38 protein-coding genes, 2 rRNA genes and 11 pseudogenes (2 of these 51 cut by a window edge) are annotated in these 57,671 nt (G+C 38.2%); 15 read left to right on the forward strand and 36 right to left on the reverse strand.

The window, feature by feature from the left end; translation table 11 throughout:
- Nucleotides 1–1,501, forward strand: the 3' portion of a protein-coding gene (locus tag D2C72_05955) for an outer membrane protein (GenBank protein QEF44195.1). It extends 575 nt beyond the left edge of the window; only the last 1,501 of its 2,076 coding nucleotides appear in the window; its start codon lies beyond the left edge, outside the window; the stop codon is at nt 1,499–1,501.
- Between the two features lie 143 nt (nt 1,502–1,644).
- Here D2C72_05955 and D2C72_05960 read toward each other — a convergent pair.
- From D2C72_05960 to D2C72_06080, 25 genes and pseudogenes are all read right to left on the reverse strand, one after another.
- Nucleotides 1,645–2,369 (reverse strand): annotated as a pseudogene (locus tag D2C72_05960) (TerC family protein).
- Between the two features lie 6 nt (nt 2,370–2,375).
- Nucleotides 2,376–3,332, reverse strand: coding sequence for a magnesium and cobalt transport protein CorA (gene corA, locus D2C72_05965; protein ID QEF43820.1), 957 nt, complete (start codon nt 3,330–3,332; stop codon nt 2,376–2,378).
- Nucleotides 3,333–3,347: 15 nt separating this feature from the next.
- Nucleotides 3,348–4,556, reverse strand: coding sequence for a phosphoglycerate kinase (pgk, locus tag D2C72_05970; GenBank protein QEF43821.1), 1,209 nt, complete (start codon nt 4,554–4,556; stop codon nt 3,348–3,350).
- A gap of 15 nt (nt 4,557–4,571) precedes the next feature.
- Nucleotides 4,572–5,564: a type I glyceraldehyde-3-phosphate dehydrogenase gene (gene gap, locus D2C72_05975; GenBank protein QEF43822.1), complete on the reverse strand. Its 993-nt coding sequence runs from the start codon at nt 5,562–5,564 to the stop codon at nt 4,572–4,574.
- Nucleotides 5,565–5,653: 89 nt separating this feature from the next.
- A complete protein-coding gene (locus D2C72_05980) occupies nt 5,654–6,355 on the reverse strand; it encodes a uracil-DNA glycosylase (GenBank protein QEF43823.1) in 702 nt (233 codons plus the stop codon).
- Nucleotides 6,352–7,053 (reverse strand): 1-acyl-sn-glycerol-3-phosphate acyltransferase, encoded by a 702-nt coding sequence (locus D2C72_05985; protein QEF43824.1) that lies wholly within the window; start codon nt 7,051–7,053, stop codon nt 6,352–6,354. The genes D2C72_05980 and D2C72_05985 overlap by 4 nt, the downstream gene beginning before the upstream one ends.
- The gene (locus D2C72_05990) at nt 7,040–8,203 is read right to left on the reverse strand and encodes an SH3 domain-containing protein (GenBank protein QEF43825.1); all 1,164 of its coding nucleotides are present in this window, start codon (nt 8,201–8,203) and stop codon (nt 7,040–7,042) included. The genes D2C72_05985 and D2C72_05990 overlap by 14 nt, the downstream gene beginning before the upstream one ends.
- Nucleotides 8,204–8,209: 6 nt before the next feature.
- Nucleotides 8,210–9,589 carry a S41 family peptidase gene (locus D2C72_05995; GenBank protein ID QEF43826.1) on the reverse strand — a complete coding sequence of 460 codons (1,380 nt, stop codon included), beginning with the start codon at nt 9,587–9,589 and terminating at the stop codon, nt 8,210–8,212.
- 95 nt (nt 9,590–9,684) lie between these two features.
- Nucleotides 9,685–10,505, reverse strand: a pseudogene (locus D2C72_06000) (DNA methyltransferase).
- A gap of 197 nt (nt 10,506–10,702) precedes the next feature.
- Nucleotides 10,703–13,187: pseudogene (locus tag D2C72_06005) on the reverse strand (DNA methyltransferase).
- 24 nt (nt 13,188–13,211) lie between these two features.
- Nucleotides 13,212–14,033, reverse strand: coding sequence for a carboxylating nicotinate-nucleotide diphosphorylase (locus D2C72_06010; protein QEF43827.1), 822 nt, complete (start codon nt 14,031–14,033; stop codon nt 13,212–13,214).
- The gene (gene nadA, locus D2C72_06015; protein ID QEF43828.1) at nt 14,033–15,043 is read right to left on the reverse strand and encodes a quinolinate synthase NadA; all 1,011 of its coding nucleotides are present in this window, start codon (nt 15,041–15,043) and stop codon (nt 14,033–14,035) included. Before nadA ends, D2C72_06010 begins: the two co-directional genes overlap by 1 nt.
- The gene (locus D2C72_06020; GenBank protein QEF43829.1) at nt 15,033–15,836 is read right to left on the reverse strand and encodes a phosphatidylserine decarboxylase; all 804 of its coding nucleotides are present in this window, start codon (nt 15,834–15,836) and stop codon (nt 15,033–15,035) included. Before D2C72_06020 ends, nadA begins: the two co-directional genes overlap by 11 nt.
- Nucleotides 15,830–16,336 carry a helix-turn-helix domain-containing protein gene (locus D2C72_06025; GenBank protein ID QEF43830.1) on the reverse strand — a complete coding sequence of 169 codons (507 nt, stop codon included), beginning with the start codon at nt 16,334–16,336 and terminating at the stop codon, nt 15,830–15,832. Before D2C72_06025 ends, D2C72_06020 begins: the two co-directional genes overlap by 7 nt.
- Nucleotides 16,337–16,348: 12 nt before the next feature.
- Complete coding sequence (locus D2C72_06030) at nt 16,349–16,900, reverse strand: hypothetical protein (GenBank protein ID QEF43831.1); 552 nt, start codon at nt 16,898–16,900, stop codon at nt 16,349–16,351.
- On the reverse strand, nt 16,836–17,720 hold the full coding sequence (locus D2C72_06035) for a 4-hydroxybenzoate polyprenyltransferase (protein ID QEF43832.1): 885 nt from the start codon (nt 17,718–17,720) through the stop codon (nt 16,836–16,838). Before D2C72_06035 ends, D2C72_06030 begins: the two co-directional genes overlap by 65 nt.
- Before the next feature lie 28 nt (nt 17,721–17,748).
- A complete protein-coding gene (locus D2C72_06040) occupies nt 17,749–18,978 on the reverse strand; it encodes a ComEC family DNA internalization-related competence protein (GenBank protein QEF44196.1) in 1,230 nt (409 codons plus the stop codon).
- 80 nt (nt 18,979–19,058) lie between these two features.
- On the reverse strand, nt 19,059–20,525 hold the full coding sequence (locus D2C72_06045) for a replicative DNA helicase (protein QEF43833.1): 1,467 nt from the start codon (nt 20,523–20,525) through the stop codon (nt 19,059–19,061).
- A 10-nt stretch (nt 20,526–20,535) separates the two neighbouring features.
- Nucleotides 20,536–21,930 (reverse strand): NAD(P)H-hydrate dehydratase, encoded by a 1,395-nt coding sequence (locus D2C72_06050; protein QEF43834.1) that lies wholly within the window; start codon nt 21,928–21,930, stop codon nt 20,536–20,538.
- 2 nt (nt 21,931–21,932) lie between these two features.
- Complete coding sequence (locus tag D2C72_06055; protein ID QEF43835.1) at nt 21,933–23,135, reverse strand: sensor histidine kinase; 1,203 nt, start codon at nt 23,133–23,135, stop codon at nt 21,933–21,935.
- Nucleotides 23,101–23,742 carry a DNA-binding response regulator gene (locus D2C72_06060; GenBank protein QEF43836.1) on the reverse strand — a complete coding sequence of 214 codons (642 nt, stop codon included), beginning with the start codon at nt 23,740–23,742 and terminating at the stop codon, nt 23,101–23,103. The genes D2C72_06055 and D2C72_06060 overlap by 35 nt, the downstream gene beginning before the upstream one ends.
- Nucleotides 23,743–23,824: 82 nt before the next feature.
- Nucleotides 23,825–25,053: pseudogene (locus D2C72_06065) on the reverse strand (restriction endonuclease subunit R).
- Entirely contained in the window at nt 25,029–25,736 is a 708-nt protein-coding gene (locus D2C72_06070) for a site-specific DNA-methyltransferase (protein ID QEF43837.1), read from the reverse strand. The pseudogene D2C72_06065 and the gene D2C72_06070 overlap by 25 nt, the downstream one beginning before the upstream one ends.
- Nucleotides 25,723–26,584: pseudogene (locus tag D2C72_06075) on the reverse strand (site-specific DNA-methyltransferase). The gene D2C72_06070 and the pseudogene D2C72_06075 overlap by 14 nt, the downstream one beginning before the upstream one ends.
- Before the next feature lie 115 nt (nt 26,585–26,699).
- Nucleotides 26,700–26,762, reverse strand: a pseudogene (locus D2C72_06080) (response regulator).
- A 68-nt stretch (nt 26,763–26,830) separates the two neighbouring features.
- Here D2C72_06080 and D2C72_06085 point away from each other — a divergent pair.
- Together D2C72_06085 and D2C72_06090 are read left to right on the forward strand one after the other, a co-directional pair.
- Complete coding sequence (locus tag D2C72_06085; protein ID QEF43838.1) at nt 26,831–29,083, forward strand: site-specific DNA-methyltransferase; 2,253 nt, start codon at nt 26,831–26,833, stop codon at nt 29,081–29,083.
- A 9-nt stretch (nt 29,084–29,092) separates the two neighbouring features.
- Nucleotides 29,093–31,999 (forward strand): restriction endonuclease subunit R, encoded by a 2,907-nt coding sequence (locus D2C72_06090; GenBank protein ID QEF43839.1) that lies wholly within the window; start codon nt 29,093–29,095, stop codon nt 31,997–31,999.
- 49 nt (nt 32,000–32,048) lie between these two features.
- Here the strand turns inward: D2C72_06090 and mreC are convergent, their stop codons facing one another.
- Genes mreC through fabZ form a run of 5 tightly spaced genes read right to left on the reverse strand, consistent with a single transcriptional unit; the run spans nt 32,049 to nt 36,527 of the window.
- Nucleotides 32,049–32,795 carry a rod shape-determining protein MreC gene (gene mreC, locus D2C72_06095; protein ID QEF43840.1) on the reverse strand — a complete coding sequence of 249 codons (747 nt, stop codon included), beginning with the start codon at nt 32,793–32,795 and terminating at the stop codon, nt 32,049–32,051.
- A gap of 3 nt (nt 32,796–32,798) precedes the next feature.
- Nucleotides 32,799–33,842, reverse strand: coding sequence for a rod shape-determining protein (locus D2C72_06100; GenBank protein QEF43841.1), 1,044 nt, complete (start codon nt 33,840–33,842; stop codon nt 32,799–32,801).
- 42 nt (nt 33,843–33,884) lie between these two features.
- Nucleotides 33,885–35,231, reverse strand: a complete 1,347-nt coding sequence (gene clpX / locus D2C72_06105) for an ATP-dependent protease ATP-binding subunit ClpX (protein QEF43842.1) — start codon at nt 35,229–35,231, stop codon at nt 33,885–33,887.
- 1 nt (nt 35,232) lies between these two features.
- Nucleotides 35,233–36,045, reverse strand: coding sequence for an acyl-[acyl-carrier-protein]--UDP-N-acetylglucosamine O-acyltransferase (gene lpxA, locus D2C72_06110; protein QEF43843.1), 813 nt, complete (start codon nt 36,043–36,045; stop codon nt 35,233–35,235).
- Between the two features lie 2 nt (nt 36,046–36,047).
- Entirely contained in the window at nt 36,048–36,527 is a 480-nt protein-coding gene (gene fabZ / locus D2C72_06115; protein QEF43844.1) for a 3-hydroxyacyl-[acyl-carrier-protein] dehydratase FabZ, read from the reverse strand.
- Nucleotides 36,528–36,574: 47 nt separating this feature from the next.
- Between fabZ and D2C72_06120 the strand changes: the two genes are divergently transcribed.
- Nucleotides 36,575–36,748, forward strand: coding sequence for a flavoprotein oxidoreductase (locus tag D2C72_06120; GenBank protein ID QEF43845.1), 174 nt, complete (start codon nt 36,575–36,577; stop codon nt 36,746–36,748).
- Here D2C72_06120 and fliW read toward each other — a convergent pair.
- Entirely contained in the window at nt 36,709–37,098 is a 390-nt protein-coding gene (gene fliW / locus D2C72_06125) for a flagellar assembly protein FliW (protein QEF44197.1), read from the reverse strand. The two genes, D2C72_06120 and fliW, sit on opposite strands and share 40 nt — an antisense overlap.
- Before the next feature lie 420 nt (nt 37,099–37,518).
- Between fliW and bamD the strand changes: the two genes are divergently transcribed.
- The 3 genes from bamD to D2C72_06140 are packed head-to-tail and all read left to right on the forward strand — an operon-like array spanning nt 37,519 to nt 41,536.
- The gene (gene bamD / locus D2C72_06130; protein QEF44198.1) at nt 37,519–38,181 is read left to right on the forward strand and encodes an outer membrane protein assembly factor BamD; all 663 of its coding nucleotides are present in this window, start codon (nt 37,519–37,521) and stop codon (nt 38,179–38,181) included.
- 41 nt (nt 38,182–38,222) lie between these two features.
- A complete protein-coding gene (lon, locus tag D2C72_06135) occupies nt 38,223–40,700 on the forward strand; it encodes an endopeptidase La (GenBank protein QEF43846.1) in 2,478 nt (825 codons plus the stop codon).
- An 8-nt stretch (nt 40,701–40,708) separates the two neighbouring features.
- Nucleotides 40,709–41,536 (forward strand): prephenate dehydrogenase, encoded by an 828-nt coding sequence (locus D2C72_06140; protein ID QEF43847.1) that lies wholly within the window; start codon nt 40,709–40,711, stop codon nt 41,534–41,536.
- Nucleotides 41,537–41,811: 275 nt separating this feature from the next.
- Here the strand turns inward: D2C72_06140 and D2C72_06145 are convergent, their stop codons facing one another.
- The 3 genes and pseudogenes from D2C72_06145 to D2C72_06155 form a co-directional block, all read right to left on the reverse strand.
- Nucleotides 41,812–42,675, reverse strand: a complete 864-nt coding sequence (locus tag D2C72_06145) for a DNA/RNA non-specific endonuclease (GenBank protein ID QEF43848.1) — start codon at nt 42,673–42,675, stop codon at nt 41,812–41,814.
- 122 nt (nt 42,676–42,797) lie between these two features.
- A pseudogene (locus tag D2C72_06150) lies at nt 42,798–44,501 on the reverse strand (site-specific DNA-methyltransferase).
- On the reverse strand, nt 44,495–47,122 hold the full coding sequence (locus D2C72_06155) for a restriction endonuclease (GenBank protein QEF43849.1): 2,628 nt from the start codon (nt 47,120–47,122) through the stop codon (nt 44,495–44,497). Before D2C72_06155 ends, D2C72_06150 begins: the two are co-directional and overlap by 7 nt.
- A 131-nt stretch (nt 47,123–47,253) precedes the next feature.
- Here D2C72_06155 and D2C72_06160 point away from each other — a divergent pair.
- A pseudogene (locus D2C72_06160) lies at nt 47,254–48,101 on the forward strand (biotin synthase).
- On the forward strand, nt 48,101–48,979 hold the full coding sequence (locus D2C72_06165; GenBank protein ID QEF43850.1) for a YihY family inner membrane protein: 879 nt from the start codon (nt 48,101–48,103) through the stop codon (nt 48,977–48,979). Before D2C72_06160 ends, D2C72_06165 begins: the two are co-directional and overlap by 1 nt.
- A 201-nt stretch (nt 48,980–49,180) precedes the next feature.
- Here D2C72_06165 and rrf read toward each other — a convergent pair.
- Both rrf and D2C72_06175 read right to left on the reverse strand, forming a co-directional pair.
- A 5S ribosomal RNA gene (gene rrf / locus D2C72_06170) occupies nt 49,181–49,298 on the reverse strand.
- A gap of 237 nt (nt 49,299–49,535) precedes the next feature.
- Nucleotides 49,536–52,424: ribosomal RNA gene (locus tag D2C72_06175) — 23S ribosomal RNA — on the reverse strand.
- A gap of 869 nt (nt 52,425–53,293) precedes the next feature.
- Between D2C72_06175 and D2C72_06180 the strand changes: the two are divergent.
- The 6 genes and pseudogenes from D2C72_06180 to D2C72_06205 all read left to right on the forward strand — a co-directional run.
- Nucleotides 53,294–53,636 (forward strand): annotated as a pseudogene (locus D2C72_06180) (hypothetical protein).
- On the forward strand, nt 53,578–55,323 hold the full coding sequence (locus D2C72_06185; GenBank protein ID QEF43851.1) for a DUF262 domain-containing protein: 1,746 nt from the start codon (nt 53,578–53,580) through the stop codon (nt 55,321–55,323). The pseudogene D2C72_06180 and the gene D2C72_06185 overlap by 59 nt, the downstream one beginning before the upstream one ends.
- Before the next feature lie 41 nt (nt 55,324–55,364).
- Nucleotides 55,365–56,617: pseudogene (locus D2C72_06190) on the forward strand (DHH family phosphoesterase).
- A gap of 43 nt (nt 56,618–56,660) precedes the next feature.
- A pseudogene (locus D2C72_06195) lies at nt 56,661–56,840 on the forward strand (hypothetical protein).
- Between the two features lie 59 nt (nt 56,841–56,899).
- The gene (locus D2C72_06200; protein ID QEF43852.1) at nt 56,900–57,499 is read left to right on the forward strand and encodes an IS607 family transposase; all 600 of its coding nucleotides are present in this window, start codon (nt 56,900–56,902) and stop codon (nt 57,497–57,499) included.
- Nucleotides 57,496–57,671: the 5' portion of a transposase gene (locus tag D2C72_06205; protein QEF43853.1), read on the forward strand. It continues 1,168 nt past the right edge of the window; only the first 176 of its 1,344 coding nucleotides appear in the window; the start codon lies at nt 57,496–57,498; its stop codon lies off the right edge, out of view. Before D2C72_06200 ends, D2C72_06205 begins: the two co-directional genes overlap by 4 nt.

The following is a 57,671-nucleotide window of genomic DNA, read 5'->3' on the forward strand; positions in this document are numbered from 1 at the left end:
GAACGACACCACCAAAACAGGGGTAGTCAACATACAACAAACCAATTATAAAACCACTACACAAAACAATATCATAGAGCATTATTATACAGAGAATGGGAAAGAGATCCCAACCTCTTATTCAGGCGGAGCATCATTCTCGCCTACAATACAATTGAAATACAATAATAACGCTGAATACCTTTTGCAACAAGCCGCTACTATCATGCAAGTCCTTATTACTCAAAAGCCGCATGTGCAAACGAGCAATGGCGGTAAAGCGTGGGGGTTGAGTTCTACGCCTGGGAATGTGATGGATATTTTTGGCCCTTCTTTTAACGCAATTAATGAGATGATCAAAAACGCTCAAACAGCCCTAGCAAAAACCCAACAGCTTAACGCTAATGAAAACGCCCAAATCACGCAACCAGACAATTTCAACCCCTACACTTCTCAAGACAAAGGGTTTGCTCAAGAAATGCTCAATAGAGCGAACGCTCAAGCAGAGATTTTAAATTTAGCTAAGCAAGTAGCGAACAATTTCCACAGCATTCAAGGGCCTATTCAAGGGGATTTAGAACAATGTAAAGCAGGATCGGCTGGCGTGATCACTAATAACACTTGGGGTTCAGGTTGCGCGTTTGTGAAAGAAACTCTCAATTCCTTAGAGCAACACACCGCTTATTATGGCAACCAGGTCAATCAAGATAGGGCTTTGGCTCAAACCATTTTGAATTTTAAAGAAGCCCTTAACACCCTGAATAAAGACTCAAAAGCGATTAATAGCGGTATCTCTAGCTTGCCTAACGCTAAATCTCTTCAAAACATGACGCATTCCACTCAAAACCCTAATTCCCCAGAAGGTTTGCTCACTTATTCTTTGGATTCAAACAAATACAACCAGCTCCAAGCCACCACGCAAGAATTAGGCAAAAACCCTTTCAGGCGCTTTGGCATGATTAGTTCTCAAACCAATAACGGCGCGATGAATGGGATCGGCGTGCAAGCGGGTTATAAGCAATTTTTTGGCAAAAAAAGGAATTGGGGGTTAAGGTATTACGGCTTTTTTGATTACAACCATGCGTTCATCAAATCCAGCTTTTTCAACTCCGCTTCTGATGTTTGGACTTATGGGGTGGGAATGGATGCGCTTTATAACTTCATTAACGATAAAAACACCAACTTTTTAGGCAAGAATAACAAGCTCTCCGTGGGGCTTTTTGGTGGCTTTGCGTTAGCTGGGACTTCATGGCTTAATTCTGAATTTGTGAATTTGAATGTGGTGGGTAATATTTATAGCGCTAAAATGAATGTGGCAAATTTCCAATTTTTATTCAATTTAGGCTTGAGAATGAACCTCGCTAGAGCAAAGAAAAAAGACAGCGATCATGCCGTGCAGCATGGCGTGGAATTGGGCGTGAAAATCCCCACCATTAACACGGATTATTATTCTTTCATGGGCGCTGAACTAGAATACAGAAGGATGTATAGCCTTTTCCTCAATTATGTGTTTGCTTACTAGGTGGCGCAAATCCTCTTTTTAAGGGGGTTTCATTGCGAAATGCCCCTATGCACTTATGAGTTTTGATTAAATTTTAGTTGTTCATAAAAGCATGAAAGCCTTTTACAATTAACTCCTTTAATTTTGTTTTTAAAAAACGCTTCTTATTTTTTCATTTTCTTTTCTATGAAAATGTTTAAGCATTCTATGAGCAAGGCAAAACCAATGCCCGCATACAAATAGTTTTTATTGATGTGCAAATGCAAGCCTTCTAAAAACAAGATCACGCCCACAACGAGCAAAAACACAAAGGCTAAAGTTTTGACGCGATAATGCTTTTCAATAAAATCGCCAACAATTTTGGAAAAAAACATCATCACGATTACAGATAAAACGATAGCAAGCGCCATGACTTCTAGGTGTTTAGCGATCCCAATAGCCGTGATCACGGAGTCCAAAGAAAAGACAATGTCTAAAAACATGATTTCTATTAAAGTGATGAAAAAGCCAAACGCTTTTTCTTGGCGTTTTTCTTTAGGGTAAATCTGCTCTTTTAGTTCCACTAACGCCTTAAAAGCCAAAAACGCCCCCCTGCAAGCAGCACCACATCACGCCATGAAAAGCTCATGCCCGCTATAACGAATAAAGGTTTTTGCAAATGGCTGATGAAAAACAAGATCCCTAAAAGCCCTATACGAGCGATCATGGCTAATCCCAAGCCTAAAATCATGGCTTTATTTTGCTGGTGTTTGGGGAGTTTATAAACCATCACCGTGATAAAAATGATGTTATCAATCCCTAGAACGATCTCTAAAAGCGTGAGCGTAGCCAAGGAGACTATGCCATGCGGTGTAGAAAGGGCGTCTAAGAGCGAAGATAAAAATTCCATGAAAGGCTACAACCAGTCTTTCTTTTTAAAATAAATCACCGGGAGGATCGTAGAAATCGCCATGATAATCAGCGCGAAAAGATACCCGTATTGCCATTCTAACTCCGGCATGAATTTAAAATTCATGCCATAAATCGTGCCGATCAAAGTGGGGGGCATCATCGCCATGGTCGCCACAGTGAAGAGCTTGATGATTTTATTTTGCTCCACATTCACTTGAGAAGCGAACAGGTTTTGAATGTTATCAAGCGAGTTGAGATTGACCGTTGTAGACTCCACTAACGAGCTGAAATCGGTTAAAATGATATTTAAATTATTTTTAGTATCGCTATCCACTTTATTGCTTCTTAATAATGCGGTGATAATGCGCCGTTTGTCAAAAAAAGAATCCCTTAAAGCCACATTAAATTCTTGCAAATTGGACAAGTGCACTAAAATGTCATCATGCGTAGAAGTTTCTTTGAAAATGATGTTTTTACGCAACAGGCTCGTTTGTTTGTTGATCCACTCCAAACATTCCACCCCTTTTTCAAAATACACTTCAAAGATTTTGGTTAGAATATCAAACCCGTCTTCAAATTTTTTAGGGCTAGCCAAAACCTTTTTTTGGATAGAATCAAAGATTTCTAAAGTCCCGTAATAAATCGTGAAAAGAATGTTATTAGACAAAATAAAGGTCGCCATTTCCGTATGAAAAGTCTCATTTTCATCCTGATTAGTGAAAAAAGCGTTGATCGTAACGCTGGAGCTGTCTTCCCAGTATTTGGTTACTGATGAGACTCGTTGGGAATGATCCATGTTGTAGTGGATAGCGTATTCTTGGCTTAGAGTGGCTAATTCATTGGGCGTAGGGTTGATTAATTCAAACCATAAAACTTCATTTTCTTCTATATCAAAACCATTAAAATCATTAAAGCGTTTTTTAATGACAAATTTTTGCTGTTTGAAAAACACATTCACCATAAGCGATCCTTAGAGTTAATGGCGTTTATCCAAAACCTCAAAACAAGGTAAAATCTTGCCCTCTAACAATTCTAAACTCGCTCCCCCACCTGTAGAGATAAAGCTCATGTTATCCTTTTCGCCCGCGCGGTTGATCGCATCAATGGTATCACCCCCACCAATGAGCGAGAAAGCGTAAGTGTTAGCGATTTTGTGGGCTAAAAAGGTTGTGCCTCTAGCGAATTCTTGTTTTTCATGCACGCCTAAGGGGCCATTCCATAAAATGGTGGGCGCGCTCTCTATGACTTCAGAAAATAATTTCAGGCTCGCAGGCCCTATATCAGCGATCTTGTGCTTAGGCTCAATGTCTTGGACGGGTGAAATTTTAATGTGTTTGGGGTTAAGAATGTCATCAGTGGTTACAGCGTCTATAGGTAAATAGACTTTGACTTTTTTTTCTTTCGCGCTTTGCAATAATTCTAGGGCGTCATTGATTAGAGCATCTTCTACAGAAGAATCTTGCACATCATAGCCTAAAGCTTTTAAGAAGGTGTTACTCATCGCTCCAGCAATGATGAGCTTGTCAATGAGATCTAAAATGTTTTTTAATAGGGTGAGTTTGGAGCTGACCTTAGCCCCCCCTACAATCAACAATAGAGGGCGTAAAGGGTGGTTAAACGCTTGATAAAACGAATCAATTTCTTTTTTGAGTAAAAACCCGCTCACTTTAACAGGGGCGAATTGCGCCGTGCCATAAGTGCTGGCATGTTTTCTGTGGCTCGTGCCAAAAGCGTCATTCACAAACACATCGCACAAGCTCGCTAAATCTTTAGCCAGATTTTCATCATTTTCTTCTTCGCCTTTTAAAAAGCGGATGTTTTCTAAAAGAAAAATCCTTGTGGGCGCGTTTTCGTTTAGGGCTTGTTTGAGTTGTGCGATATTTTGAGAAAAAACCACTTCATGATTTAAGAGTCTTTCAAGGCGTTTTAAAAAGGGTTTTAAACTCAATTTTTCTTCAACCCCTTTAGGGCGGCCCAAGTGGCTCACTAAAATAATATCCTTAGCCTTATTGTCAATACAATATTGGATGGTGGGCAAGCTCTCTCTAATGCGCGTGTCATCAGTGATATTCAAATTTTCATCTAAAGGCACATTAAAATCCACTCTAATAAGCACCCTTTTATGGCTTACTTCCACTTCTTGAATGTTTTTAACGTTTTGCATAAACGACATTTTAGCTAACATGAAAAATCCTTTCTTTTAATCTTGCGCTATATATTGCGCCATGTCTATCAAGCGCTCGCTATAACCCATTTCATTATCATACCATGCCAATACTTTAGCATTTTTTTCGCCTATTGTCATGATTTGATCATCAATCACGATCGCGCTAAAAGGCGAAGAAATAAAATCGCTTGAAACGAGCCTTTCTTCATCAATACCCACAACCCCTTTAAAGGCATGCTTACAAGCGTCTTTAAGCGCATGCTGAACGCTCGCTTTACTCACAACTTTTTTAAAGCTTAAGGACAAATCCACCAAGCTCACATTAGGGGTAGGCACTCTAATCGCAAGGCCTGTAACTTTAGAGCCTAAATGCGGTAAGACTAGCGAAATGGCTTTACTCACGCCGGTGCTTGTGGGGATGAGGTTTAAACCAGCCGCTCTAGCGCGGCGGATGTCTTTGTGCTTGGTGTCTAAAAGGTTTTGATCGTTAGTGTAGCTGTGGATGGTGGTTAAAAGCGCGTTTTCTACTTTAAAGGCTTCATCTAAGATTTTTAATAAAGGAGCGGTAGCGTTAGTCGTGCAAGAGGCGTTAGAAATCACGCTTTCGTTATGATAATGGGTGTGATTCACCCCATAGACAAAGGTGGGGGTGTTTTGCGCGGGAGCGGAGATGATGACTTTTTTCACGCTGTTTTTAAGATGAGCGCTTGAAGCTTCTAGGGAATTGAATTTCCCGGTGCATTCTATGATGATTTCTGCGTTAGCGACAGAAAAATCAAGCTTGTTAATGTCTCGCTCGCTCAACACTAAAATATTTTTACTATGCCCAATATTTAAGGTTCTATTAGCGTTTAATTTGGCTTCAAAATGCCCATGCACGCTATCGTGGCGTATCAAATGCAAAAGAGTTTCTAATTCAGCGGTGGAATTGATGGCTACGATTTCTACGTCTTTTCTTTGACTGGCGACTCTTATAGCGCACAAACCGATGCGCCCGGTCCCATTGATAGCGATTTTAATTGGCATGTTTTCCCTTTATTTAAAAATTGATATTTTATCACAAATGCTTTTAAATCAAGGCATTCTTAAGGGGTTCTAGTCTCATTAAGCATCAATCACAAACTGAAATCAAAATCCTTGCGATAAATCTCTCTATAAGCTTTTTGAACGCTTGTAAAAACCCCACTCCCTAAAAACCCCCTAGATAATGGGCTAGGGTGAGGGGCTGTGATGATGATGTGTTTGTTTTTAGGGATTAGCGCGATCTTTTTTTGGGCGACTTTCCCTAGTAACACCACGATTAAAGGGGAGATCGTTTCAAAAAGGCGTATCAGTATTCGATCGCTAAAAGCTTCCCAGCCAATATACTTGTGCGAAGCGGCTTGGTTTTTTTCCACGCTTAAAATGGCGTTCAATAAGAGCATGCCCCTTTTAGCCCATGCGTTCAAATCCCCACAACAAGGCACAGGCACGCCCAAATTCGCATGCAATTCTTTAAAAATATTCCTTAAACTTGGGGGAATGGGGGCGTTTTTTTCCACGCTAAAGCTCAACCCCATCGCCACCGGCAATTCTTGTTCATTTTCTAGGTAGGTGGAATGGTAGGGGTCTTGCCCTAAAAGAATGATTTTAACCGCGCTAGGGGGCGTTAAATTGAGCGCGCAAAACAGATTAGAGCTTTTAGGGAAAATGGTTTTAGGGCTTTTTAGGGCTTCTAAGTAGCGTTTTTCTATCTCTAAAAAATAAGGCTTTTTAAAATCGCTTTGCAAAAACTCCCGCCAAGCCAAACTCAAAGGAGCGTAGTCAAAAAGCTTCATGCGTTTAGTTCGTGGTAGTGTTTTAAATACTCTTTTTGCATGCGTTCTTGTAATTCTTCATACCAGGTGGGCGAGCTAAAATCAGGCGTATAGCTTTCTAGCATGACCAAACGGGTGCGCGCTTTATAGGCTTCTAAGGGCTTGGAATTAAAGATTTTAATGGAATTGATTAACACCATGGGCTGGATTTTGAGCTGGAATTTTTCGGCGATGATTTTAGCCCCTTGCTTAAAGGGGAGGAATTTTTCTCCTCCTTTGCCTCTAGTGCCTTCAGGGAAAATCACTAAAGGGCGGTTTTGATCTAGTTTTTCTTTACATGCTTTTAAAAGGCTCACAATCCCCTTTTTATCCTCTCTGTCAATTAAGATCATTCCGGTATCGGTTAAGGCATGCCCATAAAAAGGGATTTCGCCCAGCTCTTTTTTAGCGATCCAACAAATATTACTGGGGTGGTAGGCTTCTAAATAAATAATGTCTAATAGGCTTTGGTGGTTTAAGACAATGAGTTTAGCGCCCGTGTCAAAGGAACCTATTTGTTCTAAATTAACCCCGGTGAGAGAAAAAAAACACGAACAAGCCCTACGGCTGGAGCGGGCGTTATTGTTTTTGCGGTTGAAATAATTGAAAACAATGATAACGGCTAAGCCTATAGCGATCACTAAAGCCCTATAAATCGCTCTTAAACTATTTGACTTCATCTTTTTTGACCCATCCTATTTGTTCATGCGGCGTTAGGATTTTATAATAATCATCATGCGAGCCTAAAATTTTAATGGGCATTTCATCTCTAGAAAGCCCTAAAATGGTGGAATTTTGCGTGGGCAGGATGCGGATTTTTTTATGAGCGAGCAATAGGGCTGATTTTTGCGTGAATAAAAGATTATACAAAACAAACCCTAAGCACAAAACCCCAAGCCCTAAAAAAATGAGTTTGCGCCCAAAAATGAAAAACAACACCAAGAAAAACACGCACAAAGCGAGCAGCGCCACGTTAGAAAAGACTAAAAAATTGTTTTTAGGGATGAGATCGCTTTGAATACCGGTAGTGTCTTGAGTGGGAATGGCTGAAAAAGATAAGGTTTTAAACTGCCTATTAGAAAGCGAAAAGTAATCAAAAGAAAGGTTTTGAAGGGTTTTAGGCAACACGCAATAATAAAAAACGCTCCCTTCTTTAGCCTTGATTTGGTTTAAAGAGGCGTTATCAAACCCCTGTTTGATCGCTTCTTTGATGTGAAAATCTTCCCAATTAGCCTCTTTGAACGCTAATTCCATCACCAAAATATTGTTTTTATCGTCATAGTCTTTAGTTTTGTATTGCACAACTTGTAAATCTTTGGCCATGACATTCGCATAACGAGGGTTTTTGGACAAATCCGTTACCTGCAAAGCAACTTTGGGGGCTATGGAATAATCTATATATTTGTCTTTATTGGAAAACGCGCTCACTTCTAAGGACGGAATAATCGCTTTTATGCCTTTAATCTTGTAATAATAAGTCGCTCTGAAAAGCTCTTTTTCCACCTTTTTCCATTTAGGCATCTTGCTTAAAAGCTCAATTTGGGTTTTATCCAACCCGTCTTTGATTTTGGCTTCCAAAAACTCAGCGTCAAACAACAATAAATCATAAGTTACGCCTATGGTTTGACCGATATAAACTGGGGTGTTTTCTAAATCTTCTAATTGGGGGATTTTCACATAAGCCACTTTAGCCTTGATTTCTTCTGGCTCATGAGCGTTCTCAGCAACCAAAAAAGCCGCCAAAAAGCTTAAAATCAAGCCAATGACTTTAATGATTTTGATTGAGTGGGCGCAAAAACTCATTAACGATTTTTCAAATAAAAACCCCATGAGTTTTTATTTCTTCTTAGGCACTTTTTCATCCATTTTCTCATCTACGATAGACCAGGTTTTCAAGCTGTCAATAGCGGTTTTTAGCTGAATATCATCATTGATCATTTTAGGAGTAACCTCTTTTTCCTCTTCGCTTTTCTTGTCTTTATCCGCCTCTTTGGAATTAGGGTTTTTATCGTCAAGTTTTTTAAGCTCTTGCTCTAAATGGTGTTTTAAATCCGCTTCTTTCAAACTGAATTTATTTTCATTTTCTGGCGCTTTACCCGGATAAATCACAATATCAGGCGTGATCCCCTTAGCTTGAATGGTGCGCCCGCTCGGTAAATAATAGCGCGCAGTTGTGATTTTAATCGCTTCGTCTTTATTGACAGGGAGTAACACTTGCACGCTTCCCTTACCAAAGGTTTTTTCACCGATAATGATGGCTCGCTTGTGATCCTGCAGTGCCCCTGCGACGATCTCGCTCGCGCTCGCTGAACCGCCATTGACTAACACCGCAATAGGCAAATTGGTATAAGGGGCTCTGCCGTTAGCCTTGTATTCTAAATTTTCTTCTTTGTTTTTGCCTTTTTGAGAGACTAAAACCCCCTCTTTAATGAAGAGGTTAGACAAGCCCACCGCCTGGTTTAACAACCCTCCAGGATTGCCCCTTAAATCCAACACGATCCCCTTAGCCTTAGGGTTAGCTTTTAAGCCTTCTAAAACCGATTTGGTAACATTCTTGTCAAAACCACTCACTCTCACATACAGATAAGGGGTTTCTTTAATCTTTTTCACATAGACAGAGGGGAGTTTAATGATGTCTCTAATGATGTTAAACACTAAAGGTTTTGGCTCGTTTTTTCTTACAACGGTGATCTGGATAGGGGTCTTTGGCTTGCCGCGCATGAGGTTGATCGCATCATCAATGCTCATGCTCAGCGTGCTTTCGTTATTGATTTTTAAAATGTTATCGCCTGATTTAACCCCAGCCTTGTAAGCGGGAGTGCCTTCTAAGGGGGCAATAACGGTTAAAACGCCATCGCGCATGCCCACCGTGATCCCAAGCCCCCCAAATTCGCCTTCGGTTTGGGCTTGAAATTCCTTAAACTTCTTTTCATTCAAATACGCTGAATGCGCGTCCAGATTAGAGAGCAAGCCCTCAATCGCTTTAGTCATGATCTCAGAAATACTGATTTTATCCACATACTTTTTTTCAATTTCTGAAACCACATTAGAGAAACGACTGAACGCTTCCACCCTTTTAGCCGCTAATTCTTGCGGATCTTCTTTAACCGGCTTGACCGGCTTTTTTTCCTTAACTTCACCGCCATGCAAACTCACCGCAAGAGAAATCGCTAACAACCCTTTAAAAAGTCGTTTTGTCATTGTTAATAGCACCACCCATTTTTGAGATTAGAAAGAATCACCTTTAAGGTTTTATTCAATTTTTTGCGTTTATTCTATCTAAAATTTAGATAACATGCCCATTCATTCACTCATTTTGAGCCTAAACGATACAACAAAAACGCGTAACTCCCCGATCCATTCACATGCAAATCACAAAGCATGCCCGTTACAAAAACATTAGAAATGGGGCTTACTTTAGAGCCTCTATCGCAAATGAGAGCGAGATTAGGCAATACAGAATAAGGGGAAGGCTGAACCTCCGCCTCTGCGATAGATATTGTTGTCGCTCGTTTCTTTGCTGATGAATGCGGCATCAAAGTCAAAATCTCCGATGGCTTTGGCTTGGCGCGATAAGATAAGGGCGATATTGGTATTAAATGGGGGGGGGTGGATTTTGCAAGATTTCTTGCATTAACGCTTGGCTGTCATTCCCTTTTAAATGGGGTAAATCGCTCGTCAAAAATCCAAGCGTCTTTTGGATTTCAATCGTGCACGCGATGACTTTAATGATGTTGCTTACATGATCAAAGTCGCAAGGCTCGTTTTTGTGGCTTTTTAAATATTTTTCTAAAACGACATACCCCCCTATCATGTAATGATAAATTCCCTCACTCACCCCCCTAAAATAAGCGCTATGGTTGATATAAAGCCGTTGTTCTGGTTCGTTATAAGAGGGTTTTTTGATGATGCGATCATGCGCTTCTTTATAATAGGATTCGCCTATGGTGGCGTCTTTTAATTTTTCAAAGCTGTAATTCAAGCTTTCTTTATTTAAGACATGCAAACCGATCAATTCAATCCCTAAAAGGCTTAAAGCCCTAAACAAATCCTTATTGTTTGTGAAAAGGATTTTAGGGTAATCGATTTTAAGAAAATCTTCATAACGCTTGCGGTAGTTTGGGGAATACAATAGCGCATAAATATAGCCTAAAACCTCTAGTGGCTCAAAAGGGTGGCTATAATGCTTGTCTATAAAGCTTCTAAACTCTGGCGTAAAATTTTCGGTGTAGTTGGGGTGTTTGAATTGATAGAGGGGGTAATTATATCCTACCCCCATGCTTCCTGCCGAAGCTATTAGATTTATATCAACTAATTCTTTATGTGCCATCACATAACGCCATTCGCCATGCATTTTGCTTTGTCGTGAAATATTGAGCGCGACATTTTTGTGCGTTTGATTGGGTGTTTTAGGGTTTGTTGGGGGGGGGGGGGGTAACAGGTGCTTAAATGTATTTTCCCTTGCTCTTTCTAGTTTTTTGGTGTCGTAATAAACTTTGCGTATATCAAAAGGACGATAGTGAATGTCCTTGATGTATTGTTCATTAAATTCATTACAATATTTTAAGATTTGCTCTTTTAAACTTTCAGTGTTATTAGCAATAAAAATTCTATCTTTTCCTGTAACAATCCCCACACTTGAGATTTGAAACATATCCTGAACGCTAAAGCCTTGTTCGTATTCATCTAACAAGGGCGTTTCTTGGGGTATGAGTGAGTAAAAAGGCTCTCTTGGGGCAAGCTCAAGCCATTCAATGCTATTCAAATCATTTTGGGCTAAAAAGGCGTATTTTTCAGCCCTTTGACCATACACATCATAATAACAGATTTTTTGCTTGGTGGCTTGCACCTTTTTGATAAAGAGGTTAATGGACACGCCTTGCATGATATTGAAAACGTTTTCATCTTTTGCACCTTGTGGGGTTTCCTCCTTTTTCCTCGCATTTCCATGCAAATTTAGGATATAAAGCTCATCGTAGCATTCTAAAAGAGAGTGCCTTAACCCCCTAAAAGTAGGGTTATCTAAAAAAGCGTTGTTAGAGATAAAGCCAAAGAGGCCATGCCCTAATGATTCGATCTTGTTTTGAGCGAAACGCATGAATTTCACGTAATCGTCTAAGAGCCATTTAGGGTTTTTCTCCTTTTGCAGTTTGTATTTAGAGTGGAGGCTTTTAAGGGCCTTTAGGGCGTCTTTACTGCTGCCTTCTTTTTGTCTTTGAACGTTCTTTAAAAGCGTTTGGATTTTACCGGTGAGTTTAACGTTTTTTTCAATTTCTATGGTTTGAAATTCAGGCTCTATGCCGTAAGTGGCTTTCACTTCCCATTCAAACAAGCCCTTATTCTCGCTCGCCCCGCTATAAGGGGGGTTGCCGGTGATGATAAGAATCTTTTCATCTTTTTTAATTTCTTGAGCGCTTTTAAGCTCTTTTTCAAAAATCGGTTGCAACCCACGATAAGCAACGATTTCACTAGGCTGTATGAGGGTGTTGGTTAAAATAATCTTAAGCGCATCGTTTTCTTTGAGAGGCTTTTTAAATTCCTCCTTAAAGGCTTGGCTGAGATTCAAATGAGCGATCGCATAAGGAGCGATCAAGTATTCAAACCCATAGAATTGCTTTAAAAGGTTTTGGTATTTGTCCTCTTTAGTGGAAATACCCCCATCGCTTGTCTTTCTCGTTTCTAGCGCTTTCCTAAACACTTCCAATAAAAAAGTGCCGGTGCCGGTGGCAAAATCTAAGAGCTTGATGTTTTCGTTATCTAAAGTGCTTTTTAAGCCTAAGGGAGCGTCTTTGAAATGCGTTTTGAGCAAACTATCCAAAGCGTTAATGATGAATTTCACCACAGAATCTGGGGTGTAATACACGCCCTTTTTCTCTCGCAATTTAGGGTCATAAGCGCTTAAAAAGGTTTCATAAAAGTGCAAATAAGGGTCTTTATCGTCATTCAAATCTTTAATGATAGAGCCCATATCAACATGATTGATCAAGCTTAGAATTTCATTTAAAAGCCATTGGATTTCTTTGATTGCATCAAGCCTCTTTAAAAAATCCGCCATTTCTCTGATCACAGCGAAGTTTTTAGGGATAGAGCTTCTCACATTATCCAAATCAATTTTTTCAAAAGGGTGGTTGAGCTTGGCTATAAAAAGGCTGTAGGTGAGCGTTTGAGCGAACGCATCGCTAAAGTCTTTAAAACTCAATTCTTCATAAAGATATTCTTTAAAATTCTTAAAAATGCTAGAAACTTGATCGTCTTTTTGGTATGCGATTAGAGCGTCTTTTAAATACTTGGTGGGCGTGCTTAAATGCGTTGCGAAATCTTTAGCGTTAGTGATAGGGGCTGCTTCGTGATTGAAAAAGCTTTTGAACAATTCAATCAAATCGCACTCGGTTTGCGGTTTGGGTTTTAGGGGTTTAGAGAGTTCATCAAGGCTAGCGACAGAGATTTCTCTTTTAATTAAAGGGGCGTTCTTTTCATCTTTCCCTACCCACATGAAATTAAGGTAATCGGTGAGCATGAGATTAGGGTTTAATTCTAAATATTTAAGGATTTGTTTGCTTTTTTCGCTTTCTACAATCTTTCTAAGATCGGTCCCCACTCTTTTATTTTCTATATAGCCGATGTTAAACCCTTGATAAGAGATGCGAAAATCAGGCTGGCTTCCTTGATCTCTTTTAGGTTCATGTTCAATCTTAAACTCTTTATTGAAATGGTTTTTTAACTTATCAAGCAAGTTGTGTAAAAAAAGGCGGTGCGTGAGTTCATTCTTTTCAGGCGTAAGATCTTTAATGCCTTCTAAATATTCTTTTAGCATGCCAATAACCCCTTTTTAAAGTTTTTAAGCCATTTTCATGTGCATGTCAATAAAAGTGGCTTGATGGATTAAAGCCCCTACGCTAATGGCGTCCACGCCGCTTTTAGCGTAAGCGTTAATGCTCTCTAGCGAGATGTTCCCGCTCGCTTCTAGTAAAACAAAAGGATAATGCGTATCCCTATAAGCGGCAATTTCTTTAGTCTCTAAAACGCTCAAATTATCGCACATCACAATATCCGCTCCCGCATTCATGGCGTTTTTGGCCTCTTCAAAACTCTCGCATTCAATTTCAATTTTAGTCGTGAAAGGCAAGTTTTTTCTGGCATGCGTTAAAAAGCTTTTTAAATCTTTCACATGCTTTAAATGCGTGTCTTTAAGCATTAAAGCGTCATCTAGCCCTAAGCGGTGGTTGCTCGCTCCCCCATTAAGCACGGAATATTTTTCAAAGATCCTTAAAAGGGGTCTGGTTTTTCGTGTGTCCAACAAACGCACCTTGTGAGAATTTAAAGCTTCTACAAAACGGCTCGTTAAAGTGGCGATCCCGCTGCTGTGTTGCAACAGGTTTAAAAGGGTGCGCTCAACCTTTAAAAGCATGCTAAAATCCCCCCTAATTTCCATTAAGGTGTCTTTAGGCTTGAAGCGTTCTTTATCCTTAATCGTTTTGACGCATTCAATGCCGGTCATTTCTAACAACTCTAAAGCGTATTTTTCGCCTGAAAACACGCCCTCTTGTTTAGCCCTAACAAACGCTGTGGCTTTAAAATCTTTTTCTAACACCCTTTCAAACAAATCCCCATGCCCTAAATCTTCTTTTAAAGCGCGTTCTAAAAAGGTTTTAATCTCCATTAAGATAACTCCATCATTTTGGTTAAAGCGAGTTTGGCTAAGCGCGCCACCTCATCTTTTAATTCAATCGTATTGTAAGCCCTATGGTTTTTATAAGCCTTTAAGACTTCAAACAAATCCTTTAAAGTCGTTTCATTCATGGTAGGACAAAAGGCAAGCGTGCTAGAAAGAATGAAAGTGTTTTGATGATTTCGCTTGGCTTTCAAGCGGTTGACTAAATGGCTTTCAGTGCCTATGGCGACTTTTTGATTAGGGCTTAACTTTTCTACAAATTCTATGATTTGACTCGTTGATCCGCTAAAATCAGCGTTAGAAACTACGCTAGGCTCGCACTCTGGATGGACAGCGATTAAAATATCCGGGTATTTTTGGCGGTAAAATTCAATGTCTTCTAACTTGAAAAGCTGATGCACCGAGCAAAAGCCGTTATAACAAACCACATCAGCGTTTTTAATTTCTTCTTGGCTATTTACGCCCAAAATCGCGCTTTTTAAGCCGTTTTCTAGGGCTAGATTTTCCCCCAAGCATTTATCCGGTAAAAAAAAGATTTTTTTATTTTGTTTTAAAGCGTGATTAAAGATTTTAGAAGCGTTCCTGCTCGTGCAAACCACGCCGTTATCTTTAGCGACTTTGGCTTTCACTTCAGCGTTAGAATTGATATAAGTGATAGGGTAAAATTCTTTAACGCCGTATTCTTTCAATAAATGAACGCTTCTATCGTAGTAATGGCTATCAATCATCCTCGCCATAGAACAACATGAGAGTTTGGGCATGATCACTTGTTTGTCAAAGGCTAAGGCTTTCACGCTCTCACCCATAAAATGCACCCCGCAAAACACGATGAGGTTTTTATCGCTCTGGCTTGCGATTTTAGCCAACTCCAAGCTATCGCCTGTATAATGGGCTAACTCTACAATCTCATCTTTTTGATAAAAGTGAGCCACTAAAAGCGCGTCTAAATCGTGCAACAATTCTAAAATAGAAGTTTTTAAATCGTTATCAGTTGGCATGAAATTCCCCTATACTTTCCCCAAACTTCACGCTTTTTTCTTTCAAATCCTTAAAAGCGGTGTTTTGAATGAATAAAACAATCGTAGAGCCCATTTCAAAATTCCCTAAATTATCCCCTTTTTTAACCTTAATCGGCGGGTTGTAAGAGTAGGTTTGCGTGAAACGGGCTTTAGCGTTAGTTTGGATATTCTTATCAAAATTAAAACGCATTTTACCCACATTTAGCGCTCCCACCGCTACAAAATACAATCGATTGCCTTGAATGTCTTTTGCAACAAGCACTACCCTTTCATTGCCCACAAACAGATTGTTGTTTTTGTAAAGCGATGGTTTATTGACCGGTAGTAATTTCCCCGCAAAATAACGAGCCTCTAAAATTTCTAAATCGCAAGGAGAATGGTAGTGGTGGTAATCTTTGGGCGAAAGGTAAAAATTCACATAAAAAAAAGAAGGGTTTAAAGGGTTGATTTCGCCCACTAATTCATGCGCTTTATAGGGCATGCCTTTAATCTGCAAAGCGCTATCGTTGTCTAAAAAAGCGCATTCAGTGATTAAAGCATCGCAAGGTGCAATGCAAATATTAGGGGCTTTGTCAAAGGGGCGTTCTTTTTTTAAGGAGCGCGTGAAAAGGGCGTTCAAACTCTTGTAATTTTCCAAAGGCTCAAACTCGCTCAAATCAATTTTGAAGATCTTAACGTAAAGGGCGTTGATGCCTTTTTGGATAAAAGAAGGGAATTCATAACCAGCCACAGAGCCAAAAACCCTTGAAAGAGCGTTGCTTAAAGCTACCATTTTAACCCTGCCATGTTCAATATAAATTCCACCTCGCCCTTACTCACTTTAAATTCTTTAGAAATAGAATCCACGCTATAGCCTTCTTGATACATTTTCAAAACCTGTTTTTCGTTGATCTCATCGCTAGCAGCATAATGCCCCATGTCTTTGAATTTGTTTTCTAAAGTAATGATTTTTTCTTCTAAATAATCGCGCTCTTTGTCCATGGATTTTTGGATTTCTTGCAACTGGCTATAAAGGTGTGAAAGAGTCGTTCTCAATGAACTGTCCTCTTTAGCGCTTTTTTCTAAAGAAAGGCCTTCCAAACGCCCCTCTAATTCTTTCAAACGCTTAGAATAAATATAATTTTCTTGATAGGATTCGTCTAAGGTTTTTTCTAAACGCCTCATTTTATGGTAGAACTCTTTTTCTTTAAGATACAAATACCCCACCAAGCACACCAACACCAATAAAATCGCCCCCAAAACGACCATAAACAAATCATTAGAAGATAACATGATTGCTCCCGTTCATAATTTCAAGCCTTTTCTTTCGCTATCAACAATGAAAGAATCATAACGCTTGATGTCTAAGGCGTGCATGCGAGTGATTTCTAAAAAATCTTTATCCCTTGCCACGCCAAAAAAGGCTAGGATTTTCCCCTCTAACACACAACGCCCGTAATAAGTTTGAGGCGCTATCAAGCTTTGTTTTTTTAAGCAAATAAGCCCATGCCCTAAAGCGATGATGCGGTTATTTTGCTCCAATTCAAGTAAATTTTCTTTTAAAAGCAAGCTCTCTAATTTTTCTAGCTTGAAATACAGCGCTTTGAGCAATTCCAAAGTATCATTTTCAACATTCAAGCGTGAAAAATCAAAGCCAGAATTTAACCAATCAAATTCTTCTAACACCGCTAAAGAGCGTTTAGTTTTAGAGATAAACCTTTCATAAGAAAACGACAAATCGCACTGGACTAAGCGCGTTTCAAACCCTAAAGCTTGGGATCTTAAAACCAACTCATGCATGCTTGAACCCCACATCAAGGACAATAAAAATAAAAAACACCACCCCCAAATAGCCATTACTCACAAAAAAGGCTTTAGGAATGTTTTTATAATCTCTGGCCACTAAGATCTGCTCATAGAGTAAAATCAAGGCTGAAACCCCTAGGCCTAAATACGCAAAAATCCCCCCATGATAGCATTTCACAAAAAAAAACCAACATATCAGCGCTACAAGGTGTGAGAGCCTTGAAAGATTCAAGCACCATTTTTCCCCTAATTGGCTAGGAATGGAAAACAAGCCCCTTTCTTTATCAAACTCCATATCCTGTAAAGAATAAAGCAAATCAAACCCAGCCACCCATAACATCACCCCTAAAGCCAAAAAGACATTCCATAAAGGGATCGCTCCTAAAACCGCCACGCTTCCCGCAATGGGGGCCAAACCCAAAGCCAAACCCACAACAAAATGCGCCAAAGAAGAAAAGCGCTTGAAATACGAATACCCCCCTAAAATGATTAAAAAAGGTAACGAAAGCTTGAAAGCTAAAGGGTTAATGAAATAGCTCACTCCCACGAACAAAAGAGCGTTTGAAACGCTAAAAACCACCATGCCTTTAACGCTGATTCTGCCATCCACGCTCGGGCGGTTTTTCGTCCTTGGGTTATCCTTATCAATATCCCTATCCACCAAGCGGTTAAACCCCATAGCGAAGTTTCTCGCCCCTAGTAAGGCCAAAAAACAAAGGATTAGGGTTTCTAACTCAAAAAAGAGCGTTTGATTTTTTTGATAGGAGCTTATGACCATAGCCATGAGTAAAAACATGCTAGAAAATATCGTATGCTCTAATGCGACCAATTCGCTTAAAGCTTTGATTTTGTGCGTGATTTTTTTAAGCAATTATTTGATCCCTAATAAAATGACTTTTCTAACCTACAATTAAGCTAGGCATTATAATATATTGATAGCAACAATACAAGAAAAAGCCCGCGCTCAAAACATTCATGCTTAAATAAACTTTAAAAAATCGCGCGCTTAGAATCGTTAAAAATAAATGCGCCCCTAAAAGCCATAAAGGCGAAGGGATTGAAATCGTAGGGATTGTTAAAGGCATGCTTAGAATATGATCCAACAAAGACCCTAAACCCACCGCATGCAAGAACAAACTCAAAGGGAAAAACACGATAAAAATCAAGCCTAAAGGAATGCTAAAGAGCTGGTAGGGCGAAAACATAGGGAAAAAGGCATGCGCAACAATGAGCATGTTCAAAAACACCAGCACGCTTAAGCTTATGGCTTGAAACGATCGCGCCAAAAAAGAAGAGGTTTTAAAAAAAATTTGAGTGTGTTTTAAAAATAAAAAGATGTACCACACCCCACAAACAGAAAGCAAAAACCCCACGCTAAAAAGCAATTTAGGGAGTAACGCTATGGCGATACAGCACGCTAAAATCAAAAGTTTAAAACTCAAAATCCTTACCCCAAAAAAGCATGCCAAAAACCCTAATAAGCCCATTAAAAACGCCCTGAAAAAAGAGGGTAAAAAATCTAATAGCAACAAATACCCTAGCAAAAAAACCCACACCAAAACCCCTATATCATAAAAAGCGTTCCTGTAAGGGAAATAGCGTTTTTGTAAGGGGGTATAAAAAAGCGAAAAAAGAAAATACACGCTCGCGCTCAAAATCCCTAAATGGAACCCGCTAATGGCTAGTAAGTGGTTGATCCCTAGCGCGTTAGCCCTATCTCTTAAATCTTTATTCAAGCTATCCCCTATAAATAAAGCTCGATACAAATTACCCACCAAAGCGTTGGAATGAGCGCTATCAATGGAATGGCGCCAATGCGATTTGAAATTGTGTTTTCGCGTTAAAGAAAAAGAATAAGTTTGAAAAAAGCATGATTTTAGAGACTCTAAGAACGAACAAAATTTGAACTTGCCAAAAAATTGTGCGTGGCGGTATTGGAGGTTTTTTAAAGGCTCTTTAATGGTGGTGTAAAAGATCATGCCCTTTGATTGGAGCTTTAAGACAAAATAGGTTTTTTGATCTTTAGTTTTAGGGTATTGCAACAAGATTTGAGCGTTCAAGCTTGTAGGTTTTGAAAAATCAAGCTTTTGGTAATTCAAGTATTCTAAATAAAGATTGATCGCCAACAAAAGGCTTAAAACAACCCCACACCATAAGTATTCTTTAGGGGTTGCAAGAAGTTCAAACGCCCCCTGAAAAGTTTTGTCTTTCAAGTTGTAACTATATCATAATCCACTTTAGTTTCTTGCCCCTCTTCTAAATGGGAATCTATGGGCATGTCTTCATAGCGCGTGAAAGGAGCGTTAAAGCGCGTATAAACCGTTCCTGTAGCCCCATTCCTGTTTTTAGCCACAATGATTTCAGCCTCTTCAATACTGCCATTTTGCTTGTGGATACGCCTTTTTTCATTAACTTTTAGGTGCAACTCTTGCGCTTCTTCAACCTTGCCTTCTTTTTTGAGTTTGTCTATTTTGTTATCTTCAGCCCTCATTTGATAGATATAGCCTCTATACAAAAATAAAACAATATCAGCGTCCTGTTCAATCCCTCCGCTGTCTTTAATATCCGAAAGAATGGGCCGTTTATCGTCCCTATTTTCCAGGCTGCGGTTGAGCTGCACTAACGCTATGATAGGGATTTCTAACTCTCTGGCTAAGGTTTTAAGCTCCCTTGAAATTTCAGCGATTTGCTCATGGCGTTCTTTAGTGGCTTTGCTCCCTGACATGAGCTGCAAATAGTCAATAAAAGCGATACCCAATTCCTTGTGTTGGGATTTAAGCTTTCGCAGTTGCAAGCGGATTTGCTCTATCCTCACATAGCTTTTATCGTAGAAAAAGAGTTTTTTTTGCGAAAGGTGATCGTAGCATTTGGCTAAATTTTCCCATTGATCATCATCAAGCCTTGCGCTCTCTAAATCATGCATGTTAATAGAAGTGAGATCCGATAACGCCCTTAAAGCGAGTTGCTCTGCGGACATTTCCAAACTAAAAACCGCTACCCCCCTATCGTCATTGAGAGCGCTTAAGACCATGTTCATCATCAAACTGGTTTTACCCATAGACGGTCTTGCCCCTATAATGACCAAACTCCCCTTATTAAAACCGCTCGTATAATTATCCAATTGGACAAAGCCAGTCGGTATGCCAGTAACTTCCAAACTCCCCTTTCTTTGGTTTTCTGTGATAAGATTCATTGCGCTTTCAAGCACTTCTTTAATGCTCCTAAAGCCCTCAATCGTGCTGCCATTCAATAACGCATAGACTTCTCGCTCCACAGCACCTAAAATATCGCTGGATTTTTGCGCGCTTTCTAGGGCTTGCTCTCTAATGGTGTTAGCCAAGCCAAAAAGTTTTCGTTTAATGGAAGCGTTTTTAATCTCTTCCACATAGGCTTCAATATTATCTATGGGGCTTGCCGCAAAAATAGCGACTAGATCTTCTTCTTTGATTTGCTTGTCTTTAGGCATTTTTTGGCGGATAAAGTTCTCATCAATGGGGCAATCTTCTTCATGCAGTTTTAAAGCGATTTCAAAAAACAAGCCGTTAGGCGGGTAGTAAAAATCGCTAGGCTCTAAAACGCTATGGACCTCTTCAATCTTATGATTGGCCAACACAATGCCTGAAAGCACGATCCTTTCAATGTTTTGCAATTGTTGCAAATGCTTTAAATGATCCATTTTTATCCTTTTATAGTCGTTTGATCTTTTCTACCAGATCTAAGGGCGTTAAAGCGTAATTGTTCTTAAATTCTAAACTCGCTAGAGCGTGCGCTAGGCTTGCGTTAATAGCAGCGTCTAAAGGCGTGTAGTTTTGAGAAAGCAAGCTTAAAATAAGCCCCGCTAACACATCGCCACTGCCTGCTTTAGCCAAAGCCACGCTCCCTAAAATGTTAATAAAAGTTCGCCCTTGATGAGCGATTAGGGTATTAGCCCCCTTTAAAAGCAAAACCACCTTGGGGTATTTTTGAGAAAAATCCCTTGCGATTTCTAGTTTATTGTCTAACAATTCTAGCATGCTTATATTGATCCCCACTAATTTTAACAACGATAAAAACTCTTTAGGGTGAGGGGTTAAAACGGCTTCTTTTTCTAAGGCTTGCAAGATCTCTTTATGATAAAAAACGCCCGCATCTAAAACGCATGGGGCTAATTCAAGCCACTTGTTAAAATCCTTTGGAATATTTTCTAACCCCATGCCAATAGCGAACGCGCTGAGCTTTTTAGGGAAATTTTCACAAAAAACCAATTCTAAAGGCTTGTTATTAGAAGTTATCTCGCATTCTAACGCTTGGATACTCACCACTCCAGATCCAAAACTTAACGCACTTATTGCGCTCAATAACCCCGCCCCACTATGCTTGCCTAAAAGCACATGCGCATGCCCGTAATCGCCCTTATGAGCGTTTTTTCTATCCCTTAAGGGCAGTTTGAGATCGCTTTTTTCCAGTAAAAAAGTGTCTGTTGGGATCTCATAGATTTGATTAAAAACCCCCAAATGCCCCACTTTCAATTCCCCCACATAGTCTTTAGCCCTATCGCTTAATAAGCATGACTTGATAGCGCCCATGCTGATAGTCGTATCCGCTTTAAACGCCCTCTTATCCACCCTGCCTTTAGAATCGATCCCGCTAGGAATGTCGCAAGCGATTTTAAAACGCGCTTTTTGAGAAAGGCTTTCAAAGTCTAAAAACGGCTCTAATCCGCCCTTAAAAGCGCTCCCTACCACGCAATCTATTAATACATCGCATTCTAAATCTTCATTCTTTTCTTCCCATGTTTTGATGGTTACCCCTGCTTTTTTGGCCCTTTCTTTTTGCAATTGGCACATGGGGCTTTTGGCTAGTTTCATTTCAAAGACCAGCGTTTTAAAACGCCCCACTAAACGCCTAGCTAACGCATAGCCATCGCCCCCATTATCCCCGCTCCCACAAAGGATAATGACTTTAGCACCTAAAGAAGCGTTTTGTAAAACCGCCCTTTCTAAAGCCATAGCGGCGTTTTCCATTAAAATGTCTTCGCTTAAAAACAATTCTTCAAGCGCCCTTTTGTCTAGGGCATCCACTTTTTCATACACTGAAAGCATCTTTATCCTTGAAAATGAATACAGAACGAATTTTCGTAAAACGTTCCCTTTAAAGAGGGTTCGCTATGAATTTCTAAACGCATTTTATACTTTTCGCACACTTTTTTCACTAAATCTAACCCTATACCATAGCCCAACACGCTAGAATTGAAACGCGCATAACGAACGCTTAATTCTGCGATCTTGTCTTTAGGGATTTCATACCCTAAATTTTTCACTTTCAAAAACTCATGCGTTAGCTCTATGTGGATATACCCATGCATGACGCTGTATTTGATCGCGTTCATGAGTAAATTGCTATAAAGCGAAAGGAAATCCTGCTCTTTAGCCTTAAACGCCACCTCTACTAGATCGCTTTTAAATTCCAGCTTGTGGTAGTCTATCATCTCGCTAAAAAGCGTGTTTTCTTTGATGATTAGGGCTTTTAAGTCTAAAAGCACAAAAGATTCGCGCTCAATGTCTTGCATCACTAAATAAGAGAGCGAGCGGTATAAAAAACTCATGCGCTGGATAGCGATTTTAATGTGGCGGTGTTGTTGGCTGTCTTCTAAGGTTTTTAAAGACAAGACTAAAGCGCTCATGGGGGTGTTTAATTCATGCGTGGTGTTTTTTAAAAAATGATCAATACGGGTGATTTCATTCCTAATGGGCTTTAAAAACAAACGCCCTAAAAACACAGAAACCCCTATCACGCATAAAAACGCTATAACAAACACTAAAACCATATTACGATACAAAGAAGAAAAATGAAGGGGTTTAGAATTTTTAAAAAGCATTTTAGCCACGCCTAAATGAGCGAAAGTTTCATCAGTGAATAGGTAATATTCCCCCTTAAAACTAAAAAAGCCCGCCTCTTTATGGTTTTTAATCAAATCCGCGCTTTCAGGGATATTGGAATATAAAACACGCTTTTTACTATCAAAAAGCGCCATGGAAGCGTCTTTATAGCGTGAAATGAGGGCGTTTAAAGCGTTTTGATAATCCGCATGCGTTTGCATGTGCAAGGCAACCACTTCGCTAGCGATCTTAGAAGCCATTTTGTCCATGTCCATGCGTATCATTTTGATTTTTTCGTTTTTTTCATAGTTAAACGCTAAAACGCTAATCACTAGCATTAACACAAACGAAGAGCCTAAATAAGTCCCTAAAAAGAGTTTGAGGGATTTTTTTTCATAGTGGGTTAAAGCGATAGCCCACCCCCTTATGCGTTTCTATGCAATTTTTACCCAAAAGCTTGCGCAACACCTTAATGTAAGTGCGTAAGGTGGAATCATCAATCGCTTGTTCCCATAAGTTATTTTCTAGCACTTGAGAGCTGATGATTTGCCCCTTATGCTCTAAAAAGTATTCTAAAAGTTGGGCGGTTTTGGGCGGCAAGATCTCTTTTTTGCCCCTGACACTCAAGCAATTTTGGTGATAAAAAATGTTAGGCATGATTTCTATGGGATCATCATTGAAAAACCTTTTAATGCGCGCTTCTAATTCATCTAAATCAAAAGGCTTTTTCAAATAATCGCTCGCTCCTAAATTAAAGGCGTTTTTTAAGGTAGCGTTATCCTGTAAGGCGGTGATAAAAATCACAGGCGTAGAGATTAAAAAATCGTTTTTGATGCGCTTAAACAATTCCAAGCTATTCATTTCAGGCACCTGCACGTCTAAAAGCAAGAGGTTGAAGCGCTCAACAGAGAGCCTTTCATAAGCTTCTTTCCCATTAAAAGTGCAAAACACTTCATAGCCCAAATGCTCCAAAAACTCCTTAACGCTCTCGCTTAAAAGGTAATCGTCTTCTAGTAAAAAAATCTTTTTTTGCATGGGGGTATTGTAGCGCTAATTGCCTTTATACTAAAAGCGGTTATGAAAAACACTCCCTTTAAAAAGACACCGCTTTATTTTATCAGCCGTTTTTAGAATGCAATAAATCTTTATTGTATTCCAACATGGCATTTTGTAAATCAAGTTTATATAACACATTTTCAATGTAAGTAAAATAAAGGCTTTCTTGTTCTTCTTTTAAGCCTTTAGATAAAACCACATCGCAATTTTTAAAATACAAACAAACATGTTTATTTTGCGTTTGAGATATCTTCGCATGGTTAAAAGCGTCAATATAGATTAAGTTTTCCCATTTATCCAAAAGATCAAATTCTTCTATAGAGCGAGCCAAGCATAAAGGCACAATGTGGTGCAACTCAAAGCCCTTTTCTTTTTTTACGCCATGTTTTTCAAAATAAAGGGCTTTTTCTTTAATGGAGCGTTTGAGTTTTTTATCGTTTTGTTTGCTTTCTTCATTGAGCGTTTTTAAAATAAGCCTCTCTTTATTGGTTTCAAAAAACACGCTTTGTTCTAGCAAGCTAAAAATTTGTTGGGCTTGATTTTTCCAATTATGATAATCTCTCTTTTCTAACTTATTCCCATTAAAATGGTTAGGGTTGCAATAATCTTACACTAACTCTTTTAATTTTTCTTTTTGGATACGGCTTAAACTCCTATACTCTCTAACATATTCTATAATTTCACTTCTAGTAAAATTTTCAATATTTAAAAATGTAACAAAAAACATCATTTCTTCAATATCTAAATAATGATTTTCAAGCTCTATCATCACCTCTCTGCATTCTGCCCCAAAACCCTGTAAAAGATTTTCTAAAGCTTGCGTGTAACAAAAATTTTTTCTTAACAAATCTTGCGCGTTTAAAAATTCTATGGCTAAGGGAGTTAAACTGATATATTTAATACTGCTTTGAATGTAGGGGTTTGTAGGTTCCTTATTTTTATTGTATCGCTCAATCAACCCCATTCTATGCATATCTACAAAAAGATTTTTTCTCAAGCTATCTTGAGTTACTTGATTCTTTTTTCTTAAATTGTCTTGAGGCATTTCAGACTTGCAGATATTATCAACCACTTTTGCATAAACCTCTTCGCCTATGATATTGCTAGGGCGTTTGCTCATATCGGTGGTGCGAATTTGTAAAAAATCTTCTCCCACTTCATTAAAAATAGCTTGAATAATAATTTTAATCTTATTTTGATCGTAACGATTGTGTTGGGAAGTGTAAGCCCCTATAAAGAACTTTATATGCGATTAGCCAAGAATTTCAAACACTCTTTACTGGGGTCAATAAGCTAGTCATGCCACTGCCGCTAAACAAATCTAAAATCAAATCGTTTTTATGAGAGCTAGCCTTTATCATGCGTTCAATGAACACTTTAGGTTTAATGCTAGGGTGTTTGGGCTTAAGGATTTTACCCTTCTCTTTTTCAACATGCCTTTGTGAAGCGATTTCCCACACATCAAGGCATAATTTGCCCTTAGGGTTGGGGAACCAGCGTTTGTTGTTTTTTAAAATCCCCTTACTTTGAGCATGTTTGATGCGTTCGGTGGATTCATAAGCAATGCGAACCTCATCGGCATTAAAGGTGTAGTTTTTCTTGTGCATGCTATAAAATAAAATGCTTTCTTGCGCGTGGTTATAACGCTCTTTGGCGTTGGCAAACCCATCTTTTTTAACCCAAGTGATAAAATTTAAAAAATGCGCTTTTTTATGGCGCAAATACGCTAAAAATAAAGCGCAATTAAAGGGGGTATTAAAGATATAAAAACTCCCCGTATCTTTGATTTTGGGTAGCACTTTATCAATCCAAGCGTAAGAAAATGTTAAAAACTCTTCATCATTTTTAAAACTATCCCATGAAGCAATTTTAAGATTATAAGGAGAATCAATAATGGCTAAATCAACGCTTTTATCTTCTAATTTGTCTAAAAAGGTGAAAACATCTTCTATATAAATCTTATTCAAAATCAAACAAGTTTCCTAATTTTTGCTCAATCAAGGGCTTATAATTTTCATAGAGTTCATAACCTATAAAATTTCTTTTTAAAAGCTTTGCTTCTCTTAAGGTTGTCCCACTCCCGCTAAATGGATCTAGAACCACATCGCCCACGCAACTATACAATCTAATCAAACGCCTTGCTAATTCGGCCGGCATTAAAGCCGCATGCTTACCAAAAGCAATATCGTTTTTATTAGGGATTGGGATTTCCCAAATTTGTTTAGTAAATTCCACCCATTCCTCTTGAGTCAATTGGCTTTGTTCTTTTTGTTCTTCTGTGGGTTGTTTGGGCTTGCCGTCTTTGACAAACACGCCGATAAATTCTATAGTATTTTGCGCATAAAAATTTCTAGGATAAGGGTAGCTCCCAAACATCAATCTTTGTAGGATTGGCGCGTTTCCAAATATAGACATCTAGTAAGAACATTTTCGGTTTGTTTTCTAGCGTGTTGTTTAAATCATGCAAAATGGAGCGCTGAATATCAGCATGCAAATCAAAGATATGGCGGTTATAGTGCGTGTTTAAAACCTTTTTAAGCATGGGCATTAAAGGCACATTAATACATAACTTACCATTGGGTTTTAACGCTCTATAGCACTCAAGTCAAACTTTTAAAAGACCTAAAAGATAATCTTCATATTTTTCTAACGCCCCCAAATCTTCAACATGTTGGGCTGAATGCTGTAAATCTTGTGTGCCATTTTTTGCGTAATCTTTGATGTTGAAATAAGGCGGGCTTGTGATGATCACATCCACGCTATTATCTGGCACTTCATTCATGTTGGCGCTGCTATGATAAAATACTTTATTGATATTCAATCTTATTTTTACCTTTTATTAAACTTCAATGGGTTTCACAGAGATAATTTTACAATGAAATGGGGGTATTTTAAAAGAATGAGTCAGTCAAGGCAATCTAAATTTTCAACAAGCCAAACTCCCTAACGCTCTCGCTTAAAAGGTAATCGTCTTCTAGTAAAAAAATCTTTTTTTGCATGGGGGTATTGTAGTGCTTAATTAAAGGGCTTTGTTATAATACTTTCCATATTTTTAAGGAGCGTGATAATGAAAACGAACGAAGCGCAATTTTATGAAGTTTTAGAAAACCTTTTTATAGGCGTTAAGATTGAAGACAAACAAGAAAGCCTTTTAGATCCTAACGCTAAAGCAATGAAAAATGGCATGCTCAATCTCATGAAGGCTAAGAGCAAGTATTATCAAAGCAAAAAACAAGAATTAGAAAAATTCATTGATTTAAAATGCCAAAATAACAACGATCTCAAAGAAGAATTGTTTGACAAACTCTATAGCTTTTTCAAGCGTTATTTGAGCGCTAATGGAGGGATTTATTTCAACGACACGCCCCTTTACGATAGCCTTTATACTAAAAGCGATTATGAAAAATGCTCCCTTAAAAAAGACACCGCTTTATTTTATAAAACCAAAGATCTTTATTATGTGAAAAGCGAAACGAATTATAAGGATTTTTGCTTTGAACTAGAAAACATGGTTTTTAATTTTGACACTTCTTTATTAGAAAGTAAAAAGAATAATGAAAAAGTGGATTTAGTCTTTAATCTAAAAGATACAGACACAAAAACTAACACCCTAAACTTTAGCGTTACTCTCAGCAGTAAGGGGAATCAAACAAAAATAAGTGAAATTCTAAAAGAATGTTTAAATCAAGGCGTTGAACTTGATGAAGAAGTGTTAAAAAAAGCGTTTGGAAAATTCAAAAAGCAAGGCAGTATGGATTATTTTATCCATAAAAACGCGCTAGGGTTTTTAAAAGAGCAATTGGATTTGTATTTGTTTGAATACCTTTTTAAAGAAATGACTGAATTTGATGACAAACGCCTTAATGGAATCAACACCATTAAGGAAGTGGCGTTGCAAGTGATTTTATTAGTGAGCGAATTTGAAAACGAACTCTGTAAGATTTGGAACAAACCTCGTTTTGTATTAAACTCGCATTTCATTGTAAGCCTAGATCAATTAAAAGCTAAAAACTACGATCTAAATAAAATCACAAACCACAAAAACTACCCCAAACAAGTCCAAGAATGGCAAGACTTGAATTTAAAAACCACAGGCAATTTTTTAGAAAATGAGTTTTTACCCCTAGACACTCTCTATTTTAAAGATTTAGAAGAAGAGATTAAAAATTTATTCAGTGAAGATGAAATCAATGGCACGCTCATTAAAAGCGAAAACTACCAAGCCCTAAACTCTCTTAAAAACCGCTATAAAGAAACAATAGATTGCATTTACATTGATCCGCCTTTCAATACCGGCAGTGATTTTGCTTACATAGATAAATTTCAAGACAGCACATGGCTAAGCCTTATGCACAATCGCTTGGAACTCGCTTATGATTTTTTAAGCCCTCAAGGGAGTTTTTATCTGCATTTGGATAACAATGCTAATTATTTGGGGCGTATGCTACTCAATGATATTTTTGGTAAAGAAAATTTTAGGAATGAAATAATTTGGTATTACTCTAATAAAATGGCAAATAGTGGTAATAGTTTTGCTAAAAACACTGAAACAATTTTAAATTATTCTAAAAGTGAAAAATATATATTTTATAGACAAAAAGAGCCACGAAGTGAGCCAGTTCTTTTAAGCAAACGAGAAGGGCGAGATGGTAAAAATATGAGAGCAAGAGATGAAAATGGTAAGGTTATTTATGAATTATCTCATGAACGCTATGTGGATACTTTATGGGATATACCAATCATAGGCTCTACTTCAACAGAAAGGGTAAAAAACAATGAAAATCTAACCCAAAAACCGGAAAAATTGCTAGAAAGGATAATCCAAGCGAGCAGTGATGAAAATTCTATCATTTTAGACTTTTTTGCTGGGAGTGGGACGACTTGTGCAGTGGCGCACAAGCTTAAGAGAAAGTATATCGGTATTGAAATGGGGGAGCATTTTGACAGCGTGATTTTGCCTCGCCTTAAAAAGGTTATAGGCGGTTTTAAAAGCGGTGCGGCTAAAGAATTTAATGGAGGTGGGGTGGTGAAAGTTTATGCATTGGAAAGCTATGAAGAGATTTTAAGAAAAATCAAGTATGAAGACAATGACAAACCCTTAGCTTATGATGAACAATACAGCGATTTAGTGGGATGCAAAAACGAATCTTACACGCTCAATTTAAACGCGCTAGAAAAAATGGGCGTGGATATTAAAGAGACTTTGGAAAATTTATGGGGGCTGAAAGTGGAGTTTTTTAATGAAAAGGTGGTGAAATTTAAAGGGAATGATAAAGAAGTAGAGATTTTAAAAGCCTTAAAAGAAGCGCTCATTTGGTAAGGAGGCATAATGGCAAAGAAAAAAGATCTAACAACCCATAATGAAATTTTTGTCGCACAAAAACTCGCTGAAGATGAATTGAACACTAACGAGATTAACGAGCCATTAGAAAGGCTAGACTTTAAAAGCTTTGATAGCAATAAGGAGCTTTTAGATTACCAACAGCAAGCTTTGATTAACGCTTTTAGAATGCTTGTCGCTTATTTTAAGGATTTCAAAGGAAGTAAAAAAGAATTTTACGCATTTTATCAAGAGCATTATTCATTCGCTAATTGCGATTTCACTAACAAAAAACTCAATCATTTGTTAAAGAGCCATTTTAAGGTAAAAAATCAGCGCGTGAGTTTTGAAAATTTTATCAACCGATTAGCCTTTTACATGGCCACAGGGAGCGGTAAAACGATTGTCATTATCAAGCTTGTAGAGCTTTTAAGCGTGGCTATGGGAATGGGTTTAATCCCTAAGAAAAATGTCATGTTTTTTAGCGCCAATGAAAATTTGATCAAGCAATTTGAAAAAGAAATTGAAAAATACAACCGGGGTAAGGACTTTTCCAAACAAATTGATTTCAAAAACCTTAAAGAGGTTACCCATAAAGATTTCCATCGCGCTCCAAAAGATTTTTTTGAAAAAATCGCTCTTTTTTATTACCGCGCGGATTTGATGAATGATGAAGAAAGCAAGGAAAACCTTTTAAATTATAAGGATTATTGGGATAATGGGGAAAATTATGTGATTTTAGATGAAGCGCACAAGGGGAACAAGTCTGAGAGCAAAAGACAAGCTATCTTTAGTCTGCTGTCTTTAAAAGGGTTTTTATTCAATTTCAGCGCCACTTTCACCGAAGAAAGCGATCTCATCACTTCGGTGTATAATTTGAGCGTGGGCGAGTGGGTGAAGCTTGGCTATGGTAAAGAGTCTGTTTTATTGAAGAAAAACAACTTAAACGCTTTTAAGGAATTAAAAGATTTAAACGATAGGGAAAAAGAAATCGCTCTTTTAAAAGCGTTATTGCTTTTAGGCATGCAAAAACGCTATAAAACAGAAGGCTATTTTCATGACCCTTTAATGCTCGTGTTCACGCATTCTGTGAATGTGGAAAACAGCGATGCGGAAATCTTTTTTAAAACTTTAGCGCGCGTGATTGAAAATGACGATGAGAGCGATTTTTTAAAAGCTAAAGAAGATTTATTAGAGGAATTAAAGAATCCGGAATTTCTTTTTAGCGATGGCAAAGATAAAGACTATAAGGTTAAGGTTTTTAAAGAGGGTTTAAAGAGCATGGATTTTAAAGGCTTAAAAGAAGAAGTTTTTTATGCTAATAGCGGGCATATTGAAGTCATTATTAACCCTAAAAACAACCAAGAAATCGCTTTCAAACTCAACACAAGCGACAAAGTCTTTTGCCTGATTAGAATAGGCGATATTACCGAATGGATTTGTGAAAAATTAAAGAGCGTGAAAGTGGTGAGCAAGAATTTGAGCTTTAAAGAAGAGAGTTATTTCAGCCAGATTGATAAGAGCAGTATCAATATTTTAGTGGGATCTCGCACTTTTGATACTGGGTGGGATAGCACAAGGCCTAGCGTGATTTTATTTTTAAATATAGGGCTTGATGATGACGCTAAAAAGCTGGTGAAACAATCTTTTGGCAGGGGCGTAAGGATTGAAAGCGTCAAAAACCAACGCCAAAGGTTAGCGTATTTAGACATAGATGAAGCTATTAAAGACCGCTTGAAACCACACGCTGCAATGCTAGAAACGCTTTTTGTGATACCCACCAACCATGCAAGCCTTGAAGCGATTTTAAAGTTCCAAAAAGAGAGCGAGAATGGGGGCGAAAATAGAGGCTCTTGGCATGAAATCAAATTAGAAAAAACGCCCATAAAACACGCCTTATTCGTGCCTTGCTACCGAAAAGAACAAACCAACGCTCTTAAAATTCCTCAAAGCGCTTCGTTTAGAATGAGCGAAAAAAATTTTAAGGATTTAAAAGAGTATTTTCATTTAATGAGTGAAAAGCATTTTATTTTAAAGCATGAATTTTATAACCCTAAAGATTACGAGCTGTTAAAAGACATGATACAAAAAGAGCATTTTAAAAAGGTATCAACTTGGCATTATAAAGATTTAGACTACATGATTTCTGAAATTAAAGGCAAGCTATACCCCAATCAAAAAGTGCCTAAAGACGAGTTTAACGCCCTAGATAATGAGAAAATCGTGCATTTTAAAAGGATTAAAATTAAGGCGGATAAAAAAGAAGCATTAATGAAAACCATCCAAGAAGTGAAAGAGTATGCGCCTTTGGATAAAGAAACTTTAAGAAAAAAAATCGCGCAAGGCGAGATTGACATTGATAATATAGACAAACACAAACAAGACAGAATGTTCAAAGTTGATGAAGCAGAGCTGTTAAAACTCAAAGAGCATTACTACACCCCACTCATTAAAGCCAAAAACTGCGATTGGCTTAAGCATGTGGTTAAAGTAAAGAGCGAGAGCGATTTTTTAGAAGAGTTGTTAAAGATTACAGAAACGCTGCAAGAAAACTATGATTTTTGGGCGTTCAGCAAGATTGATGAGCATTTAGACAATTTGTTTATCCCTTATTTTAACGGCGCTACAGAAAGGCGCTTTTTCCCTGATTTTATCTTTTGGTTGCAAAAAGGCGGCACGCAGATCATTTGCTTCATTGATCCTAAAGGGAGTAAACACACTGATTACGAATATAAGGCAGATGCGTATCAACTTTTTAAAGATAAGGTTTTTAACCCTAAAAACGATCCCAATCTCAAAATCAAAGTGGTTTTAAAATTTTATGGGGATAAGGATGATGTGGGGGAGCGTTATAGGGATCTTTGGATTGAAAAAGGGAAACTAGAATATTTTTTTCTGGATTTAAAGGATTACTGATTTCATTGAAAGGGGTTAAAAACGCGCTTGAATAGCCTTGAATAGAGCGCTAGTTTTTCACATCGCTTAAAAACACATGCCTTAAAAGTTTGGCATCGCTTAAAAAAGCGTTTTTCAACACCGCGCTTTTATAAGTGTAATGATCTTCAATGCTTGAAACTTCACCCACAAACACCCCCGCTCCAAAAATCCCGTCTAGCCCACTCGTTAGCACTTGATCGCCTATGTTGATTTCAGCGCTTGGGACAATAAAATCCACGACCAATTCTTGCCTAAAATTAGATCCTATGAAGCCTAGCACCTGATTTTTGCCTATCATCACGCTATAGGCGCAGCGCTTGTGAGCGTTCAAAAACCCGTTCAAGCGCCCTTTTTCTAGCACCGCAATGCCTATGGCTTGGTTGTGAGAAACAAGGCCATAAATCTTGTTTTCTTCTAAATTCGTAATAGGATTGAGAGAGACGCTGTGCGTGTCTTCTAAACTGATGAATGAAGTCATAAAAGTGGGGGAATAGATCATTTTTGGATTTTCTAAAGGATAAACGCTACTCAAACGCTCTTTCAAATCGGCGTTTTCTAGTTTTAAAGCTTCTAAAATTAAGCGTTCTTTTTGAAACTCCTTAATGTTTTTGGCTTGAAAAAAATACGCTTGAATGTTGTCTAATAAGCTGTTTTTAGCGTTCATCAAGGCGTTTTTAATCCGGTCGCTGATATAAGAAGAGCTACCCTTAAAATCTAAAAAATAAAAAATAAGAAAAATCCCTAAAAGCCAAAGGAATTTAAAATAAAAACGCATGCATTATTCACTAAAACCCACACGACTGAGTAAATCCAAATCTTGTATGGCTTCTCCTGTGCCTTTGGCTACCGCCAATAAAGGCTCATCGCCCACATACACAGGGAGTTTAACCATATCGCTTAAATACTTGTCTAAGCCCTTAATCAAAGCCCCACCGCCGGTAAGCACCACGCCATTTTGCACAATGTCTTTAGCTAAATCCGGCTTCACTTCTTCAAGCACGCTCCTTAAAGCACTAGAGATTTCCCTCACTTGATCTTTAATGGCTTCAAACACATCATCAGAGCTCAATTCAATCGTATGCAATAGCCCGCTCACTTGATCCCTCCCTGACACTTCCATCGTTAGGGGCGGATCCAATTTGATCGCGCAACCGATTTCAATCTTAATCTCTTCGCCGGTGCGCTCCCCTATCAATAAATTGAATTTCTTGCGGATGTATTCCACGATGCTTTGATCCAATTTATCCCCAGCCACTCTAATGCTTTTAGAGATAACTAGCCCCCCAAGGCTGATCACGCCAATTTCAGTCGTGCCGCCACCAATATCCACAATCAAACTCCCTTGAGGCTCTTTGACTGGCAAGCCTGCTCCAATCGCAGCTGCCATAGGCTCTTCAATCAAAAAGACTTCTCTAGCCCCCGCGCTTAAAGCGCTCTCTTTAACCGCATTCCTTTCCACGCTTGTCAACCCATAAGGCACGCACACCATGATGCGCGGGCGAATCCATGTTTTTCGTTTGTGCGCTTTTTCAATAAAATAGCGGATCATTTTAGCGGTAATGTCATAATCGGCAATCACGCCATCTTTCATGGGGCGAATCGCTCTGATGCTGTTAGGGGTTTTGCCTAGCATTTCCTTAGCCTCGCTCCCCACTGCCAAAATATCATAAGCTTTAGAATCAAACAATCCCATGCGCACCGCCACAATAGAAGGCTCATTGATAATAATGCCTTGCCCTTTGACTAACACGATCGTGTTAGCCGTGCCTAAATCTATGGCAATATCATGCGAAAACAAACCGATTAATTTGCTAAAAATCATGCCCTTTCTAATCCTTTATCGTTAAATTTATAAGCGTGTTCCTTAAGGAAGAATTTTAGAATGCGTTTTAGCAATGATCAAAGGTTCAGCCTGTTTTAAAACACAATCTTTAGTGATACGCACTTCCGATCCCTTAAGCTTGGGTAAATCAAACATAATATCCAAACAAAAATCTTCAATGATCGCCCTTAAGCCCCTAGCCCCTGTTTTTCGCTCTAAAGCGAGTTTAGCGATTTCTTTAATCGCTTCTTCTTCAAAAATCAAATCCACCTCATCCATTTTGAAAAGTTGCTGGTATTGCTTGATGAGGGCGTTTTTAGGTTTTTGTAAAATATCCACCATCGCTTCTAAACTGATGCTATCTAGCGTGCTTAAAACCGGCAAACGGCCAATCAGCTCAGGGATAAGCCCATAAGTTACTAAGTCATGGGTTTGGACTAAATGCAAGATCGCTTCTTGCTCTTTTTTGCTCATCTTTTCTTGAGTGAAACCCAACACATTTTGCGTGGTGCGTTTTTTAATGATTTCAGCTAACCCATCAAACGCTCCGGCGCAAATGAATAAAATATCGCTCGTGTCAATTTGAATGAAATTGCCCTCAGGGTGCTTTCTGCCGCCTTTGGGGGGGATATTCACTAAAGAGCCTTCAACGATTTTCAATAGCGCTTGCTGAACGCCCTCGCCAGAAACATCTCTAGTGATAGAGCGGTTTTCTGACAAACGGCTGATTTTATCAATCTCATCAATAAACACAATGCCTTTTTGGGCTTTTTGGACATTCCAATCGCTCGCTTGCAACAATCTTGTAAGGATATTTTCCACATCTTCGCCCACATAACCCGCTTCAGTCAGGCTAGTCGCATCGCTAATGGCGATAGGAATATCTAAATGCTTGGCCAGAGTTTGCGCCATTAAAGTCTTGCCTGATCCTGTAGGGCCGATTAGTAAAATATTAGACTTGCTCAACTCCACTTCTTCTAAATGCTCTAACTCTAAATCGCTGTCTTGGTTGTCTTGTTTTTTGAGTTTTTCTTTAAAAGATAAGCGTTTGTAATGGTTATACACGGCTACGGAAAAAACCTTTTTGGCCTGCTCTTGCCCTATCACATAGTTATCTAAAACCGCCTTAAGCTCTTTAGGGGCTGGAATGTGAGAGAGCAAAAACTCTTCTTCTTGAACGCTTGATTCCATTCTCCTCAACCGCTCTCTTTTGAGCGCTAATAAAGAATCCACTCTGTCGTATTTGTGCAATCCCTCATGCATCACATCTATACAATATTCGCACACGCACACATCTTTATTGAGATTGCTCGCAAAAATAATGCGGCGTTTTTTGGGATCTCTTGATTCTGGTTTTTTGCAAAAACTGCAATAAAGCGTTTCGTTCATGTTATTCCTCTTGTTTTTCTTCGCTAGAATATTCGCTTGACTTATACGCCACGCCCCTAGAACTCTCTAAAATAAAAGAGCAAATCTCTTTCACAAAAGGGTTATTGGCATGCTCTTCTAACTCTAATTTAGCGCTCTCTCGCAAGGAGGGGACGGGGCTAAACAACCTCTTATAAAGCGCATGGATAAAATCAATATCCTTACTCTCTAGTAATTGGCGCATCCTGTGGCGGTTTAACCCCCTAATAAAAGCGCGATTGCCCTCTACGGTGCAATAAGGCGGCACATCTTTGCCTAAAGCGCTCTTACCGGCTATCATGCACCCTTTAGCGATACGCACAAACTGATGGATGGCTGTAAGACCGCCAATATTGACATAATCGCCTATTTCAATATGCCCTGCTAAAGTTACGCCATTAGCTAAAATGCAATGACTGCCAATCGCGCAATCATGAGCGACATGCACATAAGCCATGAGCAGGTTTTTATCCCCAATAATGGTTTTTTTAATCCCCCCTTCAGTGCCGGGATTTATCATGCAAAATTCCCGAATAAGGTTGTCTTCTCCAATAATCAGTTCGCTGTATTCGCCCTTATATTTTAAATCTTGAGGCTGTGTGCCTAGCACGGCAAAAGGAAAAATTTCGGTGTTTTTTCCAATGAAGGTATGCCCTTGTAAGGTTACATTGTTATGGAGTTTCACGCCATCATTGAGTTTGATATGATCCCCAATAACGCAAAATTCCCCAATCTCTACGCCCTTGCCAATCTCTGCTTTAGGAGAGATAATGGCTGTTTTTGCAATTTTACTCATTTTTAATCTCTCTCTACGATCATGGCTTTTAATTCGGCTTCAGCGACCACTTTGCCATCCACTTGAGCCGTGCCGCCCACTTGCCAGATCATGCCTTTATGCTTTAAGACTTCTAAATGGTATTCCAATCTGTCGCCTGGGGTTACAGGAATGCGGAATTTAACCTTGTCAATCGTCATGAAATACACGATTTTTGTTTTGGCTATTTCAGGGGCAAACCCCCACAAGCTAGTGAAGGCTAAAAACCCTCCGCTTTGCGCCATGCCTTCTACGATCAAAACGCCCGGGAAAATGGGCTTATTAGGGAAATGCCCGTTAAACACATCTTCATTAAAAGTGATATTCTTATAAGCGACAATTTTTTTATTGGCTTGTAACTCTGTAATTCTATCCACTAAGAGCATGGGATAGCGGTGAGGTAGAATTTGTAAGATATGCTCTATAAAAAATTGAGATTGTAAGTTTTGATGATTTTGTTCCATAAAAATAAACTCCTTGTTTTGGATCAATTAAAGCGCTATTTTTAGCGTTGGTTATTCTAAAAAATAACCGCTATTATACCATAAGAAAACCGCTCGCTTGTATTTGCAAAAACACCGATGCATTGCGCCATAAGCTTAAAGAAACGCTTTATTCAGACACCACGCATGCACCGCTTGCACATCATTCATGCGTGTGGCTTAGAATATTCTCTCTTAAATGATAGTGTGGGTATTTGTTAGAATCCAAAACCACTTGCCCCATGAGTTGCTTGTCCAAATTGAAAATTAAAGGGGCTAAATAATTCACGGTGGAAAGCTCAATGGGGGTTTGAACCACCATGATATTAGCGACTAGAACGCTCTTGGCTCCCTCTAATTCTAAAAGGATTTTTAAGGGGGTAGGCACTTCAAATTCGTATTTTCTTAAAGCAAAGGGATTGACCAGCGTGAAAGACACCACGGAATTCTCTTCTGTGCTATTCAAACGCAAAAAGATTTCATCAACCTTTTGCAAGCGCATTTTGTGAATGGTTTCAAACCCTAATATAGGCACTTTCACATCAAAAATCATAGGCGATTGCATTCCCTTTAAAAAAGCACAAAATCTTCTCCTTAAAGAATAAAAGACCGCCTTAAAACCAGCGCTCAATGATTTCTAAACTAAACTCTGTATTATATCAAACAATTTTGGTAAAATCAATTTTTGCTAGTTTTGGATATAATCCCAATAACTTAACCATGATGGAAGTTTAACTGAATCATTATAAAATACAACAAGGAGTTGAGGAATGAGCAAAATAAAACCACAAATCAAGAAAAATAATCCTAGTAAATCTCATTTTAGCGATGGGTGGCATCTTTTTGGTGCGGTGTGTATGATTGGAGAAATGGTCTTTAAAATATACAACGGAATTAAGAAAGCGAAGAAAAAATAAATTTGAGCGTAATGAAAGTTATTTCTAAAAAATTTAATCTTTATAAGACAGGTGGCATGCGTTTAAAACATTTTAAAACTTTCCTTTTTATCGCAATGGCGATTATTGTGATAGGTACCGGTTGCGCGAACAAAAAGAAAAAAAAAGATGAATACAACAAACCGGCGATCTTTTGGTATCAAGGGATTTTGAGAGAAATCCTTTTTGCTAATTTAGAAACAGCGGACAATTACTATTCTTCTTTACAAAGCGAACACATCAATTCCCCCCTTGTCCCAGAAGCGATGCTAGCTTTAGGGCAAGCGCACATGAAAAAGAAAGAGTATGTTTTAGCGTCTTTTTACTTTGATGAATACATCAAGCGCTTTGGGACGAAAGACAATGTGGATTATTTGACCTTTTTAAAATTGCAATCGCATTATTACGCTTTCAAAAACCATTCTAAAGACCAGGAATTTATCTCTAATTCTATTGTGAGTTTAGGCGAATTTATAGAAAAATACCCTAACAGCCGTTACCGCCCCTATGTAGAATACATGCAAATCAAATTCATTTTAGGGCAAAACGAACTCAATCGCGCGATTGCGAATGTCTATAAAAAACGCCACAAGCCTGAGGGCGTGAAACGCTATTTAGAAAGGATAGATGAGACTTTAGAAAAAGAGACTAAACCCAAACCATCGCACATGCCTTGGTATGTGTTAATTTTTGATTGGTAGGATATTTCAAAACCATACACATTATAACAGAGAGATGAAAAATGACTGAAGATTTTCCTAAAATTCTGCCTTTATTGGTAGAAGAAGACACTTTTTTATACCCCTTTATGATAGCCCCTATTTTTTTGCAAAATAACGCCAGCATTAAGGCGGTAGCTTACGCTAAAAACAACAAATCGTTAGTCTTTATTGCATGCCAAAAAGACAAATTGAATGACAATGAAGCCCCTTATTATGATGTGGGGGTGATTGGATCTATTATGCGTGAAGCCAACATGCCTAATGGGCGCGTGAAATTGCTCTTTAATGGCATCGCTAAGGGGCGTATTTTAGAGCCTGCTAAAGAAAACGAGCAAGGCTTTTTAGAAGCTCAAATAAGCCCCATTGAATATTTAGAATACGATAAAGAAAACATTCAAGCGATCGTGGAAGTGTTAAAAGAAAAGGTGATCACTCTAGCCAATGTCAGCTCACTCTTTCCTCCGGATTTGATCAAGGCTTTAGAAGACAATGACGATCCTAACCGCATCGCTGATTTAATCGCAGCGGCCTTGCATTTAAAAAAAGATCAAGCGTATTCTCTTTTTGCCAACAACAACACCGAACAGCGCTTGTTGGATTTGATTGATATTGTGATAGAAGAGACTAAAACCCAAAAGCTCCAAAAAGAAATCAAATCCAAAGTCCATCAAAAAATGGAGCAAACCAATAAGGAATATTTCTTAAAAGAGCAGCTCAAACAAATCCAAAAAGAGCTTGGCACAGACAAACAGCGAGATGAAGATTTAAACCAATATTACCAAAAACTAGAAAGCATCAAGCCTTTTTTAAAAGAAGAAGCGTTTAAGGAAATCAAAAAGCAAATTGACCGATTAAGCCGAACCCATGCGGACAGCTCGGATAGCGCGACTTTACAAAATTACATTGAAACCATGTTAGATGTGCCTTTTGGGCAATATGAAAAAAAAGCGCTTGACATTAAGCATGTCAAAGAGCAACTAGATAACGATCATTATTCCTTAAAAAGGCCTAAAGAGCGTATTGTAGAATACTTTGCCACCATGCAGCTTTTAGAAATGCGCCACAAGAAAAAACCAGAAAAAAAAGACAAAGCTAAAGGCACGATTTTATGCTTTTATGGACCTCCTGGCGTGGGTAAAACGAGTTTGGCTAATTCCATCGCTAAAGCGATAGAGCGTCCTTTAGTTCGGATCGCTTTAGGGGGCTTAGAAGATGTGAATGAATTAAGAGGGCACAGACGCACTTATATAGGCTCAATGCCCGGGCGCATTGTCCAAGGGCTTATTGAAGCCAAAAAGATGAATCCGGTCATGGTTTTAGATGAAATTGATAAGGTGGATAGAAGCGTTAGGGGCGATCCAGCGAGCGCTTTATTAGAGATCTTAGACCCTGAGCAAAATACCGCTTTTAGGGATCATTATGCGAATTTTAGCATTGATTTATCGCAAGTGATTTTTATCGCTACCGCTAACAATATTGACAGAATCCCGGCCCCTTTAAAAGACAGAATGGAATTTATCAGTGTGTCCAGCTACACGCCTAATGAAAAAGAAGAAATCGCTAAAAACTATCTCATCCCCCAAGAATTAGAAAAGCACGCCTTAAAGCCTAGCGAAGTGGATATTAGCCATGAGTGTTTGAAACTCATTATTGAAAAATACACCAGAGAAGCGGGCGTTAGGGATTTACGAAGACAGATCGCAACGATTATGCGTAAAGTAGCTTTAAAATACCTAGAAGATAACCCGCACAAAAAAGGGCGGACCAAAAAAGGCGAAGATCAAAAAAGCGAAAATCAAAAAAGCGAGAGTAAAGATTTCTGCGTCTCTATCACGCCTAATAACCTTAAAGAGTATTTAGAACGCATGGTGTTTGAAATTGACCCCATAGATGAAGAAAATAAAATCGGTATTGTCAATGGTTTGGCATGGACTCCAGTAGGCGGTGATGTGCTTAAAATTGAAGCGGTTAAGATCAGGGGTAAGGGGGAATTAAAACTCACTGGGAGTTTAGGCGATGTGATGAAAGAATCCGCTATTATTGCCTTTTCTGTTGTCAAAGTCTTATTGGATAACGAAACCTTAAAGGCGCCTAAAATCCCTAGCGAAACCGATGCAGAGGGTAAGAAAAAGAAAAAAGTGCTGAAAGTTTATAACGCTTATGATTTGCATTTGCATGTCCCTGAGGGGGCTACGCCTAAAGACGGACCGAGCGCTGGGATCGCTATGGCGAGCGTGATGGCGAGCATTTTGTGCGACCGAGCTATAAGAAGCGAAGTGGCGATGACGGGCGAATTGACTTTGAGCGGGGAAGTTTTACCCATAGGAGGGTTGAAAGAAAAATTGATCGCCGCTTTTAAAGCCGGCATTAAAACCGCTCTCATTCCCGTTAAAAATTATGAAAGGGATTTAGACGAGATCCCTGCTGAAGTGCGAGAGAATTTAAACATCGTTGCGGTGAAAAACATCGCTGAAGTGCTAGAAAAAACCTTACTTTAGAACTTGGCATGAAAGCAGGCATTATTGGTTTAGGGCTTATGGGGGGGAGTTTAGGGCTAGCCTTGCAAGAATGGGGGCGTTTTAAAAGCGTTATAGGCTATGATCATAACGCTTTGCATGCTAAATTGGCTTTGACTTTGGGGCTTGTAGATGAGTGCGTGGGATTTGAAAAGATTTTAGAATGCGATGTGATTTTTTTGGCCATTCCGGTTGAGGGCATCATTGCATGTTTGAAAAAAATGACTCCCGTTAAAAAAAGCGCAACGATTATTGATTTAGGGGGCGCTAAAGCGCAAATCATTCACAATATCCCTAAAAGCATTCGTAAGAATTTCATCGCCGCGCACCCCATGTGCGGGACAGAGTTTTATGGCCCTAAAGCAAGCGTTAAGGGGCTGTATGAAAACGCTCTTGTGATATTGTGCGATTTAGAAGATTCAGGAACTGAGCAAGTAGAGATCGCTAAAGAAATCTTTTTAGGCATTAAAGCGCGCTTGATCAAAATGAAATCCAATGAGCATGACACCCATGTGGCTTATATCAGCCATTTACCCCATGTTTTGAGCTACGCTCTAGCTAATAGCGTTTTAAAGCAAAATGACCCAGAGATGATTCTATCCTTAGCGGGTGGGGGTTTTAGGGATATGAGCCGTTTGTCTAAAAGCTCGCCTTTAATGTGGAAAGATATTTTCAAACAAAACCGAGACAATGTCTTAGAAGCGATTAAAAAATGCGAAAAAGAAATCGCGCAAGCTAAGGCTTGGATAGAAAATAACGATTATGAAAGCCTTGCAGAATGGATGGCGCAAGCGAACAAACTCCAGGAGTTCATGTAAAGTAAAATGATGCAGAATGATTTAAAATTCGCGTATCGTTGTTTTTAGAGTTGCTAGAAGCAAAATGGGGTGTTTTTGGATTGTCTTTATAGGCTGTTTCATGTGGATTGCATGGATTGATCTAATAAACCAGCAAACAACTATAAGAGATTATCTTAAATTCAGATCTTATGAAACGCTTCCAACAAAAACAAATTTTAGCCGTTTAGGGATTTGATTTCTTAAACCTTTTTATCAAAAATACCGGCGTTTTTATAGGCATTTTAAGGGCGGTTTTAATACTTCTTAGCGTTGTTAAGATACTTAGGCAATTCATTCAACTCAGCGTTTTTATCGTTCTTAAAAACCACTTGCTTTTCAACCCGCTCATATTCTTTACAATCTCTTCTCATTTTTTGTAAGGGATATTTTTGGTTGTCGTTAGGGATATAAAAACATTCGCTCTTAGCGTTTTCATAGCTATCCGTTAAGCTTATATCATAGTGGTACCAAAACCCGCTAGGGATAGCGATATTCTTAGAGCTAAAAGTCCTATAGCCCTGTTTGATGATGGTAAGTTCTTCTACTAAAACTTGATAGTATTTCCTAGCCAAATTACGGCCCTCTTTTTCTACTGATAAAACAGAATGCCTGTTGGTGTTTTTGGCTTCAGGGGTGATATTAGTCATTCTGTAAGTTTCTCTTAAAGGGTTAGACGCAAAATCAAAAGAAGCGTCATTCGCCACAAAATGCCCCCTATCAAAACCGCTTCTTGTGTAATCTTGTGTCGTGGCTTGTTGGTATTTGGCTAATCGTGTGTCCGGCTTAAACTCATAGCGTTTTTCAATATTATTTTTATCCACTAAATCCCCAAACAACACGCTCACGCCATAAATAGGGTTTTTTAACTCGCTAGAATAACACACCGAATAGAAGTTATTTTTTAAGACTTTACAATCAATGTTAGTGAGCATGCCATTAGCGTTATGAGTGGTATTGCGATTTTTAGTGGGGTTAGCGTTATTGACTTGATCCTTGATTTCATTAAGCTTTTTAGTGGTGTAGCTGTTAATAGCCTTAGTGAAATTATCCAGCATGTCCGCTTGGAGCCAACCCATAGCAATCAGGCTAAAACAGAGCAGGTTTTTAAAGGTTTTCATGTTTTGCTCCTTTTTGATTGGCTTGAATACTACAACAATATTTTTAATCGTTTGTTTTTACCCACTAAATAGCCTAGCGTGTAGCGTTTTGATGCGTTAAGTGGTGCGCGTAAATTAAGAATAAAAATTTCATTGTATTTTTTAGTGCTATCATCTATCCCCCATGCGTCTTCGTCAATATCGCCCAAGTTCAAATAGTCTTCGTTAGAGTCAAAAAGCTTGCAATAAATCCTTTTTTGTTCATTGAGATCTAATTTTTGGAACTCTCCGCTATCAATTTCATCAATCTTACAATCGGCGCGTTTTAAAAAACGCTCGCTAAGATCGTTAAAGATTTTTAGGCATTCGCTCTTACTTTTAGCGTTAAGGATTTGTTTTTTAATTTCTAAATTCACTTCTTTCAATTCAGCATAGACAAAACTCCCGCCCCCTTTAAAACCGCATTTTTTAGAAATGCCCCCTTGCTCGCCCTCTATGACCTTTTTTAACCTTTCTTTGGTGATCGTTTCTATATAGTCCATTTGCTCGATGCCAATGTAGCGGCGTTTCATTTTGTGCGCCACCGCGCAAGTCGTCCCGCTCCCAGCAAAAAAGTCTAACACGAGGTCGTTTTCGTTGGTAGAAACCTCTAAGATTCTTTGAATTAAACTTTCTGGTTTTTGACCTTTAAAATTTTCATCATCAATTACTATAGTTTCATCAACTCTTGAAACTGAACTATCAATAGCAATTGAATTTAATTTATCCCACTTATTACTATTCCATGTATCTTCTAATGGATATTTTTCACCTCTATTTTCATGATTTATAAAAGTTAAAAAATCATCTACTTTTTCTTGTGGAAAAGAAAATTTTTTAAAAGCATTTTGCACTTCATTTTTTGTTAATAGCTGTAAAAAATCTTTATTTTCTATATAAGTCTTATTAAAAAGATAATTATCACTTTTAGAATAAAATAAAATTGTATCATGGTTTCTTATATATTTTTTTGCAGCCGTTTTGTAGCCCGATAAAAAACCCATTCTCCATATAATTTCACTTCTGAAATTTTCTCGTTTAAAAATTTCGTCCATTAATACCTTACAATAATGCACTTCATTATAATCTAAATTAATATAAATACTCCCATCATCGCTTAAAAATTCCCTAGCCGCTTCAAGCCTGTTTTTCATAAACACTAGCCAAGAGCTGTGGTTAAAATTATCGTTGTAATTAAAGCTGTCATTACCGGTATTATAAGGAGGGTCAATGTAGATGCATTTCACTTGTTTAGCGAATTTCTTTTTTAAAGAATGAAGAGCGATCAAGTTATTGCCTTTGATAAGGTAGTTCGTGTTCTTGTCTTTTAAAGCGCTTTCTAAATCTCCTTCTCCATGCATTTCAAAATGACACAACGCTTTTTTGCATAAAAGCGTGTCAATTTCTTTTTTATGCAATACCTCATGGTAAAAACACTCTTTAGATTTGGTGCTGTTGTCTTTAGCGTTACCGAGTAAAACATTGTCTTTAAAAGGGAAATTCAAAACGACTAATTCGCTGGATTTTATCAAACCCCCTTGCGAATATAGACCTATTTTATTTTTAAATCGTGTGAAAGATTTTTCTAATTCTTTTATTTCTAAACATTCTAATAACGCTTTTTCATTGAACACAAGCGTGTTGGCGATCATTTTAAAAAAAGCGTTTTTGTAGTCGTTAGCGTTTTCATGCTCAAGCATGAAAGTTAAAAGCTTTTCATCATTCTGTAGGATTAAAGTTTCTAAGCGTTCTTTAGTGAAATGATGGATTAAAATATCTACTAGGGTTTTGAGTGGGGTTTTTAACATTCTTTGTCCTTAAAAGTTTGATTGAAAGCGGTTGCAAATTCGTCATTTACTGCTTTATTATTATGGAGCGTGAAAAACAGCAGGCCTTTTAAATGGAGTTTTTTGTTATGGCTTTTAAGCGTGGCGTTCTCTAGCATTTCTAAAAATTCTTTTTTCCAAGCGTTAGAATGCTCTAAATGTTCGCCTTTAGCTTCCATATAACAAGTGAAGCCTAAAAATTCATCTTCATGCGTTTGGGCAAAAAGGATAAAATCCGGCTCAAAACCTTGCGCGTAATAGGGGCTGTTTTCTATATTGCAAAAAACTTTTAATTCAGTGAAATGATCGTTCCTTAAAACGCACCATTCTTTGAATTTCTTGTCTAAAAGCTCTTTATTTTTATTGATAAAATGTAAAAAATCCCTTTCTAAATCGCTGTCTAGTTTTCGCATGTCTTTAAAAAGCAGCCATTCGTAAAAGGGAATGTCTTTTTCCCATTCGCTAGCGCTAAGGCTTTTATTATGCGTTTCAAATTCTTTCAATTCTAACGCGCTCACGCTAGGTTTATCTTGCTCTTTTAAAAGCGTGTCTTTTAAGTTTTCAATGATATAAACAGCGAGCTTTAAAAGGATTTCGTTGTTATCAAACTTTTGGCTTTTATGGAAGTTTGTTTTTAATGGCGAAATATATTCCTTTATAAATTCCACTTTATTGTTAAAGGCATGTTTTTTAAAGGCTTTTTTAAGCGTTTTGAAATCCAGGTTTTTTAAATTAAGGGCTTTTAAAAAATAGTTTATAGGGATTTTATCTAAGGTGTGGGGTATATAATAAGTTTTATCGCCTTTATTTTCTTCTTTAAAATCCACTTTCTTTTCACGCACATTAAAAGCAAATAAGGGGACATGCAAACTTTTGAGTGTGGCTTCAACAGGGTCTGAATAGTCTTTATTGAAGAGGTTTTTCTTTTTGTCTTTTGTGTTGCTCGCATAGTAGCATTTGAAACGCTTGGTGGGCGTTAAAGGGATAGTTGTTTTTTCCTTTTCAATGAATCCTAATCCTAAATCTTGTAACTCGTTGTTTAATTTAGCGATAAACTCGCTGTCATAAACAGCATGGTAGTCTAACCTTTCTAACACGCTTAAGGGGTTAAAAAGATCAAACTTGCGTTGGTAAAACTCTATGCGGTTTGGCTTGAAATCGTTGTAGCTAAAGGGGTAGTATCTCGCCCCTCGCCCTATGAGCTGGGCGTCTTTAATGGTGTCTTTTTGACTCGCTTTGTTTTTAAGCCTGACAATGTCAAACAAATTCAGCACATCCCAGCCTTCATTGAGCTTATCCACGCTAAAAATCACTCTTTTAGGGTTGTCTCTGTCTTCTAGGGAGTTCAATAAAAGCATGTGATTTTCTAATTCTTTTTCGTTGTTGGTGTTGATCTGGGTGCTTTTTTTGAATTTCGTCTGCAAGAATGCCACAAGGTTAGGGGTGTAATGTTGCTTGTCAAAAAAGTTTTTGGCGTCTTTAAAAAAAGCGTTGCGGCTGTAGTTGAAAAAATTTTCCAAATCTAAAGGGCTTAAATTTTCTAAAAAGGTATTGAAGCGCTCTTGATTTTCCTTGCTGTCTTCAATCCTTTCGCTTTTAAACAAAATACATGGTTTAAAGTTTTCAATATTATGGTGTTGGGCTAGTAATTCTTTATACAAACTGGAAACGCATGCCCCTAAAAAGCGCGTTTCTAATTCTTTGTTTTCATAGGAAAAGGAGTAGATGTTTTTGCAAAATTTATCCTCGCTAAATTGTTTTAAGGTGTAGGTGAACGCCTTTAAGTTTTCATATTTTTCTTTAACGCTTTTTTCATTAGGGATAGTGGCGCTAAATTCCAGCAATAAATTGTCTTTATTTTGTTCTAGGGCTAATTTCACCACGCTTTCCCAATTGCGTTTTTCACTAGCCTCACTATCATTTAATTTCTTTTTAGTCTCTGTGTTTAAATGGTGCGCTTCATCCGCTAAAAAAACTAATTTTTGATCTTTTAAATCCTCTAGGGTGATAGCGTTTTCTTTAGCTCTAGTGAATAGTGAAAACAAGCCTTGAATGGTGCTGAAATAAATGTTGATAGCGTTGTTATGACTCTCGTTTAAATTATTGATGCTTTTAATTTCTGTGTTTTCATCATTGATATTGATATTCTCGCTAAAAAGGTATTTTGATGAAACGCTGTCTGTAAAATTCAATTTCGTTTTTTCTAAAATGCTGGCGCTATTCACAAAAAAGATAAAGTTTTGATAGCCTTGCTTGTAGCATTCTAAAATCAAACCCGCCATCACTAAGGTTTTGCCGCTACCGGTGGCCATTTCAAACATGAAATGCTTTTGAGTTGGGTTGGATTGGCGTTTTTCTAAATAATTATATATCGCTTGCTTTTGATAATCTCTAAGCTCTTTTTTTAAATTACTGGTGATGTGGGTGGGTAGATCTATTTCTTTATCATTGGGCGCGTTATTTGGCGTGCGATCTTTTATCGCTGATTGGGGGGGGGGGGGGTAACTTTGAATGAATGAATCTTGCATGAAATCCCTTAATGAAAAAGTGAGAAAATTATAGCGTAAAGTTTTGAGATTGACTTTAGAGGCGCTAGCGAACAATTAAATTAAAATCAAACAAAGTTTTAGTTTTAATATTTAATGGAATAAAGCCCTTAAAATCAAAAAGCGCTTCTTTTTCTTTGCTATAATCAATCTCAAAAAACCAACTTTTTTAAAATAAAGGAATGATTATGCAAGAGATTTTTTTATGTTCTATTTCCAATGTGCGCAGTGGGGATTGCAAGGAAGATTGCGCTTATTGCACGCAAAGCTCACACCATCAAGGATCGATCAAGCGCTATAAATTCAAAGATGAAAAAGTGGTTTTACAAGAGGCTAGAGCGTTAAGGGAATTAGGGGCTTTAGGGTTTTGTTTGGTTACTTCAGGGCGCGAATTAGACGATGAAAAATGCGAATACATCGCTAAATTAGCTAAAGCCATCAACAAAGAAGAATTGGGCTTGCATTTAATCGCATGCTGCGGGCGTGCGGATTTAGATCAACTGGAGTTTTTAAGAGATGCGGGCATTCATAGCTATAACCACAATTTAGAGACTTCGCAAAATTTCTTCCCTAAGATTTGTTCCACGCACACATGGGAAGAAAGGTTTATCACATGCGAAAACGCTTTAAGAGCAGGGTTAGGCTTGTGCAGTGGGGGATTTTTGGGCTTAATGAGAGTTGGGAAGATCGGATTGAAATGCTTAGAGCCTTAGCTTCGCTCTCCCCGCACACCACGCCGATTAATTTTTTCATTAAAAACCCGGTATTACCCATTGATGCAGAAACTTTAAGCGCGGATGAAGCCCTAGAATGCGTGCTTTTGGCTAAAGAGTTTTTGCCTAACGCTAGGCTTATGGTGGCTGGGGGGCGTGAAGTGGTGTTTAAAGATAATGACAAAAAGGAAGCCAAGCTTTTTGAATACGGCATTAATGCGGTGGTGTTAGGGGATTATTTAACCACCAAAGGCAAAGCCCCTAAAAAAGATATAGAAAAACTGCTCTCTTATGGTTTGACAATGGCGACAAGCTGTCATTAATGAGAGAACTTTTTAAAAGCGTTAGAGGGTTTTTACGCCTTCTTAGAATGATTTTCCCCACGCACTTTCAAAACGCCTTTTTGGGCTTGAGCGAATTGTTTTACTACGCTTCTAGCTTGAGTTTTTATACGATTTTGTCTTTATCGCCTATTTTGTTGTTTGTGTTTAGTCTTTTTGTGTCTCATTATTTGCAAGCGCACAGCGGTGAAATGGAAGCCTTGATTTTCCCTAACGCCCCTAAACTCATTGGCGCGATTAAGGATTTTTTAGAAAATTTTAAAAAAACAGACATGACTTTAGGCACGCTTGAAGAGGTGTCTATTGTGGTGGCGTTGGTGCTTTTTTGTGAAAACTACCGCTCCATCGCATCAAAAATTTTTGATGCAAAGCCTAGAGATTATGCGCATTTTAAGGGTAAAGAAATCTTTTTATTTTGGGGTTTTGGCACGACTTTAGTGTTTTTATTCGCTCTGCCTTTGGTGGTGTTTTTTGATATTAAGATCCAAGTGTTTTTTGAAGATAAAGATTCAAGTTTGTTGCATGTTTTAAGATGGATAGGCACTTACGCGTTTTTTTTGATCCTTTTTACCATTCCCACGAATAAGGTGTTTAAACATTATTTTTGGGTGTTTTTATGGGTGTTTTTTACGAGCGTTTCTTGGCATGTGTTAAAATGGGCTTTCACTTATTATGTGTTGTATAATCGCACTTACCATGAGCTTTATGGGAGCGTTTCTATTTTGTGGTTTTTGATGAGCTGGGTGTATGTGAGCTGGCTTGTGATTTTAATTGGCATGTATGGGTGCAAGGTGTGTGATGCATTCGATCCTAAAGAAGTGTTTAAGAAATTTTTAGGCTTTTTTAAAAAAGAAACTTGATGAAAAAGTTTTCTTTTAGATCGGTTCTAAAAATCTAAAAACACATAAAACCATTTAAACACACACTCCACACCCCCCCAAAAAAACCTAAACTAAAAAATTTAAAAACAAAAGAAATAAAAAAGCAACAGAAAAATAAAGCACTAAAATATAATCAATAATAAAATTAAATAAAAAGCAAGATTGAAAAACATTTCCCTATCCCTGCACCGACCTACATTCCCACTCTTGAAAAGAGCAGTATTATCAGCGATGAAGAGCTTGACTTCCAGGTTCGGAATGGTTAACTGGGTAGTTCCTCTTCTCTAAAGGCACAAGGAAAAGGGAGCTAAAGATAAAACACATTTACCCTTAACTCCCCTTTCTCTTTATAGGGAGCTGTTTTTTAACAAAGAAGATCGTTAATAGCCTTTAACTTTAAACCATTGAGATGGTATCTCATTCCTCATTAAAGTTCAATCCTATAAAAGTCTTTATAAAACTCCAACTCTCTTACACTCAGTAAGGCAGTGGTAACTTATTCGCGCTCTATTGTCGTTATCTTATACAAAAAGCAAAAAACAAGCCAAACGCTCTATTAGTAGTAGTCAGCTAAACGCATTACTGCACTTACACATCTACCCTATCAAGCACATAGTCTTTGTGCGAGCTTCAGGGAAAGTTCATCTTGGAGTTGGCTTCCTGCTTAGATGCTTTCAGCAGTTATCACATCCGTGTGTAGCTACCCAGCGATGCTCTTGGCAGAACAACTGGTGCACCAGTGACACGTCCATCCCGGTCCTCTCGTACTAGGGACAGCTCTCCTCAACTTTCCTACGCCCACGGCAGATAGGGACCGAACTGTCTCACGACGTTCTGAACCCAGCTCGCGTACCGCTTTAAATGGCGAACAGCCATACCCTTGGGACCTGCTCCAGCCCCAGGATGCGATGAGCCGACATCGAGGTGCCAAACCTCCCCGTCGATGTGAGCTCTTGGGGGAGATCAGCCTGTTATCCCCGGGGTACCTTTTATCCTTTGAGCGATGGCCCTTCCACACAGAACCACCGGATCACTATGACCGACTTTCGTCTCTGCTTGACTTGTATGTCTTACAGTCAGGCTGGCTTGTGCCATTACACTCAACTTGCGATTTCCAACCGCAATGAGCCAACCTTTGCAAGCCTCCGTTACTTTTTAGGAGGCGACCGCCCCAGTCAAACTACCCACCAAGCATTGTCCTGCCTGTGGATAACACAGGCCAGTTAGCTAACAGAAACATCAAGGGTGGTATCTCAAGGATGGCTCCATAAGAGCCAAAGCCCTTACTTCAAAGCCTCCCACCTATCCTGCGCATGATATTCCCATTAGCAGTGCTAAGTTGTAGTAAAGGTCCACGGGGTCTTTCCGTCTTGCCGCGGGTAGGAGGAATTTTCACCTCCACTACAATTTCACTGAATCTCTGGTTGAGACAGCTCCCATCTCGTTACGCCATTCATGCAGGTCGGTATTTAACCGACAAGGAATTTCGCTACCTTAGGACCGTTATAGTTACGGCCGCCGTTTACTCGGGCTTCAATTCAACGCTTCATCTTGCGACTGACGCATCCTCTTAACCTTCGAGCACCGGGCAGGCGTCACACCTTATACTTCCTCTTACGAGTTGGCAAAGTGCTGTGTTTTTGGTAAACAGTCGGGAGGGACTCTTTGCTGAGACCACATCGCTGTGGCACACCTTATCGCGAACTTACGGTGCTAGTTTGCAGAGTTCCTTAACCAGAGTTCTTTCACGCGCCTTAGAATACTCATCTCATCTACCTGTGTCGGTTTGCGGTACGGACGACTATGGATATGCTTAGAGGCTTTTCTTGGCACGACGGTATCAGCGATTCTCCCTTTGTCCTAAAAGGACTCAAAGAGCCTGTTTGGGTTTCAAATACAGAGGTGGATTTGCCTTCCCTCCAATCTACACCCTTAGACTAGCGCTTCCATCAGCTAGCTCGCTTAACCCTATGCGTCCCCCCATCACGCTCCATAGTCGGTATTGGAATATTAACCAATTTGCCATCACCTACCCCTTTCGGACTCGGCTTAGGACCCGACTAACCCTACGATGACGACCATCGCGTAGGAAACCTTAGATTTACGGCGGATACAATTCTCATATATCTTATCGTTACTCATTCCTGCATGCTCACTTCATACCGCTCCAGCACTCCTTACCGGTATACCTTCAACGCTGGTATGAACGCTCTTCTACCACTGTGTCAAACACAATCTACAAATTCGGTGTCTATCTTAGCCCCGTTATATTTTCAGCGCATGACCACTAGACCAGTGAGCTGTTACGCTTTCTTTAAAGGATGGCTGCTTCTAAGCCAACCTCCTGGTTGTTTGAGTAGCCACACATCTTTTTCCACTCAGAATAGAACTTAGGGACCTTATTTGGTAGTCTGGGTTGTTCCCCTTTTGACGATTGATTTTATCACCCACCGCCTGACTCCCAAGATACGATAAAAGGTATTCGAAGTTTGATAGGGTTTGGTACCGCGGCGAGCAGCCCTAGCCCAATCAGAGCTCTACCCCCTTTTATTATCACTTGAGGCTATACCTAAATATATTTCGAAGAGAACCAGCTATCACTAAGTTTGTTTGGCCTTTCACCCCTATCCACAGCTCATCCCAACCCGTTTCAATGGGTACGAGTTCAGTCCTCCACGCGCTATTACACGCGTTTCAACTTGGCCATGGATAGATCACTTAGCTTCGGGTCTGCAGCATCTGACTTGATCGCCCTATTAAGACTCGCTTTCGCTACGGCTTCGCATTCGCTTAACCTTGCCAGATACCACAACTCGCAGGATCATTATGCAAAAGGCAGTCCATCACCCTGATAAATCATAGGGCTCTGAATGATTGTAAGCAGATGGTTTCAGGTTCTATTTCACTCCGCTCACTGCGGTTCTTTTCACCTTTCCCTCACGGTACTTGTTCGCTATCGCTCAAAGAGTAGTATTTAGGGTTGGAGAGTGGTCTCCCCGGCTTCAACCTGGATTTCTCGTGTCCTGGCCTACTCTGGATCCTGCTACCTAAAAACGCCTTGTCGCATACAAGGCTATCACTTTCTATGGCTTACCTTTCCAGGTAACTCTGCTAAAGCGTTCTCTTGGACGTTGCAGTCCTCAACCCCGAATGCAAGCACTCGGTTTGCCCTTTTCCCCGTTCGCTCGCCACTACTTAGGGAATCTCGTTGATTTCTTTTCCTCTAGTTACTGAGATGTTTCACTTCACTAGGTTCGCTCTCTATAATTAGAGTAACTAATATCTCTATTAGTTGGGTTGCCCCATTCGGACATCTACGCATCAAAGCTCCTTGACAGCTCCGCATAGCTTATCGCAGTCTAGTACGTCCTTCATCGCCTCTCTTTGGCAAGGCATCCGCCATCTGCTCTTAAAAGCTTGTTTTAAATTTTAAAATATCCTTTAAAACCCGCCCTTTTATAATGAATAACGACAATTGCACGAATATTCTTCAGCGCTACCACTGCCTTAATGAATATAAGACAGAGTTATTGTAGTTTTACTTTACTTTTACATAGGCTATTAACAATGTTAAATCAAATAACTTCGTTTTTCTTTAAAAACTTGCTATAATCACTCTCAAATATTAAACCCTTTAAGAAGACTAAAAATGCTTGATCCCTAATCTTTTTTAATCGCCAAGTTTAATCAGCTGGTGGGCTTTTATATTTTTATATTTTATAATTAAAGCCTTTAGCTTTTATAACTTGCTTGAGTTTGAATTAAAGAACTTTTTAAAGCTTGTCTTTAAAAACGAAATGTAATTATAGACATCTAATGCTTAAAGTTTGCTTAAAGTTTTTGGAATGTGAAAGAAAATTTAGAGTTTGAAAGAAATTTTAGAGTTTGAAAGAAATTTTAGAGTTTGAAAGAAAATTGAGAGTTGGAAAGGAATTTTAGAGTTTGGAAGGAATGGATAAAAGTTATTGGAAATGATTGGGGAGTGATTGGAATTAGGGGGTAGCAAAATAAAGCTTTAAGATAAAAACACATTATTATAAAATAAGATAAAAACACATCATCATTAAATCAAATCAAACACATCATAAAATTAAATAAAATGCATCATTAAAAAATAAAACATATCATTATAATAAGATAAAGACACATCATTATTAAATAAAACACATCGTTATAATAAGATAAAATGCATCATTAAAAAATAAAAACGCATCATTAACCATTGATTAAATACCACTAGATACAACACTCCAAGTCATCTTTTTTTCAAAAAAGGGGTAGAAATGGCATTCAATCATTCAATCATTCAATCATTCAATCATTCAATCATTCAATCATTCAATCATTCAATCATTCAATCATTCAATCATTCTGTCAAGCAATCAAGCAACGCTACCATACTTTTATCGCTTTTACCAAAACCGATTTAAAAATCCCCTATTTTTTATTATTCCCCCTTTCATTAACCCTTTTATTCCCCCTTTCATTAACCCGCACCGCAATCTTTTTAAAAAATTTGATTCCATAAGCCCCATTTTTAAACCAGTGGGGCTTACAGAGTTAAATTCAAAGGAGAAATGATGGCAAAAGTAGAAGTAGAGTTAAAAAAACTCTATCAAATTTTAGTGGATGCTGAATATTTTTATCAGGTTCCCGATTACCAACGCCCTTATGTGTGGGATAAAGATCATTTAGGGGCTTTGATTGATGATCTGGTGGGCAGCTATACCAACAATAGAGAAGATGAGTATTTTTGCGGCTCTATTGTGATCGCTGAAAATCCAAAAGATAAAAGATGGGATGTTGTGGATGGCCAACAGCGATTAACGAGTTTTATCATTCTGGCTTGCACGATTTTAAGGCTTTATAAACACAGGTTAGGGCAAAAATCTAAAGATTTTATTGAAGGGAGTATTTATGATAAATACGATAAAGAAAAAGAGCGTCTGAAGTTCTTAACCGCTCAAAATTACAACAGTATTTTTGAAAACACGGTGTTAAACAATTTAGAGTTTGAAGACAACATTAAAAAGAGCGAATTGGATAAGAAATTTGAAGAAAACACTTATTTGCGTAACGCTTATTATTTTAGAGAGCTATTGAATGAGAGCATGGAAAATGGTTCCATAAGCGATATGGATGGTTTTATCACGTGGTTTTATGAACACATTGCTTTGACTAGGATCATTTGTTTTGAGCAAGACAGCGCGATGCAAATCTTTCAAGTGTTAAACGACAGAGGCCAACCCTTAAGCCCTATTGATATTTTAAAATCCAGTTTGATGCAAGAAATCAAACAAGATAGTGAAAAGCGTAAGGATTTTATAACCACTTGGGACAAATTGGTTGAAGCTTGCAAGAGCATTGAAGGCATAGATATTGATTTGGAAGACTTTTTTAACATGTATTTAGAATACGCTGATCCTAGTTCTTCTAAAAAGAGAGCCGATAAGGGATTAAAAAAGGTGTTCAAAGACAGCAAAAAAGACGCTTGCGAGTTTATTTATGGCATTAGCGAGTTCATGAAGTCTTATACCGATTTGTTAAAAAAACAAGACCGATACATTTACTTATTAAGATACCTTCCCTCCAGATATTGGGCCAGTATTTTAACGACAGCCCTTTATGTCAAATACCCTGATTTTGACGCTTTGAAAAGGCTTTTGGTGTCTTATTATTATCAAACTTGGATTGCAGGAGGCACGATCACGCGCATCAAGCAAACGAGTATCAACATTATCAAAAATGTTAAAAGCAATAAAGACATTGAAACCATTCAAGAGCTTATACTGGATAATATAGAATCTTATAACACCTTTAACCAATACCACTATAACTTATGGGATAGTTATTCTGTTTATCCTAGCAAATGGTTACACCCTGTCTTAGCCCTAGCTAACTATTTCATGGCAGATGAAGAGAAACCCCATTTTATCGTTATGGATGCCGAAACCCAAGTGGAGCATATTTTGCCCCAAAAACCCAAAAGAGGCAGTCAATGGAACGCGGATTTTGACAAAGAAAAAAGAGAAAAATGGGTAAATAATATCGCAAATCTAACCCTTTTAAAGCGTAAAAAGAACGCAAAAGCCTTAAATGGGGATTTTGATGAAAAAAGAAAAATTTATGGTGGCAAAGACCCAAGCAAAGTGATTAGCTGTTATGACATCACTAAAGAATTGTATAGCGACTATAGGAAGTGGGACGAGAAGTCTCTCCAAAAGCGACACGACTTTTTGTATGAAATTATCACGCCTGTTTTACACATAGAGGGGCAAGAAGAGGAATATAAAGAGGAAGAAGATGATTTTGATCTAGAATGATTAAAGATTGCTAAGCATAAAAACAACAAAGGGGATAATCAATGCCCAAAAAAGAACCATTAAAGATAGCAAAGAAAAGGATTTTTAAAGACTTCTTAAAAGAAGTCAAACAACACCGCCCCATTGTTTTCTATACAGATAATGATTGTGATGGCATGTTAGCTGGCAGCGTTTTAATGTCTATGTGTTACAGATTGGGTATTAAAGATTTCTTTTTCTTTAGCCCCTTAAGGAATGCGCATGGTTATGGTTTCACTGATTTAGCCATAAATGATTTATTGTCTAAACCTTGTATCTTTAACCCTAAAACCAACCAATTAGTCCGCCTAGATTGCATTAAAAACCAATTTCAAAAAGACCCCTTATTGTTTAGCGCTGATTTGGGGGCGGATTTAGTTTCTAACATAGAATTACAAAAAATCTTATTAGAACATTTTGAACAATGCATCATCACAGACCACCATAAGAGTTTTGAAGTTGATTGGATTGATGGAAATAAAATCGCCTACATTAACCTGAATGATGAAAAAGACGCTAACTATTATAGCGGGGCTTTCACAAGCGTTTTAGTGTTTAGTCAAATCTTTCAAATACAAACCACTCCTTTAGAAGAAGAATTGATCGCTATCACGCTTTTAAGCGATCGCATTGATTTGGATAATGGGGATAATTTGGATATGGTTTTGAATTTAGCGCAACCTAAACATGACCGCATTGAATGCTTTTTCAAAGATAAAGATCTTTCTTTAGCCCAAGACGATTCAGATGAAATTTCTAACTTATACGGCTTTAATTGCATCAATTACATCAACGCTTTAAGCCGTTTGAGTGGGGCTAGAGAGTTTAAGGGTTGTTATAATAGCTATTTGCACTATCTGGTTTTAAAGCATTTCAATCCCCTAAACGATCCGCGCTTAAGCGTCTTAATGTTAAGGAATTCAAAAGATACAACGACATTAAAAAGAAAATGGTGAAAGAAAGCGAAGAAAACGCTCAAATTTTTTCTTGTAACAAAATATTAGTGGCTCTTTTAGATGAAAGCTGTTCTATTAAAGTAGGTGTTAGCGGTTTAGTGGCTAATAACTTTTTAAAAAAATACCCTTCCAATCGCTCCCTTTGTATCTATAGAGACAATAAAAACGGGTATAGCGGTAGCGCTAGAGGTGATAGGAATTTTTTAAGCCAGATTAAAACCATTCCTTTAATACAAGCTGGCGGGCATGAGGAAGCTTTTGGGTTGAGCTTTGCAAAAGAGGATTTTAAAAAAGTGATCAAAAGCTTACAAGCCTTATAAAGTCAAATAACGCTAATGATGAATTTTAAAAAAAGGACTTGACATGTTATTGGATTATGATTTTTTATTGTTATTGAATGATGAGAGCGGGAATCCAACCAGATACTACTATTTGTTACAAGATTTTGAAAAGGATTTTGTGGCTAGTAAAGTGGCTCAAAATGGAGCGAAGCGATTCGTTAAGGAGATCATTGGGAGAGAGCATCTAACTAATACAAAAAACATTGACAAATATAACTAATTTATGATAAAATAGCCACATAATTAAATTAAGGAAAGCTTGTGTATTCGCCTGCTAAGTTTGCTAGTATGATAGGTAAATCTGTTAGGACTTTACAACGATGGGATTTAGAGGGTGTTTTTGTCGCTCATCGTAATCAAAAAAATAGGCGTTTTTACACGCATGATCAATACTTAGAATATCTAGGTATTAAAGCTAGTGAAGATAAAGCAAAGATAGTGGTTTATGCTAGAGTGTCTAGCGCTAATCAAAAACAAGATTTGCAAAATCAAATTGAAGCCTTAGAAAAATTTTGTCTTGCCAATGGCTATGCGGTGAGTGAATGGTGTAATGAGATAGGGAGTGGGTTAAACTATAAGAGAAAGATTTTTAACCGAATTTTGGAAGAAATTGAAATGGGAAAAATCTCTAAATTGGTTATCGCTCATAAAGATAGGTTTGTGCGTTTTGGTTTTGAATATTTTGAAAGCTTTGCTCAAACTCATGGCTGTGAAATTATTATAATGAATCAGATCTCTTTAAGCCCTGAAGCTGAGATGACACAAGATTTATTGAGCATTATCCATTGTTTTAGTTCTAGGCTTTATGGCTTAAGAAAATACAACAAAGAAATTAAAGAACATCTTAAAAATCAAGAATGATGCTAGTTACAAGAATACTCTATGCCAAAAATATCAATAAAGGTAAGTTAAAAGCGTTAAACGAACAAGCCCAAATTTTAGGAAAATTGCGTTCTCAAATATGGCAAGAATATGGGGCTTTAAAATGTTTGAATACGAGCGATAGAAAAATTAGAGATTTATGGGTTAAGGA

It is taken from the genome of Helicobacter pylori (genome assembly GCA_008032955.1).
Lineage (GTDB): Bacteria > Campylobacterota > Campylobacteria > Campylobacterales > Helicobacteraceae > Helicobacter > Helicobacter pylori_DC.

What these genes read in the sequence shown, in the direction of transcription:
- corA (QEF43820.1), bottom strand. Translation starts at nt 3,332, where the DNA reads ATGGTGAATGTGTTTTTCAAACAGCAAAAATTTGTCATTAAAAAACGC.
- pgk (QEF43821.1), bottom strand. Translation starts at nt 4,556, where the DNA reads ATGTTAGCTAAAATGTCGTTTATGCAAAACGTTAAAAACATTCAAGAA.
- gap (QEF43822.1), bottom strand. Translation starts at nt 5,564, where the DNA reads ATGCCAATTAAAATCGCTATCAATGGGACCGGGCGCATCGGTTTGTGC.
- D2C72_05980 (QEF43823.1), bottom strand. Translation starts at nt 6,355, where the DNA reads ATGAAGCTTTTTGACTACGCTCCTTTGAGTTTGGCTTGGCGGGAGTTT.
- D2C72_05985 (QEF43824.1), bottom strand. Translation starts at nt 7,053, where the DNA reads ATGAAGTCAAATAGTTTAAGAGCGATTTATAGGGCTTTAGTGATCGCT.
- D2C72_05990 (QEF43825.1), bottom strand. Translation starts at nt 8,203, where the DNA reads ATGGGGTTTTTATTTGAAAAATCGTTAATGAGTTTTTGCGCCCACTCA.
- D2C72_06010 (QEF43827.1), bottom strand. Translation starts at nt 14,033, where the DNA reads ATGGAGATTAAAACCTTTTTAGAACGCGCTTTAAAAGAAGATTTAGGG.
- nadA (QEF43828.1), bottom strand. Translation starts at nt 15,043, where the DNA reads ATGCCAACTGATAACGATTTAAAAACTTCTATTTTAGAATTGTTGCAC.
- D2C72_06020 (QEF43829.1), bottom strand. Translation starts at nt 15,836, where the DNA reads ATGGTAGCTTTAAGCAACGCTCTTTCAAGGGTTTTTGGCTCTGTGGCT.
- D2C72_06025 (QEF43830.1), bottom strand. Translation starts at nt 16,336, where the DNA reads ATGTTATCTTCTAATGATTTGTTTATGGTCGTTTTGGGGGCGATTTTA.
- D2C72_06030 (QEF43831.1), bottom strand. Translation starts at nt 16,900, where the DNA reads ATGGCTATTTGGGGGTGGTGTTTTTTATTTTTATTGTCCTTGATGTGG.
- D2C72_06045 (QEF43833.1), bottom strand. Translation starts at nt 20,525, where the DNA reads ATGGATCATTTAAAGCATTTGCAACAATTGCAAAACATTGAAAGGATC.
- D2C72_06050 (QEF43834.1), bottom strand. Translation starts at nt 21,930, where the DNA reads ATGCTTTCAGTGTATGAAAAAGTGGATGCCCTAGACAAAAGGGCGCTT.
- D2C72_06060 (QEF43836.1), bottom strand. Translation starts at nt 23,742, where the DNA reads ATGCAAAAAAAGATTTTTTTACTAGAAGACGATTACCTTTTAAGCGAG.
- D2C72_06085 (QEF43838.1), top strand. Translation starts at nt 26,831, where the DNA reads ATGAAAACGAACGAAGCGCAATTTTATGAAGTTTTAGAAAACCTTTTT.
- D2C72_06090 (QEF43839.1), top strand. Translation starts at nt 29,093, where the DNA reads ATGGCAAAGAAAAAAGATCTAACAACCCATAATGAAATTTTTGTCGCA.
- mreC (QEF43840.1), bottom strand. Translation starts at nt 32,795, where the DNA reads ATGCGTTTTTATTTTAAATTCCTTTGGCTTTTAGGGATTTTTCTTATT.
- D2C72_06100 (QEF43841.1), bottom strand. Translation starts at nt 33,842, where the DNA reads ATGATTTTTAGCAAATTAATCGGTTTGTTTTCGCATGATATTGCCATA.
- clpX (QEF43842.1), bottom strand. Translation starts at nt 35,231, where the DNA reads ATGAACGAAACGCTTTATTGCAGTTTTTGCAAAAAACCAGAATCAAGA.
- lpxA (QEF43843.1), bottom strand. Translation starts at nt 36,045, where the DNA reads ATGAGTAAAATTGCAAAAACAGCCATTATCTCTCCTAAAGCAGAGATT.
- fabZ (QEF43844.1), bottom strand. Translation starts at nt 36,527, where the DNA reads ATGGAACAAAATCATCAAAACTTACAATCTCAATTTTTTATAGAGCAT.
- fliW (QEF44197.1), bottom strand. Translation starts at nt 37,098, where the DNA reads ATGATTTTTGATGTGAAAGTGCCTATATTAGGGTTTGAAACCATTCAC.
- bamD (QEF44198.1), top strand. Translation starts at nt 37,519, where the DNA reads ATGCGTTTAAAACATTTTAAAACTTTCCTTTTTATCGCAATGGCGATT.
- lon (QEF43846.1), top strand. Translation starts at nt 38,223, where the DNA reads ATGACTGAAGATTTTCCTAAAATTCTGCCTTTATTGGTAGAAGAAGAC.
- D2C72_06140 (QEF43847.1), top strand. Translation starts at nt 40,709, where the DNA reads ATGAAAGCAGGCATTATTGGTTTAGGGCTTATGGGGGGGAGTTTAGGG.
- D2C72_06145 (QEF43848.1), bottom strand. Translation starts at nt 42,675, where the DNA reads ATGAAAACCTTTAAAAACCTGCTCTGTTTTAGCCTGATTGCTATGGGT.
- D2C72_06165 (QEF43850.1), top strand. Translation starts at nt 48,101, where the DNA reads ATGAGAGAACTTTTTAAAAGCGTTAGAGGGTTTTTACGCCTTCTTAGA.
- D2C72_06185 (QEF43851.1), top strand. Translation starts at nt 53,578, where the DNA reads ATGATGGCAAAAGTAGAAGTAGAGTTAAAAAAACTCTATCAAATTTTA.